This is a genomic window from Streptomyces sp. NPDC054794 (assembly GCF_053611585.1).
The window spans coordinates 57,672-105,070 of sequence record NZ_JBSHAQ010000033.1 but is presented as its reverse complement, the minus strand read 5'-3'; the positions used below and the strand labels follow the sequence as shown (position 1 = coordinate 105,070).

General features: G+C 70.9%; 39 protein-coding genes and 2 tRNA genes (1 of these 41 only partly in view). 33 read left to right on the top strand and 8 right to left on the bottom strand.

Features of this window, described 5'->3' with window-relative positions; translation table 11 throughout:
* Positions 1-293: 293 nt before the first annotated feature.
* The 8 genes from rplU (at position 294) to ACWGKT_RS30460 (ending at position 11,012) form a co-directional block, all read left to right on the top strand.
* On the top strand, positions 294-614 hold the full coding sequence (gene rplU, locus ACWGKT_RS30495) for a 50S ribosomal protein L21 (protein WP_235453765.1): 321 nt from the start codon (positions 294-296) through the stop codon (positions 612-614).
* 13 nt (positions 615-627) lie between these two features.
* Positions 628-882: a 50S ribosomal protein L27 gene (gene rpmA, locus ACWGKT_RS30490; protein ID WP_055703572.1), complete on the top strand. Its 255-nt coding sequence runs from the start codon at positions 628-630 to the stop codon at positions 880-882.
* A 135-nt stretch (positions 883-1,017) separates the two neighbouring features.
* Positions 1,018-2,463 carry a GTPase ObgE gene (gene obgE, locus ACWGKT_RS30485; RefSeq protein WP_453276207.1) on the top strand — a complete coding sequence of 482 codons (1,446 nt, stop codon included), beginning with the start codon at positions 1,018-1,020 and terminating at the stop codon, positions 2,461-2,463.
* 242 nt (positions 2,464-2,705) lie between these two features.
* A complete protein-coding gene (locus ACWGKT_RS30480) occupies positions 2,706-3,182 on the top strand; it encodes an FG-GAP repeat protein (RefSeq protein ID WP_453276206.1) in 477 nt (158 codons plus the stop codon).
* A 241-nt stretch (positions 3,183-3,423) separates the two neighbouring features.
* A complete protein-coding gene (locus ACWGKT_RS30475) occupies positions 3,424-4,986 on the top strand; it encodes an alkaline phosphatase D family protein (RefSeq protein ID WP_453276205.1) in 1,563 nt (520 codons plus the stop codon).
* A gap of 781 nt (positions 4,987-5,767) precedes the next feature.
* Complete coding sequence (locus ACWGKT_RS30470) at positions 5,768-7,267, top strand: bifunctional cytidylyltransferase/SDR family oxidoreductase (RefSeq protein WP_356145461.1); 1,500 nt, start codon at positions 5,768-5,770, stop codon at positions 7,265-7,267.
* A 178-nt stretch (positions 7,268-7,445) separates the two neighbouring features.
* The gene (locus tag ACWGKT_RS30465; RefSeq protein ID WP_453276215.1) at positions 7,446-9,536 is read left to right on the top strand and encodes a hypothetical protein; all 2,091 of its coding nucleotides are present in this window, start codon (positions 7,446-7,448) and stop codon (positions 9,534-9,536) included.
* A 315-nt stretch (positions 9,537-9,851) separates the two neighbouring features.
* Complete coding sequence (locus ACWGKT_RS30460; RefSeq protein WP_453276214.1) at positions 9,852-11,012, top strand: glycosyltransferase family 2 protein; 1,161 nt, start codon at positions 9,852-9,854, stop codon at positions 11,010-11,012.
* 88 nt (positions 11,013-11,100) lie between these two features.
* Here the strand turns inward: ACWGKT_RS30460 and ACWGKT_RS30455 are convergent, their stop codons facing one another.
* On the bottom strand, positions 11,101-12,534 hold the full coding sequence (locus ACWGKT_RS30455; protein ID WP_453276204.1) for a polysaccharide pyruvyl transferase family protein: 1,434 nt from the start codon (positions 12,532-12,534) through the stop codon (positions 11,101-11,103).
* A gap of 255 nt (positions 12,535-12,789) precedes the next feature.
* Between ACWGKT_RS30455 and proB the strand changes: the two genes are divergently transcribed.
* The 5 genes from proB to ACWGKT_RS30430 all read left to right on the top strand — a co-directional run bounded on the left by proB (position 12,790) and on the right by ACWGKT_RS30430 (position 17,697).
* A complete protein-coding gene (gene proB / locus ACWGKT_RS30450) occupies positions 12,790-13,896 on the top strand; it encodes a glutamate 5-kinase (protein ID WP_453276213.1) in 1,107 nt (368 codons plus the stop codon).
* A 120-nt stretch (positions 13,897-14,016) separates the two neighbouring features.
* Complete coding sequence (locus ACWGKT_RS30445) at positions 14,017-14,445, top strand: hypothetical protein (protein WP_356145455.1); 429 nt, start codon at positions 14,017-14,019, stop codon at positions 14,443-14,445.
* Positions 14,446-14,567: 122 nt separating this feature from the next.
* Complete coding sequence (locus tag ACWGKT_RS30440; protein WP_235453756.1) at positions 14,568-15,854, top strand: glutamate-5-semialdehyde dehydrogenase; 1,287 nt, start codon at positions 14,568-14,570, stop codon at positions 15,852-15,854.
* Positions 15,855-15,961: 107 nt separating this feature from the next.
* Complete coding sequence (locus tag ACWGKT_RS30435) at positions 15,962-16,537, top strand: SCO2584 family spore wall biosynthesis protein (protein WP_453276203.1); 576 nt, start codon at positions 15,962-15,964, stop codon at positions 16,535-16,537.
* An 89-nt stretch (positions 16,538-16,626) separates the two neighbouring features.
* Positions 16,627-17,697 (top strand): SCO2583 family membrane protein, encoded by a 1,071-nt coding sequence (locus tag ACWGKT_RS30430; protein ID WP_453276202.1) that lies wholly within the window; start codon positions 16,627-16,629, stop codon positions 17,695-17,697.
* A 56-nt stretch (positions 17,698-17,753) separates the two neighbouring features.
* On the opposite strand, the gene ACWGKT_RS30425 is transcribed toward ACWGKT_RS30430, so the two are convergent.
* On the bottom strand, positions 17,754-18,851 hold the full coding sequence (locus ACWGKT_RS30425) for a M48 family metallopeptidase (RefSeq protein WP_453276201.1): 1,098 nt from the start codon (positions 18,849-18,851) through the stop codon (positions 17,754-17,756).
* Positions 18,852-18,955: 104 nt separating this feature from the next.
* Between ACWGKT_RS30425 and ACWGKT_RS30420 the strand changes: the two genes are divergently transcribed.
* The 9 genes from ACWGKT_RS30420 (at position 18,956) to ACWGKT_RS30380 (ending at position 24,063) form a co-directional block, all read left to right on the top strand.
* On the top strand, positions 18,956-19,117 hold the full coding sequence (locus ACWGKT_RS30420; RefSeq protein ID WP_235453752.1) for a hypothetical protein: 162 nt from the start codon (positions 18,956-18,958) through the stop codon (positions 19,115-19,117).
* A 121-nt stretch (positions 19,118-19,238) separates the two neighbouring features.
* Positions 19,239-19,403: a hypothetical protein gene (locus ACWGKT_RS30415; protein WP_037716950.1), complete on the top strand. Its 165-nt coding sequence runs from the start codon at positions 19,239-19,241 to the stop codon at positions 19,401-19,403.
* A gap of 140 nt (positions 19,404-19,543) precedes the next feature.
* On the top strand, positions 19,544-20,179 hold the full coding sequence (gene nadD / locus ACWGKT_RS30410; protein WP_235453751.1) for a nicotinate-nucleotide adenylyltransferase: 636 nt from the start codon (positions 19,544-19,546) through the stop codon (positions 20,177-20,179).
* Positions 20,180-20,195: 16 nt separating this feature from the next.
* Positions 20,196-21,881: an LCP family protein gene (locus ACWGKT_RS30405; RefSeq protein WP_453276200.1), complete on the top strand. Its 1,686-nt coding sequence runs from the start codon at positions 20,196-20,198 to the stop codon at positions 21,879-21,881.
* 122 nt (positions 21,882-22,003) lie between these two features.
* Positions 22,004-22,450 carry a ribosome silencing factor gene (gene rsfS / locus ACWGKT_RS30400; protein WP_235453749.1) on the top strand — a complete coding sequence of 149 codons (447 nt, stop codon included), beginning with the start codon at positions 22,004-22,006 and terminating at the stop codon, positions 22,448-22,450.
* Positions 22,441-23,115, top strand: coding sequence for a histidine phosphatase family protein (locus tag ACWGKT_RS30395; protein WP_453276199.1), 675 nt, complete (start codon positions 22,441-22,443; stop codon positions 23,113-23,115). Before rsfS ends, ACWGKT_RS30395 begins: the two co-directional genes overlap by 10 nt.
* Before the next feature lie 117 nt (positions 23,116-23,232).
* Positions 23,233-23,305, top strand: a tRNA-Ala gene (locus ACWGKT_RS30390).
* A gap of 347 nt (positions 23,306-23,652) precedes the next feature.
* Positions 23,653-23,826: a hypothetical protein gene (locus ACWGKT_RS30385; RefSeq protein ID WP_235453747.1), complete on the top strand. Its 174-nt coding sequence runs from the start codon at positions 23,653-23,655 to the stop codon at positions 23,824-23,826.
* A gap of 3 nt (positions 23,827-23,829) precedes the next feature.
* Positions 23,830-24,063, top strand: a complete 234-nt coding sequence (locus ACWGKT_RS30380) for a hypothetical protein (protein ID WP_006136074.1) — start codon at positions 23,830-23,832, stop codon at positions 24,061-24,063.
* On the opposite strand, the gene ACWGKT_RS30375 is transcribed toward ACWGKT_RS30380, so the two are convergent.
* Positions 24,042-25,313, bottom strand: coding sequence for a glycosyltransferase 87 family protein (locus ACWGKT_RS30375; RefSeq protein WP_453276198.1), 1,272 nt, complete (start codon positions 25,311-25,313; stop codon positions 24,042-24,044). The genes ACWGKT_RS30380 and ACWGKT_RS30375 overlap by 22 nt on opposite strands.
* Before the next feature lie 113 nt (positions 25,314-25,426).
* On the opposite strand from ACWGKT_RS30375, the gene ACWGKT_RS30370 reads away from it, so the two are divergent.
* Positions 25,427-25,499, top strand: a tRNA-Ala gene (locus ACWGKT_RS30370).
* A gap of 133 nt (positions 25,500-25,632) precedes the next feature.
* Here ACWGKT_RS30370 and ACWGKT_RS30365 read toward each other — a convergent pair.
* On the bottom strand, positions 25,633-27,243 hold the full coding sequence (locus ACWGKT_RS30365; protein WP_356145441.1) for an NADH-ubiquinone oxidoreductase-F iron-sulfur binding region domain-containing protein: 1,611 nt from the start codon (positions 27,241-27,243) through the stop codon (positions 25,633-25,635).
* Positions 27,240-28,556 carry a cytochrome b/b6 domain-containing protein gene (locus tag ACWGKT_RS30360; RefSeq protein WP_453276197.1) on the bottom strand — a complete coding sequence of 439 codons (1,317 nt, stop codon included), beginning with the start codon at positions 28,554-28,556 and terminating at the stop codon, positions 27,240-27,242. The genes ACWGKT_RS30365 and ACWGKT_RS30360 overlap by 4 nt, the downstream gene beginning before the upstream one ends.
* Positions 28,557-28,960: 404 nt before the next feature.
* Between ACWGKT_RS30360 and leuS the strand changes: the two genes are divergently transcribed.
* The 8 genes from leuS to holA all read left to right on the top strand — a co-directional run bounded on the left by leuS (position 28,961) and on the right by holA (position 40,045).
* Complete coding sequence (gene leuS / locus ACWGKT_RS30355; RefSeq protein WP_453276196.1) at positions 28,961-31,888, top strand: leucine--tRNA ligase; 2,928 nt, start codon at positions 28,961-28,963, stop codon at positions 31,886-31,888.
* Positions 31,889-32,063: 175 nt separating this feature from the next.
* Positions 32,064-32,798, top strand: a complete 735-nt coding sequence (locus ACWGKT_RS30350) for a hypothetical protein (RefSeq protein WP_453276195.1) — start codon at positions 32,064-32,066, stop codon at positions 32,796-32,798.
* Between the two features lie 72 nt (positions 32,799-32,870).
* Positions 32,871-33,716 carry a DegV family protein gene (locus ACWGKT_RS30345; protein WP_356145434.1) on the top strand — a complete coding sequence of 282 codons (846 nt, stop codon included), beginning with the start codon at positions 32,871-32,873 and terminating at the stop codon, positions 33,714-33,716.
* 113 nt (positions 33,717-33,829) lie between these two features.
* A complete protein-coding gene (locus ACWGKT_RS30340) occupies positions 33,830-35,140 on the top strand; it encodes a helix-hairpin-helix domain-containing protein (RefSeq protein ID WP_453276194.1) in 1,311 nt (436 codons plus the stop codon).
* A gap of 122 nt (positions 35,141-35,262) precedes the next feature.
* Complete coding sequence (locus tag ACWGKT_RS30335; RefSeq protein WP_453276212.1) at positions 35,263-37,818, top strand: ComEC/Rec2 family competence protein; 2,556 nt, start codon at positions 35,263-35,265, stop codon at positions 37,816-37,818.
* 4 nt (positions 37,819-37,822) lie between these two features.
* Entirely contained in the window at positions 37,823-38,662 is an 840-nt protein-coding gene (locus tag ACWGKT_RS30330; RefSeq protein WP_453276193.1) for an arylamine N-acetyltransferase family protein, read from the top strand.
* Positions 38,663-38,737: 75 nt separating this feature from the next.
* Entirely contained in the window at positions 38,738-38,983 is a 246-nt protein-coding gene (locus ACWGKT_RS30325; RefSeq protein WP_453276192.1) for a hypothetical protein, read from the top strand.
* Between the two features lie 72 nt (positions 38,984-39,055).
* Positions 39,056-40,045 carry a DNA polymerase III subunit delta gene (holA, locus tag ACWGKT_RS30320; protein WP_453276191.1) on the top strand — a complete coding sequence of 330 codons (990 nt, stop codon included), beginning with the start codon at positions 39,056-39,058 and terminating at the stop codon, positions 40,043-40,045.
* A gap of 219 nt (positions 40,046-40,264) precedes the next feature.
* On the opposite strand, the gene rpsT is transcribed toward holA, so the two are convergent.
* Complete coding sequence (gene rpsT / locus ACWGKT_RS30315; RefSeq protein WP_030172934.1) at positions 40,265-40,531, bottom strand: 30S ribosomal protein S20; 267 nt, start codon at positions 40,529-40,531, stop codon at positions 40,265-40,267.
* Between the two features lie 222 nt (positions 40,532-40,753).
* Between rpsT and lepA the strand changes: the two genes are divergently transcribed.
* Positions 40,754-42,628, top strand: a complete 1,875-nt coding sequence (gene lepA, locus ACWGKT_RS30310) for a translation elongation factor 4 (protein ID WP_235452319.1) — start codon at positions 40,754-40,756, stop codon at positions 42,626-42,628.
* Between the two features lie 272 nt (positions 42,629-42,900).
* Positions 42,901-44,775, top strand: coding sequence for an AMP-dependent synthetase/ligase (locus ACWGKT_RS30305; RefSeq protein ID WP_453276190.1), 1,875 nt, complete (start codon positions 42,901-42,903; stop codon positions 44,773-44,775).
* 79 nt (positions 44,776-44,854) lie between these two features.
* Here ACWGKT_RS30305 and ACWGKT_RS30300 read toward each other — a convergent pair whose 3' ends face one another.
* Both ACWGKT_RS30300 and ACWGKT_RS30295 read right to left on the bottom strand, forming a co-directional pair.
* Positions 44,855-45,436 carry a response regulator gene (locus ACWGKT_RS30300; RefSeq protein WP_356145424.1) on the bottom strand — a complete coding sequence of 194 codons (582 nt, stop codon included), beginning with the start codon at positions 45,434-45,436 and terminating at the stop codon, positions 44,855-44,857.
* A gap of 12 nt (positions 45,437-45,448) precedes the next feature.
* A protein-coding gene (locus ACWGKT_RS30295; protein ID WP_453276189.1) for a HAMP domain-containing protein crosses the window boundary here: on the bottom strand, positions 45,449-47,399 show its final stretch. It continues 2,165 nt past the right edge of the window; only the last 1,951 of its 4,116 coding nucleotides appear in the window; the start codon falls outside the window, past its right edge; it ends in the stop codon at positions 45,449-45,451.

Here is a 47,399-nt window from a genome sequence, read left to right as displayed (position 1 = left end):
CCTTCTTTTTGTCTCTTCTCAACCCGGTACGGGCCGCCGGCCCCGGGGCGTTGCTTCTCGCCGGTGGGGGGGGGCGCCGGGCCCCCCGCCCCCCCCCCCACCCCTCGGGGCCCGGTTTGACCCCCTCGGCCACCGCCCCGTAACCTAGACCGTCGGCGTGTCCACAGATGACACGCCACATCCCCGTAAACCTCTTCCTCCCGGGCACTGGGTTGGCCGGGAGAGGTCGTCCGTGTTGTTCGCGGTCGGCTGGCCTGCGGGGGTGCCGTTTCCCGAGCGAAAGAGAGATCCGCGTGTACGCCATCGTGCGCAGCGGTGGTCGCCAGCACAAGGTTGCTGTCGGCGACATCGTTGAGGTTGACAAGATTTCCACTGCCAATGTTGGCGACACGGTCGAGCTCTCGACCCTGCTCGTTGTCGACGGCGACGCTGTCACCAGCGACCCGTGGGTGCTGGCCGGCATCAAGGTCCAGGCCGAGGTCGTGGACCACCACAAGGGCCAGAAGATCGACATTCTGCGCTACAAGAACAAGACCGGCTACCGCCGTCGCCAGGGCCACCGCCAGCAGTACACGGCGATCAAGGTCACCGCGATCCCCGCGGCTGCGAAGTAAGGACTGAGGAGACATGGCACACAAGAAGGGCGCATCGTCCACCCGGAACGGTCGCGACTCCAATGCCCAGCGGCTCGGCGTGAAGCGCTTCGGCGGTCAGGTCGTGAACGCCGGTGAGATCCTGGTTCGTCAGCGCGGCACCCACTTCCACCCGGGCGCCGGCGTCGGCCGTGGCGGCGACGACACCCTGTTCGCGCTGCAGGCCGGTGCGGTGGAGTTCGGTACCCACCGTGGCCGCAAGGTCGTGAACGTCGTTCCGGTCGCCTGAATCGTCTGATTCACGGCGTCGACCGAACGACTCGTTCGTTTCGCGAGGCGGACCTCACTTCCCGGTCGGGAAGGCGGGTCCGCCTTTCGCGTGTTGACATTGGTAATACCCGTTAGTTTCTGGAGGCACTGAACCATGACCACCTTCGTGGACCGCGTCGAGCTGCATGTCGCCGCGGGTAACGGGGGCCACGGCTGTGCCTCCGTCCACCGCGAGAAGTTCAAGCCGCTCGGCGGACCCGACGGCGGCAACGGCGGCCGCGGCGGCGACGTGATCCTGACCGTCGACCAGTCGATCACCACGCTTCTCGACTACCACCACTCCCCGCACCGCAAGGCCACCAACGGCAAGCCCGGTGAGGGCGGCAACCGCTCCGGCAAGGACGGCGAGGACCTGGTCCTGCCGGTGCCCGACGGCACGGTCGTCCTGGACAAGGCGGGCAACGTGCTCGCCGACCTGGTCGGCCACGGCACCTCGTACATCGCTGCGCAGGGCGGCCGGGGCGGCCTCGGCAACGCGGCGCTGGCGAGCGCCCGCCGCAAGGCGCCCGGCTTCGCGCTGCTGGGCGTGCCCGGCGACCTCCAGGACATCGTCCTGGAGCTGAAGACCGTCGCCGACGTGGCCCTGGTGGGTTACCCGAGCGCCGGCAAGTCCTCGCTGATCTCCGTGCTCAGTGCCGCCAAGCCGAAGATCGCCGACTACCCGTTCACGACGCTCGTGCCCAACCTGGGCGTGGTGACGGCCGGTTCGACCGTCTACACCATCGCCGACGTGCCCGGTCTGATCCCGGGCGCCAGCCAGGGCAAGGGCCTCGGCCTGGAGTTCCTGCGCCACGTCGAGCGGTGCAGCGTGCTGGTGCACGTCCTGGACACGGCGACCCTGGAGTCCGACCGCGACCCAGTCTCCGACCTCGACATCATCGAGGAGGAGCTCAAGCAGTACGGCGGTCTCGACAACCGTCCCCGGATCGTCGTCCTGAACAAGGTCGACGTACCGGACGGCAAGGACCTCGCCGAGATGGTCCGCCCCGACCTGGAGGCGCGCGGTTACCGCGTGTTCGAGGTGTCGGCGGTGGCGCACATCGGTCTGAAGGAACTGTCGTTCGGGCTCGGTGAGCTGGTCGGCCAGGCGCGGGCCGCCAAGCCGAAGGAGGAGGCGACGCGGATCGTCATCCGGCCCAAGGCCGTGGACGACGCGGGCTTCACGGTCACCCGCGAGGAGGTCGACGGCGAGCCGCTGTTCCGGGTGCGCGGCGAGAAGCCCGAACGCTGGGTGCGCCAGACCGACTTCAACAACGACGAGGCCGTCGGCTACCTCGCCGACCGCCTCAACCGCCTCGGTGTCGAGGAGCGGCTGATGAAGGCGGGCGCCCGCTCCGGCGACGGCGTCGCCATCGGCCCCGAGGACAACGCGGTCGTCTTCGACTGGGAGCCCTCGGTCATGGCCGGCGCGGAGATGCTCGGCCGACGCGGCGAGGACCACCGACTGGAGGAGCAGCGCCCCGCGGCGCAGCGCCGCCGGGACCGGCAGGCCGAGCGCGACGACGTGCAGCGCGAGTACGACGACTTCGAGCCGTTCTAGTAACGGCCGGAGACGGTCGATATGAGGGGCGCCCCCGACCGGGGGGCGCCCCTCGTCGGTCGCTGAGTCGTACAGGGCATCGCGGATGAGGATCTTGCGCTCATCGCGGATCAACTTCCGACGCCGATTCTCTGACGCTCGGCGGCCTCGACCGCGACGGCCGCGCGGACCTCGTCGTGGGCGGGGACTCGCTCCGGATCCGCTACGCCACCACAGCCGGTCTTTCCGCAGGAGCCCCCCAGGTGATCACACAGGACACACCCGGTGTGCCGGGCGTCCAGGAGGCGGGGGACGAGTTCGGACGGTCGGTGTCGGTCGGCGACGTCGACGGCGACGGGTACGCCGACATCCTGGGCGGCATCCCGTACGAGGACTTCGGCGCCGTCAAGAACGCCGGCACCTTCGCCGTGCTGCCCGGCGGGCGGCACGGGGTGACCGGCGCCGGTACCAGGGTGTTCAGCCAGGACAACGCGGGTGTGCCCGGCACCGCCGAGAGCGGCGACCTGTTCGGTGCCACCACCCATCTCGTGGACGGCGACGGCGACGGCAGGGCGGAGCCGGTGGTGGCCGCGCTCGGGGAGGACGCGCAGGCGGGCGCGGTCTGGCTCTTCGGCGCCGGCTCCGCCGGTGCCACGGCCACCCGCTCCTTCTCCTTCGGCGCCCGAACCCTCGGCACGGTCGCGGGCAAGGCCCAGTTGGGTGCCGCGTTCCCCGGCTGATCCACGCTCCGCACTTCGTGCGGCGAACGGCCGGATCGGCTCTGGATTCACCTACTGAGCAGGCGTCACGATCCGACGTGCCGTCAGACCCGTTGCGGAGCCCGGGTGTTCCGGTCCGCAACGGGTCTTCCGTTGTCTTTCTGTTTGTCATGCACGTGAAGGCTCCCGTTCGGCGGGCGGACCGTCCCGGCGTGGGAGCTTCCGACTGTCCCAGAGGCCTGCGAGGCAAGGGAGTTCACCGATGACACGAGTGACCGGACACATTTCGCCCGACCGACGCCGCTTCCTGACCGCCGGTGCCGCCGTCCTGGGCGCCGCCGCGTCCGCCCAGCTCTGGCTGCCGTCCACCGCCGCACAAGCGGCTGAAACCCCGTTACCCGACGGGGTGTTCAGCCTCGGGGTCGCCTCCGGTGACCCGCTGCCGGACGGCATCGTGCTGTGGACGCGGCTCGCCCCCGACCCCCTCAACGGCGGCGGCATGCCCGACGCCGTGGTCCCGGTCGAATGGGAGCTCGCCGAGGACGGGCGCTGCCACAAGCCCGTGCGCCGGGGCGTCGCCGAGGCCAGACCCGAGTACGGGCACAGCGTCCACGTGGACGTACGGGGCCTGCGCCCGGGCCGCACCTACTGGTACCGCTTCCGCGCCGCCGGGCAGCTCTCGCCCACCGGCCGCACCCGCACCGCGCCCCACCCGCACAGCAGGGGCGGCTCGCTGCGCGTGGCGCTCGCCTCCTGCCAGAACTGGCAGCACGGCTACTTCACCCCGTACGCCGACATGCTCGCCCAGGACCCCGACGTCGTCCTCTTCGTCGGCGACTACATCTACGAGTCGTCGCCCTCGGCGACGGCGGTGCGCCGGCACGAGGGCAAGGGGGAGCCGTACACCCTGGTCCAGTACCGCAACCGTTACGCGCAGTACCGCACCGACCCGGACCTCGCCGCGATGCACGCGAACGCGCCGTGGGTGGTCACCTTCGACGATCACGAGGTCGACAACGACTGGGCCGGTGAGATCCCGCAGGATCCCGACAAGCAGTCGCACGACGCGTTCGTGGCCCGGCTGACGGCGGCCTTCCAGGCGTACTACGAGCACATGCCGGTGCGCGCCACCGCGGTCCCGAACGGCCCGCACATCCAGATGTACCGCCGCCTGGACTTCGGCCGCCTGGCCCGGTTCAACGTCCTGGACACCCGGCAGTTCCGCAGCGACCAGGCCACCACCCAGGCCGGGGCCCAGGACCCGGCGATGACCATGCTCGGCGCCGGTCAGAAGGAGTGGCTGCTGGACGGGCTGCACGACTCCCCGGCCCGCTGGAACCTGATCGCCTCGCAGATCATGATGGCCGAGACCGATCTGCTGCTCGGCGAGGGCAAGCTCTGGTTCTACGACGCCTGGGACGGCTACCAGACCGAGCGCAACGCCCTCCTGGAGTCCTTCCAGGACGTCCGCAACCCGGTCGTGCTCAGCGGCGACCGGCACCTGACGATGATCAGCGACCTGAAGCTGGACTTCGCCGACCCGGACTCCGACGTCGTCGGCGCGGAGTTCGTCGGCACCTCGATCTCCAGCAACGGCGACCAGGACCAGGCCGCCTTCCACGCCCAGTGGGACCCGCTGATGGCGGACAACCCGCACTGGAAGGTGATCGACGCCCACCGCGGCTACCACCTCTTCGACATCCGCCGCGACGGCATCGACGCCCAGGTCCGGGCCGTGGACACGGTGCTGAAACCGCAGGCCACGGCGAGCACGCTGGCCACACTGCGGGTGGAGTCGGACGAACCGGGCGTGAACCTCGCCTGACGCTCTCAGGGGGCCTTGGGACTCTCAGCAGTCCCAGGGCCCTCGTAGGTAGGACTCGGCCAGGTCTCTTACCGTCCGCCGACCGTGGGCTCGCGACGACGGGCGACACCGAGCCCACCGACCGGCACCGGTCGCGGCTGTCGGCCCGGGTACACGCCACCGGCCCGGACACCTCCGTGGCGAGCAGCGAGTCCTTCGCCGACGCCCCGGACGACGCGACGATCGCGCGGGTGTGCGGCCCGTTCCGGACACCGTGAATCGCTCGCTTACTCTTGCCGAGACCGAAATGCTGCGGAATCTTGATGTGGAATTCTGCGGCAATGGGTTGCCGGACGAGCCGTATTCCCGGCTCGTCCGCAACGGTGCGGTGACGCATATGAAGAACGCGTGCAGCCCACTTCACAGGGCGTGAAGATCGCCACGCCCGGGTGGGACGTCGAGGAGGCCGCCGCTCGGGCGCTGTACGGGCCCTCGCCGTGGTTGCTTCCGCACTCGTCGCCGCGGTTCCGACGCGCTTCGTGCACCGGACGTCGTCACGGGAACCGCTCCGGTTACTCGGCCACCGCTGCCCGGCGCGGCCGGGCCGCCGTCGGGAGTGGACTTACTCACAGCAAATTCACGCGGCGTTCCGGAACTCCCCTGTGGACGAAGCGCATCACCAGGAGTGCAAGGTGAATGGCAGGTTGCGGGCACATATGCGGCGGTGGACGCTCACCTTGCACTGCGGTAACCCGAAGTGGGACCATTTCGAGGTTCCCTGACGCCCCAAGGTAGGTCACCTGTGTCCCAGCACATAGCCAAGCCCCGTACCACCGCAGTGATCCTGGCCGGTGGTACCGGTCAGCGCGTGGGTCTGTCGATCCCCAAGCAGTTGCTGAAGATCGCCGGCAAGGCCGTCATCGAGCACACACTGACCACCTTCGAGCAGACCGATTCGATCGACGACATCATCGTGCTGATGGCGCCGGGCTACGTTCCGGACGTCGAGAAGATCGTCGCCAAGGCCGGGTTCCGCAAGGTCAAGAAGATCATCGAGGGCGGCTCGACGCGGAACGAGACCACCGAGCGCGCCATCGAGGCCCTCGGTGAGGGCCTGGCCGAGGGCGAGGACCTCAACGTCCTCTTCCACGACGCCGTTCGCCCCCTGCTCTCGCGGCGCGTCATCGACGACTGCGTGACCGCCCTGGAGCGCTACCAGGCCGTCGACGTCGCCATCCCCTCCGCCGACACGATCATCGTGACGCGCACGCACGGCGAGGACGGCGAGTTCATCACCGAGATCCCGGACCGCTCCCGGCTGCGCCGCGGCCAGACCCCGCAGGCCTTCAAGCTGTCCACGATCAAGCGGGCCTACGAGGTCGCCGAGGGCGACCCCAACTTCCAGGCCACGGACGACTGCTCCGTCGTGCTCAAGTACCTGCCGGACGTGCCGATCCACGTCGTCGCGGGTGACGAGTACAACATGAAGGTGACGCAGCCGGTCGACGTCTTCATCGCCGACAAGCTCTTCCAGCTCGCCTCCACGGCCGCGCCGGAGCAGAACGGCGAGGAGGCCTACCGCGAGCTCCTCACCGGCAAGACCGTCGTGATCTTCGGCGGTTCGTACGGCATCGGCAAGGACATCGCCGAACTCGCCGAGTCCTACGGCGCCTCCGTGTACGCGCTGGGCCGCTCCACCACCGGCACCCACGTGGAGAACCCGGAGGAGGTCGACGACGCGCTGTCCAAGGCGTACGCCGAGACCGGCCGGATCGACTACGTGGTCAACACCGCGGGCGTGCTGCGCATCGGCAAGCTCGCCGAGACCGACAACGCCACCATCGAGGAGGCGCTGAAGGTCAACTACCTGGCCCCGGTGCAGATCGCGCGCTCCTCCTACAAGTACCTGGCCGAGACCAACGGACAGCTGCTGCTCTACACCTCCAGCAGCTACACCCGCGGCCGCGCCGAGTACAGCCTCTACTCCTCCACCAAGGCCGCCATGGTGAACCTCACCCAGGCGCTGTCCGACGAGTGGGCCGGCGACGGCATCCGCGTCAACTGCATCAACCCGGAGCGCACCGCCACCCCGATGCGCACCAAGGCTTTCGGTCAGGAGCCCGCGGGCAGCCTGCTCTCCTCCGCGGCCGTGGCCCGCACCTCGCTCGACGTGCTGCTGAGCGAGCTGACCGGTCATGTCATCGACGTCCGCCAGCAGGACCCGACGGCGGCGGCCGGCCAGGCCTCCGGCTTCGAGCAGGCGCTCGCCAGCGTCCTGGACCGTCAGGACGGCGTGGCATAATTAACAGTAAATAGGCAACTGTAATTCAGGCCTCTGTGGCTGCGCGTATGCGGAGCGTTCACAGAGGCCTGAATCTGTAAAGCCCCAGTTCCTCTACAAATCGTCCGCAAGGTCTCATTCCGGCCTTTTTGTCAGCAAAAGGTTCTCCGTGATATCCACCGCTATTCGCGTCGCCCGGGTGGGCAGCGCGGCCGAGCTGGCCGCGGCGGCCCTCGTGATGCTGGGCTTCCCCTGCCTCATGCTGGCCGCGCTCATACCGAGCGTCTACGCCTTCGCGGCCACGGCCGCCGTGACGTACCTGGCGGACCACTATCTGCACCGCAAGGGCAGCTACCTGATCAACCGCCTCAGCAAGGTGCGGGCCGGTCTGTCGATCCGCTTCCTGATCCGGCAGCTGCTGCTGATCCTGCTGCTGGCCCGGATGTCCCTCTCGGGCAACCTGATCTTCTACGGCGCCATCGCCTGCTTCATCGCGTTCTACGGCCTCCAGGCCCCGCACGGCGCGCTGGTCACCCTGATCCGCAACCGCCGCCGGATGCCGGTCGCCACCCGCAACGTCGACCTGAAGTCCCGCATCCGCATCCCGGACGCGCCGCGGCAGGGCCTGCTGCAGCGCTCGGCCGAGAAGATGCTCCACCTCGACCTCGCCGCCATCACCGGCCTCCTGGTCGCCGCCGCCGTCGACTCGGCCGTCCCCGGCTTCGTCGGCATCGGCATCACCATCGGCCTCGGCTGCCTCTACGTCCTCGCGCTCATGCCGTACGTGCGCGGCCGGAAGATCCCGCCGAACGCGGACACGGTGCTGGCCGCGGTCGACGACTGGCTGGCCGCCTACAAGCCGGAGACGGTGCTGTACTTCTCCGGCTCCAAGGACTCCGCGTACCAGGTCAACATGTGGCTGGAGACGATGGAGCAGCTGGACACCCGGCCGCTGATCGTCCTGCGCGAGCGGGTCATCCTCACCAACCTGGCCCCGACCACGGTCCCGGTCATCTGCGTGCCCGGCGGTGTGCACCTGATGAACATGGACCTGTCGACGGTGCGCGTGGCGCTGTACGCGGCGAACGTCGGCAAGAACATCCACCTGCTGCGCGTCCCGACCATGAAGCACGTCTTCATCGGCCACGGCGACAGCGACAAGCTGGCCAGCGTCAACCCGTTCAGCAAGGTGTACGACGAGGTGTGGACCGCCGGCCGCGCGGGCCGCGACCGCTACGCCATCGCCGACGTCGGTGTCCGCGACGACGACATCGCCGAGGTCGGCCGCCCGCAGCTGGCACCGATCCAGACCTGGCAGGGCGTGCCGGAGGGCCGTATCCCGACCGTGCTGTACGCCCCCACCTGGGAGGGCTGGGACGACAACCCGGGCAACACCTCGATCCTGCTCGCGGGCGAGAACATCGTGCGCAAGCTGGTCAAGGCCGACCCGCCGGTCCGCGTCCTGTACAAGCCGCACCCCTTCACCGGCACCCGCAGCGCCGACGCCAAGGCCGCCCACCAGCGGATCACCGCGCTCGTCGAGAAGGCCGGCGCCGAGCGCGCGTCTGATGCCCGCTTCACCGTCGACGCCGCCGCCCAGGCGCGGGCCCAGGCCGAGCTGACCCGCATCGAGGCCCGCCTCGCCGAGCTGTCCGGCTCCGCCGGCGACAAGGGCGACGAGGCCGAGGCCACCCGCGACGGTGTGGTCGACGTGGCCCGGCACGAGGAGATCGCCCGGCTGCGCGCCGAGTGGGACGACGCCTACTGGCGCTCCTTCCCGAGCCACGAGCACCGGGTCATCACGGGCGCCGAGCCGCGCCTGTACGACTGCTTCAACGTCTCGGACGCGATGGTCTCCGACATCTCCAGCGTCGTCTCCGACTTCATCGCGAGCGGCAAGCCGTACGCGGTCACCGACTCCGCGGAGCTCGGCGTGGAGGAGTTCAAGCGGCAGAACACGGCGGTGCGCGCGGCCGTGATCCTCTCCAACGGCGCCGCCGAGCTGGGCGGCCTGCTGGACGCCGTGCGCGACCCGTCGGCCGACCCGCTGGCCGGGGAGCGGGGCGAGCTCAAGCGCTATCTGCTGGGCCCGGACGAGCCGAAGTCCATCGACCAGTTCAATGCCGCGGTGGCGGACCTCGCCCGCAAGGCCGAGATCCGCAACGCCGGCCAGGAGTCCCGCGCCGCGGGCGTCGCCGCCGACCCCGCGGAGGCGGCCGAGCTGACGACGGCGTTGCCCGGCCAGCGGACGTCGACGACCGGCGACACGGACGGCGTGACGGCGGTCTGACCCACCCCTGCCCACCAGGAACGGCCCCCGAGGAGCACTCCTCGGGGGCCGTTCGCTTGTCCGTCTCTTACCGGTTCCTGAGCAATTCTTACTGCGACTGCGTACTGTCCGGTGCGGCCCGCCGGGAACCCGCGCCGGGCACGTCTTTTGTGATGTACGCCACTCATTGCCCGCGGCAAGGCAACCGCTTCCTGCCGAGGCCCGTCTAACTGTTTGCGATTGAGCAGATACGGGGGGAATGTTCCGTGACAAGGGGGAAACGTGACCGTCGTGACGCAGCCTGATGTGACTGTGATCATCGGGGCGTACGAAGCGATGCCTTACCTGGTCGAGTGCCTGGCGTCCGTCGAGGCGCAGACCCTGGACCCGGCCCGGGTGGAGGTCATCGCGGTCGACGACGGCTCGACCGACGGCACGGGGGAGTGCCTGGAGGAGTTCGCGCGGCGCGCTCCCATGACGGTCACCGTGATCCGGCAGAAGAACTCCGGTGGCCCCAGCGGCCCGCGCAACGTCGGCCTCGCCAAGGCAGGCGGACGGTACGTGTTCTTCCTCGACGCCGACGACCGGCTCGGCCCCGAGGCGCTGGAGCGCATGGTGGCCATGGCCGACAAGAACGGCACCGACGTGGTCCTGGGCAAGGTCGAGGGGATCAACCGCACCCCGCCGAAGTCCATGTGGGGCAAGACCCTCGACCGTACCGACGTGTTCTCGTCCAACATCAAGTTCACGCTGAGCGCCCAGAAGCTCTTCCGCCGCGAGCTGCTGGAGCGGCACGGCATGCGCTTCGACGAGTCGCTGTGGACCGGCGAGGACGCGCTGTTCACGATGGAGGCCTATCTGCGGGCCGACGGCGTCTCCGTGATCGCCGACCACGTCTGCTACTACCTGGTGGGCCGCGACGACGGCAAGCACGTGACGAAGAGCGGCGGCTATGCCCTGCGCTTCGACTCCGCGCGCGCCCTGATGAAGCTGATCGCGGAACTGGTGCCGGCCGGGGACAAGCGCGACGACCTCATGATCCGCCCCTTCCTCATCACCCTGCTGCCGCAGTTCGGACCCCAGTTCCTCAAGGACTCCGAAGAAGTCAGACGGCACAAGTTCGAGCTGGCCAAGCCGCTGATGGACGCCTACTGGAACCCCGAGGTGGCCCGCCGCCTCAAGGTCCACGAGCGCCTGCGCCTGTTCCTGGTGGCCCAGCAGCGCCCCGACCTGCTGCGGGACGTCGTGGAGTTCGTCCGGGCCAAGAAGCAGGCGGCGGCCGTCATGGAGAAGCGCGCCACCCGCGTCTACCTCATCTACCCGCACTTCCGCTCGCGCAAGGCCGGCATCCCGGACTGGATCTACCTGGCCGAACCCCGCGAGGCCCGCGCCTTCGAGGGCTACCGCGAGGCCGCCGCCAACTCCTTCGTCCGCCGCGCGATGCGCAGGGTGCGGCGCTCGCTGCCGACGAGGGGCGTCGGAGCGGCAGCGGCCTGACACCGCGAGAGCCCGGCCCCTTCGGGGACCGGGCTCCGCTGTCACGGCCGGGTACTTCCGTCGTACGGGTGCCCCTCGGGGCCGTGTCCTACTGCTGTGCCGACCGCAGCGCCCGTCGGATCGGCCGGCCGACCGCCCGCCGGGCCCGGCGGTACACCGAGGTCGCGGGCACGACGGTGGCCGCCTTCGCGGTGGCCTTGGCCCCGGCCCGGGTGCGCGCCAGCTCCCGCTTCAACTGGGCGTTGTCCACGGACAGTTCGGTGATACGGCTGTGCAGCCAGCCGAACCGCGAGGTGAGCGAGGCGAGGTCGGTCTCGTTCCAGGGGCGGATCCCCGCCGGGAAGGTCAGCGACCGCATCCGCTCCTCGTAGGCCGCGCCGCCGTCGCCGTGGCTGAAGGTGTTCTCCAGCCCGTTCTTGTCCAGGAACGCGGTGAACCGCTCGAACCGCTCCCGGTGACCGCCGACCAGCCCGCCGAAGTCGGCCTGCTCGTACAGCCGCGCCGGGTCCGCGGCCGCGGGGTCCTTGGCCACCTTGTCGAGCCGCTGGTGAGGGATCTCGAAGTACCGGCACAGCTCCAGCGTCCGCGAGTCCCCGCACAGCACCGTCGCCGGCGTACCGGCCAGCAGTGCCGCGATGTTGCCGTGGATGCGGGAGCCGAAGGAGAAGTCGAAGGAGCGCAGGTCGTCGATCCAGGTGACCGGGTCGATGTAGACGCGGACCTTGTCCTCCCGGTACATCGGGTGGTCCGGGTGCGTCGGCATCGCCGTCACCTCGGCGTTCGCGTCCGACAGGTCCCGCCAGTGCAACTGCCGCGCGTCGCTGAGGTTCTGGCCGACGAACCGCAGGTGCGGATAGCGCGCGTGGGCGTCCGCGATGACCCGGTCCAGGCCCTGGGAGCGCACCGCGCTGTGCGAGCCGTTGATCGCGATCCGGGACTCGGGCGTCAGCGCCACCGCCCGCTTGTGCACGTCCAGTTGGCCGCCGTGCATGAACAGCGACGGGCAGCCGATGACCTCGACGTCCCGGAAGCCCATGTCCAACAGGTACTGCTCGGTGAACTCGCCCCGCACACCGATGGACGCGCTGCGGTCCAGCACCGCCGAGACGAACTCCCGCACGGTCGGCTCGATCCGCTGCAGCCGGGCCGGGTTGTAGCTCACTCCGGTCTGCGCGCCGACCCCCAGCACCACCACCGGGATCCTGAGCCGGGTGATCAGCCGGGTCAGCCGCTTCAGTCCGCTCTCGAAGGAGGGCCGGAACGCGTTGGCCAGCGGTACGACGAAGGCGTCGTACTCCTCGTTGATGCGGGCCGCGGCGGCCGCGTCGGTGGCGATGCCGTTCGAGACCACCTCGGTACCCGGGGTCTCCAGGATCTTGTGTGCGGCGTCGCTGAAGATCAGGTTGCCGGAGTTGGTGGCGAAGACGTCTCGGTGGAGGGCCTCTTCCACGGAGACGACGTCGTAGGGGCTCTTCCCCGATCTGAGGAGAAGGCGCTTCGCACGATGAACAGTAGGTGACACAAAGTTCAAATTAAGTTTGAACAGTCTTTAATTTCTATAGGCAACCAGTGCAACCTTTTTGCCGTACGCGAAGCGTAATCGCGCGATCACATGACGTCCGATCGGTGGTCGTCGGTGTTCGCCGGTAATGCGTCGACGGTGGTCCGGAGCGTGGACCGATGCGCGGCACACGCTCCCGTTCGCGTAGATTGCCGGGCGGGCAGCCGTATCGTGACGCGAGGGGACGGACCGCACGTGGCAAGGGCAAGGCAGGCCGTGGAAGAGGCCCGCAGGATCGTCGTCAAGGTGGGCTCCTCGTCGCTGACCACCGCCTCCGGCGGTCTGGACGCCGACCGGGTCGACGCGCTCGTCGACGTCCTCGCCAAGAGCCGCAGCGGCGGGGAGCGGGAGATCGTCCTGGTCTCCTCCGGCGCCATCGCCGCGGGCCTGGCCCCGCTGGGCCTGCGCCGCCGCCCCAAGGACCTCGCCCGCCAGCAGGCCGCCGCCAGCGTCGGCCAGGGCCTGCTCGTGGCCCGCTACACCGCCTCCTTCGCGCGCTACGGCGTCCGGGTCGGCCAAGTCCTGCTCACCTCCGACGACATGAGCCGGCGCGCCCACCACCGCAACGCCTCCCGCACCCTCGACAAGCTCCTCGCCATGGGCGCCTTCCCCGTCGTCAACGAGAACGACACCGTCGCCACCGACGAGATCCGCTTCGGCGACAACGACCGCCTCGCCGCCCTCGTCGCCCACCTCGTCCACGCCGACCTGCTGGTCCTGCTGTCCGACGTGGACGGCGTCTACGACGGCGACCCCGGCAGGCCCGGCACCTCGCGGATAGCGGAGGTGCGCGGACCCGAGGACCTCGCGCACGTCGAGATCGGCAGCGCGGGCAAGGCCGGGGTGGGCACCGGAGGCATGGTCACCAAGGTCGAGGCCGCCCGGATCGCCGCCGCCGCGGGCATCCCCGTGGTGCTCACCAGCGCGGTCCACGCGGCCGAGGCCCTCTCCGGCGGCGACACCGGCACCTACTTCCACTCCACCGGCAAGCGCTCCGGCGGCCGGCTGCTGTGGCTCCAGCACGCCTCCACCCCGCTGGGGTCGCTGACCCTGGACGACGGCGCGGTGCGCGCGGTCGTCAAGGGCCGCAAGTCGCTGCTGCCGGCCGGGATCGCGGCCGTCGAGGGCGAGTTCAGCGCCGGGGACCCGGTCGAACTGCGCGACGGGGAGGGCCGGGCCGTGGCCCGCGGACTCGTCAACTTCGACGCCAAGGAGATCCCCCAGCTGCTCGGGCGCTCCACGCGGGAGCTCGCGCGGGAGCTGGGCGCGGCGTACGAGCGCGAGGTCGTACACAGGGACGACCTCGTGGTCTTGCATCCGTAAACGGCAGGTGGCCACGGCCCCCGGTGGGGGACGTTCCGTAAAACCGCCCCACGGAGCGGTGCGGCCTGCTCAACTTTCCTTCAGGAACATGTTCCCGAGCGCTGCGTGAAGGAGGCCGTTGTGAGACGAGTGCGCCCTGGGGCGGCGGCGTCCCGCGGTGCTCTGACGAGCGTCGCGGCCGGGGACACCTTCGAGGAGCCGAGAGACCTGCCCCGCCTGTGGCACGTCACCCTCAGCGTCTCCGGGCAGGCGGTCCCGCTCAAGGACCTGCGGCGCGCCCTGGAGCAGCTCGCGCACGACCACCCCTTCCTGCTGACCAGCCGCTACGCCAACGACCACGCGGAGATCCGCTACTGGGAAGAGGCCCGCGACCTGCACGACGCCGCCGCCGTGGCCCTGCGCCTGTGGGGCGAGCACCGCCAGACCTCGGGGCTCCCCGCCTGGGAGATCGTCGGCCTGGAGGTCATCGACCGCGAGACCTACCACCAGCGCGTCGCCGAGGGCTACGGCCCGCCGCCCGCGACCCCGGTGGGCGTGCACCCCTTCTGACTCCGCACGTCCGACTCCGCACGGCCCCGCCCGCCCCGGAGGGCCCTTTCGTCCCCGTTGGTCCCGTCTCGGGGTGTGGGATGACCGGCGAACGGCCCCGGTCGGCGCACTACCCTTCCCTCATGACCACGCTCTCGCCGTACGACGCCATGTCCCCGGTCACCCAGGCCGCCTACCGTGCCAAGGCCGCCGCCGCCGACCTCGCGCCGCTGCCGCGTGCCGTCAAGGACGACGCGCTGCTGGCCATCGCGGACGCCCTGGAGGTCCGTACGAGCGAGATCGTCGAGGCCAACGCCAAGGACATCGCCAAGGCCCGGGAGGCCGGCACCAGCGAGGCGATCGTCGACCGGCTCACCCTCACCCCCGAGCGGGTCCGCGCCATCGCCTCCGACGTCCGCGACGTCGCGGGACTGCCCGACCCGGTCGGCGAGGTCGTCCGCGGCTCCACCCTCCCCAACGGCATCGACCTGCGCCAGGTCCGCGTCCCGCTGGGCGTCGTCGGCATCATCTACGAGGCCCGCCCGAACGTCACCGTCGACGCCGCCGCCCTGTGCCTGAAGTCCGGCAACGCGGTCCTGCTGCGCGGCTCGGCCTCCGCGTACGAGTCGAACACCGCCCTCGTCCGGGTGATCCGGGACGCCGTGGGAGGGGCGGGGCTGCCCGCCGACGCCGTGCAGCTGGTGCCGGGGGAGAGCCGCGAGAGCGTCCGCGAGCTGATGCGCGCCCGCGGGCTGGTCGACGTGCTCATCCCGCGCGGCGGCGCCTCGCTGATCCAGACGGTCGTCTCCGAGTCCATCGTCCCGGTGATCGAGACCGGCACCGGCAACTGCCACGTCTACGTCGACGCCCGGGCCGACCTCGACATGGCCGTCGAGATCCTGATCAACTCCAAGGCCCAGCGGGTCAGCGTCTGCAACGCCGCCGAGACCCTGCTGGTCCACCAGGACATCGCCGCCGAGTTCCTGCCGCGCGCCCTGGACGCCCTCGCCGAGGCCGGGGTGACCGTGCACGCCGACGAACGGGTCATGGCGTACGCCAAGGACTCCCGGGCGACCGTGGTCGAGGCGACGCCGGAGGACTGGGAGACCGAGTACCTGTCCTACGACATCGCCGCCGCGGTGGTGGACTCGCTGGACAAGGCCGTCGAGCACATCCGGCTGTGGACCTCCGGCCACACCGAGGCGATCGTCACCACCTCCCAGCAGGCCGCCCGCCGCTTCACCCAACTGGTCGACTCCACCACCGTCGCCGTGAACACCTCCACCCGCTTCACCGACGGCGGCCAGTTCGGCTTCGGCGCGGAGATCGGCATCTCCACGCAGAAGCTGCACGCCCGCGGCCCGATGGGCCTGCCGGAGCTGACCAGCACGAAGTACATCGTCACCGGCGACGGGCACGTACGGCGCTAGACCCCGACCTGGAACGACCGCACAGGACGGACCGAGACCCGTCTCAGCAGGCGGATGAATTTCCATACCGTCTGCCCAAATTGACCCCCCAGGTCTACTCTGGATCCGTGCCGGAGGACGTGGGGGGCACGCCGTTCCCGGACGGCTGGGAGCCCGACGACGACCACGACCACGGGGTGTCGGACGACGAGTTCGCCTCCGTGGTCTTCGACGAGGCCTTCGTACGGGCGGCCGTGGTGCACGAGCCCACCGCCGTCGAGCGCCTCCTGGCCGCCGCCCAGGCGAGAGCCGAGGCTTCCGAGGCCGAGGCGCGCCGCCGGGCACGCGGCAGCGGCGAGCGCTACGACGACGGGTACGGCCCCGACGGCCCCGACTTCGGCCATGACCGGGACTTCGACGAGCTGGACGACCCGGACCTCTTCGACGACCACCACGGCACCTCGGGGGCGTACGGCAAACAGGTCCGCTGGCACCGCCCGGTCGCCTGGGTGCTCGCCCTCGTGATGGGCGTCGGCATGGTCGCGCTGGCCTTCGCCGCCGTCTACCGCGGGGCCTCCTCGGGCAGCCGCGAGCAGGTGCCCACGCCCGCCTCGACCGGCCTGGAGCAGGGCCGCGAGTCGGCTCCCTCGGCGTCCGCCGAATCCACCCCGCCGGCGGTCTCGGCGTTCCCGCGCTCCCCCTGAGCGCCCTGTGCATTTCCTGGTGAGAACCTGTCAGAACTTGTCGTGTAGCAGGGCGTTTACCTGAGCCCCCTGAGACCTACTCTGAAAGTATGGGCGGGCCAGGAGAACCACCTGAGGGGACACCCGAAGGCGCTCCCGCTGGTGGTGAGGACGAATACCGATCCGTCGTCTTCGACGAATCGTTCGTCCGTGCTGCCCGTCTCCAGGAGTTCTCCGCGCAGGAGCGCATGGCCGACCACGCGCCCGCCGTACGCCGCCGTCCGACCCTGCACCGCGGGCTGACCCGGCAGGCGCTGATCCTCCTCCTGCTGATCGCCCTCGCCTTCAGCACGGCGGTCTACATGGGCGTACGCCACCCGTACGACTCACCGGAGGCACGGCAGCCCGTCGAGCCCCTGCGGATGACCGTCATCCCGCTCTCCCCGCAGGGCAAGGTGCCCGGGGCGCCCGACGCCGAGTACCTGTACGCGCACAGCCCCGCCGCCCAGTTCAGCGTCGGGGCCGAGGGCATCCCGCTGCCCGCCTCCCGGCGCACCGCGCACTTCTCGGACAGTGACGTCGTGTCCGCCCTGTCCACCGCGAAGGACTACATCGTCCGCTCCGCGCTCTACCCCGAGGTGATCGGCGGCAGTGACGTCCACCCCGCGCGCGTCCTCGTCGACCCCGACCAACTCGACCAGTTCGACCAGAGCTTCGCGCACCCCACCGCGGACGGGCGGCACGCGCCGACCGGATGGCTGGTGCGCTTCGACCCCGCGCAGGCGCGGCTGGCGGACCGCAAGATCCGGGTCCAGGGCTCGCTGCAGGCCGCCGAGACCGACTCCGCCACCCTTGAGGTGACCGCGGACCACACGCTCGTCTACGCGCTCAGCCCGGCCCGTGCCGTCGCCGGCGCCCCGGTCTCCCTTTTCACCGTCCGCCGCGAGCTGACGTTCCGCTTCGACCGCGAGGACCTGCGCACCCACCAGGTGCAGCTGATCGTCTCCTACGTCCAGGCGGGTCCCCTGTCCTGCGCCGAGGACTCCACCAACCACCTGCACCCGCTGCTGGCCGGCCAGACCGCCAGGACGGGCGGCCCGGCCGGCACGAACCCCTACGCGACGGGGAGCGCGACGGCCCTGTGCGGGACGCTGGCCACCGGGGCCGAGCCCAAGGCGTGACCCTCCGGGCCCGGCCGGCGGCGTGACGCTCCCGGTCGGTCCTCGCCGGGCGGAGGTCAGTCCTCGTCGCGCGGCGGGGTGTCCGTCGGCTCCTGGTCCTTCGGCGGGGGCGCGCTGGCGAAGCCGTCGAAGCCCCGGCGGACCCGGCCGCCCAGGTTCCCGGCCCCGCCCGCTATGTCGGTGACCAGCTTCATCAGCGGGTCCTTGGACGTCTTGACGTGGTCGGCGTAGTGCTGAGCCGACTCACGGAACGAGTCGCTGACCGAGGTGTCCTTGTCCTCGCTGCGCCGCGGGTAGTGCCCGTCCATGATCCGCTGGTAGTCCCGCGACTCGGCCCACTTCTTCAGCTCGGCCGCGCGGACCGTGGTGAAGGGGTGGGAGCGCGGCAGCACGTTCAGGATCTTCAGCACGGAGTCGCGCAGGTCGCCCCCGGCCTCGTACTCCTCGGCCTGCTGCAGGAACGCGTCCACGTTCATCTCGTGCAGGTGGTTGCCGCCCGCGATCTTCATCAGACCGCGCATCGAGGCCCGCAGGTCCTGACCCACGAGCAGCCCGGCCCGGTCGGCGGACAGCTCCGACTTGCGGAACCACTCCCGCAGCGCCGTGACGATCGCCAGGATCGCGAGGTTGCCCAGCGGGATCCAGGCCACCTTCAGCGCCAGGTTCGTCAGGAACAGCAGGATCGTGCGGTACACCGCGTGCCCGGACAGCGCGTGGCCCACCTCGTGGCCCACGACCGCCCGCATCTCCTCCTCGTCGAGCAGCTCGACGAGCCCCGTGGTGACCACGATGATCGGCTCGTCCAGGCCGATGCACATCGCGTTCGGCTGCGGGTCCTGCGTGACGTACATCGGCGGGACCTTCTCCAGGTCCAGGATGTAACAGGCGTCCCGCAGCATGTCGTTCAGGTGCGAGAACTGCTGGTCCGAGACCCGGACCGAGTCGGACAGGAACAGCAGCCGCAGGCTGCGCTCCGGCAGCAGGCCGCTGAGCGCCTTGAACACCGTGTCGAAGCCGCTCAGCTTGCGCAGTGCCACCAGCGCCGAGCGGTCCGCCGGGTGCTCGTACGCACGCGAGGAGATCCCCGGGAAGCGCCTGCGCTGCCTGCTCGGGACGTGCTCGTGCCCCTCGTGCTCGTGGCCGTCGTCGGACATGTCTTCCCCCACGTGTGCGTCAGTGTGTCCAAGTGCCCCCGAAGCAGCCCCCAGCCTAGGCGGAGATACCGTGGACGGGCAGTACAGCCGAAGGAGTCCACGCCATGGAGCACCACCCCGCAGCCGCCTGGCTGCCCGAGGCCGCGAGCGCCGTCCAGCAGCACGGGACGGGGAATCTGCTCCGTGTCGTACTGATCGTGATGTTCCTGGGCTGCGTGCTGACCGCGTGGTTCCTGCTGCGCGGGTACAAGCGTAAGGACGATTGAGCCACCAGGAAGGTTCCCCCGCTCGTCCCCAACGGCGGAGTCGGCGTGATCGGCGCCGGGGCACCCGCTTACGATGAGCCGACGTCTTTATCCCGCCCACACCGGATAGGTCCTGCCGAAGATGAGCTTCCACAGCACCGCTGCCCAGTTGGTCACCCTCGCTGCCGAGGGCGAGGAGCACGGCGGCAACCACGAGAGCCTGAACCCGCTCGTCACCGGCGGCGGCGCATTCATCATCCTGCTGCTCCTGCTGTGGATCACGACCCGCTTCAACCGCGACCGCTGAGCCGGGCGGCCCGTTCCCGAGAGGTCTCACGGCCGGGGACCACAGGCCGGGCCGGTAGGGTCTGCACGCATGGGAGAGCAGGACATGCCTACCGGTCCGGCGAATGACACGGCGAACGACATGGTGAAGGCCCCGGCAACATGGTGAAGGCCCCGGAGAACAGGCCCGGCAGCGGCCCCGCGCACACGGGCAAGCGCCGCCTCGGCGTGATGGGCGGAACGTTCGACCCGATCCACCACGGCCACCTCGTGGCGGCCAGCGAGGTCGCCGCGCAGTTCCAGCTGGACGAGGTGGTCTTCGTCCCCACCGGCCAGCCGTGGCAGAAGTCCCACCGCAGCGTCTCCCCGGCCGAGGACCGCTACCTGATGACGGTCATCGCGACCGCGGAGAACCCGCAGTTCTCCGTGAGCCGCATCGACATCGACCGCGGCGGGCCCACCTACACCGTGGACACCCTGCGTGACCTGCGCGCGCTCAATCCCGACACCGATCTCTTCTTCATCACCGGCGCCGACGCCCTCGCCCAGCTGCTGACCTGGCGCGACACGGAGGAACTGTTCTCCCTGGCGCACTTCATCGGCGTCACCCGGCCCGGTCACCATCTGACCGACGCCGGACTCCCGGAGGGTGGCGTCTCGCTCGTGGAGGTTCCCGCGCTCGCCATCTCCTCCACAGACTGCCGTGCGAGAGTCGCCAAGGGCGATCCCATCTGGTACATGGTGCCGGACGGAGTCGTGCGCTACATCGACAAGCGCGAGCTGTACCGCGGCGAGTGAGCCGAGAGGGGCACCGGTGAACGACCGATACGACCCGGGGTCGGAGTACACAGGCGACCAGTACGAGCTCGTCGGCTACGACGAGTACGGACAGCCCGTGTACCGCCAGGTCCCGGCGCAACAGGGTCCACGGCAGACGTACGACCCGTACGCGGGCGGGCAGGGCTACGGCTACGACCCGTACGCGACGGGCCGGCAGCAGCCCGTGCAGCCGTACGACGGCTACGACACCGGACAGCAGCCGACGGTGCCCACCCACGACCCCTACGACCCGTACGGCGGCCGCGGTCCCGCACCGGCCTACGACCCCTACGGGCAGACGGCGGTCAGTGGGCAGCAGCCCCGGGTGACCGAACAGACCGCCCACATCCCGCAGCAGGTCGCTCCGGCCGACGATCCGGAGGACCTGGGCGCCCGCGAACGGGACTACCACACCGGGCAGTTCGCCTTCGTCGAGGAGCCGGAGGGCAGCTCCGAAGACGTCATCGACTGGCTGAAGTTCACCGAGAACCGCACCGAGCGCCGCGAGGAGGCCCGCCGCCGCGCCCGCAGCCGGCTCGTCGCGCTGGTCGTGGTCCTCGCCCTGGTCGCGGCCGGCGGCGTCGGCTACCTCTGGTACGCCGGAAAGATCCCCGGCCTGTCCTCGCCCGGATCCAAGCAGGGCGCGGCGACGGCCGTGGGTGCCCAGAACCGCGACGTGATCGTCGTCCACCTGCACAACACCGGCAAGGGCGGCACCTCCACGGCGCTGCTCGTCGACAACACCACCACCAAGCAGGGCAGCACCGTCCTGCTGCCGAACTCCCTCGCCCTGTCGGGCGACGACGGCTCCGCCACGACCCTGGCCAAGTCGGTCGACGACGACGGCTCCTCCGGGACCCGCGACCAGCTCGACACCGTCCTCGGCACCAACATCGAGGGCACCTGGCGGCTGGACACCCCCTACCTGCAGAACCTCGTCGAGCTCGTCGGCAACATCGACATCGACACCGACGCCGACGTCCCCGACCCGAGCGCGAAGAAGAAGGGCACCGGGCCCCTCGTCCACAAGGGCAAGGACCAGACCCTGAGCGGCAAGATGGCCGTCGCCTACGCCACCTACCGGGCCTCCGGCGAGGCCGACAACGCCCAGCTGGAGCGGTTCGGCCAGGTCATGCAGGGGGTGCTGCGCAAGCTGTCGTCCGACGCGCAGGGCGCCACCGTCACCGTGCAGACGCTGGGGCAGATCATCGAGCCGCCCCTGTCCGACAAGAACCTCGGTGTCTTCCTCGCCAAGCTCGCCGACCTCGCCAAGGGCGGCGACTACAAGACGGCCCTGCTGCCCGTCCAGAACGACGGCACCCTGAGCGCCCAGACCAGCGCCAGCGTCGTCAAGGACATCCTCGGCGGCACCGCCAAGAGCCCCGACGCGGGCTCGGCCGTCCGGGTCTCCGTCCAGAACGCCACCGGCATCAAGGACCGCACCGACAAGGCCCGCGTGGTGCTCCTCAACGGCGGCTTCACCTTCCTGGAGGCCGGCACGGCGTCCAGCGCCCAGGCGCAGTCCAAGGTGATCTACCGGGACGCCGCCGACAAGGAGAACGCCACCGAGGTCGCCAAGACCCTGGGGCTGCCCGCCGGCGCCGTGACGAAGGGCTCGGTCGGCTCCAACGCCGACGTCTCGGTGATCCTCGGCCAGAACTACGACCCGTCCTCGTCCTGACGACGGCAGGCGCACCCCGCGTGACCCTCGTGGCACGCGGGGTGCCCCGTTAATCACATGGGGTGCCCTCGGCGGTCCGTGAGACCCTTGAGGTCAAGTGACCGCCGACGGAAAGCCATGTAGTGACCGCCACCGACCGTTCCATCGAGCTCATCAACACCGCCGCCCAGGCGGCCGCCGACAAGCTCGCCCACGACGTCATCGCCTACGACGTCAGCGACGTCCTGTCGATCACGGATGCCTTCCTGCTGGCCTCCGCACCCAACGACCGCCAGGTCAAGTCGATCGTCGACGAGATCGAGGAGCGGCTCCTCAAGGAGCTCGGCGTCAAGCCGGTGCGCCGCGAGGGCGACCGCGAGTCCCGCTGGATCCTGCTCGACTACGTCGACATCGTCGTCCACGTCCAGCACAGCGAGGAGCGCGTCTTCTACGCCCTGGAGCGGCTGTGGAAGGACTGCCCCGAGATCGAGCTGCCCGCCGACGCCAAGGCCACCCGCGGCAAGGCCGAGGAGCACTCCCGGCTGCAGGCCGCGGAGGACGCCGCCGAGCTGGACGGTGAATGGCGATGAGCCCCACCGGTGAGGTGACCGACCGGAAGGGACGGGGCCGCCGCATCATCCTGTGGCGGCACGGCCAGACCTCCTGGAACGTGGAGCGCCGCTTCCAGGGCTCCACCGACGTCGAGCTCACCGAGACCGGCGTCGGCCAGGCCCGCCGGGCCGCCCGGCTGCTCGCCTCCCTGAAGCCCGACACGATCGTCTCCTCGGACCTGCGGCGGGCCGCGCACACGGCCGCCGAGCTCGCCACCCTCACCGGCCTGCACGTCACCCGCGACGAGGGCCTGCGCGAGACCTACGCGGGCGTCTGGCAGGGCCTGACGCACGAGGAGATCATCGACCGGTACGGGACCGAGTACGCCGCGTGGAAGCGCGGCGAGCCGGTCCGCCGCGGCGGTGGCGAACTGGAGACCGAGGTGGCCGACCGGGCCGCTCCCGTCGTGCTGCGGCACGCCGAGAAGCTGCCCGAGGACGGCACCCTCGTGGTGGTCAGCCACGGCGGCACCATCCGCACCACCATCGGGCGCCTGCTCGGTCTGGAGGCCGGCCACTGGGAGAGCCTCGGCGGGCTCTCCAACTGCTGCTGGTCCGTCCTGGGCGAAGGCGCGCGCGGCTGGCGGCTGCTGGAGCACAACGCGGGCACCCTCCCGGAGCCCGTCCTCGGCGACGACGACTGAGCGTCGGCGGGCCCCCGCATCCCGGATTTCACTTTCCGGCAGGTCGCAGGCTAAAGTTCTTCTTGTTCGCCCCGCCGAGCGGGGCGAAACACCATGCGGCTCCGTCGCGTGGCACAAGGGGCTATAGCTCAGTTGGTAGAGCGCCTGCATGGCATGCAGGAGGTCAGGAGTTCAATTCTCCTTAGCTCCACGGATCGACACTCTCAGGAGTTGTCAAAGATCGTGACGAAGATCCCGTCCCCGGCAAGGGGGCGGGATCTTCTGTATTCCGTCGCTCTTGTGACGGAACGTCCGAGGATCTCCCCACGCGGCGGGCGTGCTCTTCGGCACACTGGTGCCGATCGGGCTTGAGTCAGTCGGGCCTCCCTGGCGTATACCTCTTCGGAGGCGCTCTCGGCGCGCAGGTCGGCGCCGGTCGGGACGGCCGCGGTGGCTGCCGTGTCCGGACTGGTACTGAGGCGTCGCTGACCGTATTGGTCCGGCCGTGGCAGAATCAAACGGCCGGAAGGGGGCGCGGCCCGACAGGAGGGATTAGCGATGCCTGCGAGCATCCTGGAGGAGGGCGTTCACCTCCTCGATGCGGCGTTGATACGGGACACGGCCACCCGCCTCAGCTGCCCTTCCTGCGGTTCGGCCCATGTCGCCCAGGTTCTCGGCGACAACGGCGGAATCTCCTACGTGTGCACGGCCTGCGGCCACAGCTGGAGCTGATCGATGGGTGCACACAGGCGAAAGTGCGACTGGTGCGGCAGTGGAACGCCGATCGTCCGTGACATGGAACCGATCAATCCCGACTACCAGTACTGGTGCGAGGAATGCGCACGGGCGCTGATCATAAAAGGCGACCCGATCGAGACGTACCGCGAACTGGAGGGTGAGCCGATCTACGGCAGGCTCCTTGAGGAGCACTGCACCCTCAAGCGGTTCTATTCCTTCGTCACGGCCTGAGGCGTCGCTGCGTGAGGCGCCGCGGCCTGGCGCGTCACGGTCCGACGTCTCACGGTCCGAAGCCGGTCGGGCCCCGGCAACGACGCCCCGGCGCACACCAGGAAGAGGCAGCCGGTCAGCGCGTAGAGGGCCGACAGCGTGAACTCGACGCCGTTCTGGTGCAGTTCGGTCCGCCCCGGCCGATGCGGCACCCACCACAGGGCGTACGAGCAGAACACCAGCAGCGTGCCCAGGGCCGCCGCCCGGCGCCCGCGCGTCCACAGGAGCAGGGCCAGGGGCACGCACCACACCCAGTGGTGCGACCAGGACACCGGACTGATCAGCAGCGCGGTCACCGCGCAGCCGAGCACCGCCAGAGCCCGCCGGCCCCGCAGTTCCGCCGCGACCGCCACCGACAGCCCCGAGACGGCCACCACGGCCGCCACGGCGGTCCAGAGGGCTCCCGGCTCGGGCGTGTGCAGTAAGCGCGCCAGAACGCCGCGCAGGGCCTGATTCGCGGTCTCCTCGGTGTGCCCGACCCGGTCCGCGCGGAACACCATCGCGGTCCAGAACCGCCACGAGTCGTACGGCAGGACGACGGCCGCGAACAGCGTCGCCCCGGCGAAGGCGACGGCCGCCCCGCGCGCGTGGCGCAGCCACGGCCCTCCGTCGCGCCCCCTGAGCCACGCCACCGTGCCCGTGGCGAACAGGAACACCGCGAACAGCGCGGGCGTCAACTTGACCGCCGCGGCGAGCCCGACGCCGAGTCCGGCCCAGCCGGCCCGGCCCTGCGGCGGACGGCGTGACAGATCCCACAGCACCAGGACGGCGAGCAGCAGATTGACCTGTCCGTAGCGCAGCGTCGTCCACACCGGTTCGCACCACACGACGGCCGCCGCGACCCACCAGACGCTCTCCACGCGCGCGTGCCCCACGAGTTTCAGCGACAGCCGGACGAAGGCCACCAGCAGGGCGAGGTTCCCGGCCGTCGCCAGCGTGCGCAGGTGCGCGTTGTCCAGCAGCGTCAGCGGCGTGAACAACAAGGCCGCGAACGGCGGGTAGGTGGTGGACAGGTGGGCCGTGGTCGTCCGCAGCGCGTACAGGTCGCCTCCCGCGCGGACGGTCGCTCCCTCGGCCCGGTACACCATCAGGTCGATCATCGACACGTGCGCGGCCCGCTGCGCGATCCAGAACGCCGTGAACGAGAGGAGGCACGCCCCCAGGGCGACCGGGGCACGACGATGGGCTCCGGAGAACGGGATCGCGGTCACGAAGGCCGACACTAGCGCCCGAATCCGTACAGAACGGAAACGGTTTGGTGCAGCACCCCTGCGACCGTGTAATGTTGGCGTCGCCGCCGGGGAAACCGGGCGGAACAAAACAAGGGGCTATAGCTCAGTTGGTAGAGCGCCTGCATGGCATGCAGGAGGTCAGGAGTTCAATTCTCCTTAGCTCCACAGAAATCGAAGGCGGATCATCCGAAAGGATGGTCCGCCTTCGGCGTGTGATGGCCGCTTCGGTGTACGGGGCGGCCGCCCGGTACGACGACGGCGGGCCACCCGAACCGGGTGACCCGCCGTCCGTATGTGCTCAGCGGCCGAGCGCGCGGCGGCCGCGTCCCTGGGAGAGGACCGGCAGGTTGCGCGACGGCGCCTGCGCGCGGGTGTCCTCCTCGATGCGCAGCGCCAGCGCCGGGCAGCGGCGCACCGCGCGCAGCGCCTTCGCCTCCGCGTACTGCGGCACCTTCGCCTGGGCGACGGTCGGGAAGCCGTCGGCGCCGAGCTGGAAGACCTCCGGGAGGATGTCCGCGCACAGGCCGTGGCCCCGGCACAGGGTCCAGTCGACGTAGATCTTCTGGCGGCTGCCGCCGCTCTCCTCCTGCCCCGCGCCGCCCGGGATGCCCGCCGGGCCCTTGCCCCCCTCGAAGAGCGGCAGCACGCCCTCCACCGGTCGTCCGCAGCCGTTTCCGAGGACATGCGCGGCGAGGTCGTCGGTGAACGCCTTGATGGTCGACTCCAGGAACATCGCCGAGCCGTCCGGGTGCGAGCACGCGCCGCGCCGCTTCACGTTCTTCGCGACCTGCTTGAGCGCCTCCAGGGCGGCCGGTCCGCCGCCGTTGAGGATGTCCTCCATGCCGCGCGCGGCGGCGGGCAGCCCGAGGTAGCACGGGCCGCACTGGCCCGCGCTCTCCTCGGCCAGCCACTGGGCCACCCGCAGCGACTCGCCCAGCGGACAGGTCTCCTGAGTGATCGGCAGAATGGCGCCGGCGCCGAGCGCGCCGCCCACCGCGTCCAGCGAGTTGCGGGAGACGATCGCCTCGTTGACGGTCGCGGCGTCGATCCACTTGCCGTGGTAGCCGCCGGTCAGGACGCCCTGGGGGACCGGCGGGGCGCCGGCCAGCTGCAGGACGTAGCGCAGCGGCACGCCCGTGGGGACCTCGATCACCATCGGGCGGGCGACCGCGCCGGAGACCGTCAGCATGACGGTGCCCGGCTCGTCGTACAGACCGGTGTTGCCGTAGCGCTCGGGGCCGATGCGGGCGGCGATCGCCAGCTGCGCGAAGGTCTCGGCGTTCGACAGCAGCGTGGGGGCCCCGCCCACACCGCTCTGCGAGGCGCTGATCTTGCGGCCGGGCGGGATCGCCGGGCCGCCGTCGATGGAACGGATCAGCGACGCGGCGGCGCCGGTGACCATCCGCACCGGGTTGCGCTGCACGCTCGCGCGCAGCGCCGACCGGCGGCTGTTGCTCAGGCCGCGCTCGGAGAGCGCGGCCTCCATGGAGCGCTGGGTCGACTCACGGGTGACGCCCACCACGAGCGTGCGCGCACCCAGGGCCTCCGCGCACAGCAGCGCGCCGTCCAGGATGAGATGCGGGGCACGGTTGATGAGCACCGTGTCCTTGCGGCAGGCCGGCTCGTCCTCGCTTCCGTTGACGACGACGACCGGCCGGACACCGCGCTTGATCGCCGCTTCGGCGACCGAGCGCAGCTTCTTGTGGAAGGGGAAGCCCGCGCCGCCGCGGCCCTTCAGGTTGATGCGTTCGGCGAGCTGCGCGAGCTGCTCGCCACCCATCGGTTCGAGCGGCCCGTGCACCTTCAGGTGCATGGGCAGATCGAGCCGTTCGACAAGGTCGAAGCCCGACGTGAGCTGCGGAAGGCCGACCACGCGGACTTCTGGTACGTCGGGCAGGGCCTCGTTCACCTATAGCCTCCGGAAGGCGTGTTCCAAGGTTCGCCCGAACCCGGCGCGTCGTAGGGCGCACCGGGGGATGGTTCATTGGCGGGACCGCTGTTGTACGTGTCGTTCGTGTTGTACGTGCCGTAGAGGTTGTTCGTCTCACCGGTGTCGTACATGTCACTTCCGCCGTACCCGCCACTGCCCGGATTGCCGTACGCGGGGATGTTGTATCCGGTGTCCTGGAGGGGGTCGTAGGCCGACGGGGGCGCCTCGCCGACCGGCGGCGGGGACGGGATCGGCCAGCTGCCGGAGGTGCTGGAGGGGCCGTCCATGCGCGGCATCGCCTCGGTGGGCTGCATGTCCAGCGGCAGGTCCATGCGCGCCGTCTGGTCGGCCGCGAAGGGCCGGCGGGGCCGCGACGGCGACTGGACCGCCCGGTAGGCGGCCGCGAAGCCGGACGCCGGCTCGGCGGCCGCGGCGGCTCCGTAGCCGGCCGCCGCGGGGGAGGCCGCCGTGTCCGTGTACGAGGACGTCGCGGAGCGTTGGTTCTCGTAGCCCGGCAACGCAGATGAAGCAGCCGAGGCTGCCGACGCGGACCCGGCCTCCGCGACCCGGGCGCGGCTGGCGTCCAGGTCCTCGCGGCCCGCCCGCTCCTCGGAGCCGATGAGCGCGACGATCCGGTCGGCGACCTTGCGCTTGAACGGGCGCGGCGCGGCCCGCAGCGCGAGCGCCGCCATGACTCCGACCAGGCACAGCTCGTACGACACCATGAAGAACGTCTTCGCGGGGCGGCCCGCGAACAGGCCGTGGATCAGGGCCGCGCACAGGGCCGGGTAGGCCAGCATGTGCATCGCGCGCCAGCGCGCCGCCACCGGCGCCGGGGAGGCGAACTGGTTGCGCAGCGCACCCGTGACGCCCACGAAGATCATGAGCAGGCCGGCCAGGGAGCCGAGGCCGATCAGCCCCGCGCTGCCCTTGACGCCGAGGCTGAAGGGGATCAGCGCGGCGATCAGGACCGTGTGGTCGAGTGCCAGCTTGATCGTGATGTGCACCACGAGGAAGGCGATCGAGGCGACGGCGGTCACCCGGTGGATGCCCTGGGCGACGATCCGCTGGCGGGTGTTGAGGATGAGCCGGTCCTGGGCGACGAGGCCCCAGATCACCGAGCAGGTGAGGCTGACCAGGGACAGGACTCCCGCACCGAAGTTCAGGAAGTCCTGGAGCCAGCCGCCACCGTTCAGCACCACCACGGGTATGAGCAGCAGGACGACAGCCGTGGCCACCCCAGAGGCCGAGCGGCCGGGCTTGGGGAGCGAGCTGTTACTACGAGGGTTCATGGGGGCAACTCCGAGCAGTTCGGGAAGGCGGTCCCGGTGCCGAACTCTAAGTGGCGCCATACCGATCAGTACGAGCTTTGAGTTATTGCGTTGTTATCAAAGGACAATGTGGCCGCCGTGGCGTCCCTTACTGGGTGTTACGCGAAGTAACCTTTGACTTTCGTTCAGTACAGGTTGTGTCAACCAGACATACGGAAGCGCGTCGCGGCTTGCTCAAGGGCTGCGGTACCCTGACGCCATGCGTGCCGTACGCCTTCTGCTTAGCGAGCCGCGCTGATCAATCCCGACCACCGGGCGAATCGGATGGTCGGCATCGGCGCGGCGTCCCCTCCTGTGCGAGGGGATTTTTCGTTTCCAGGGAATCGCAGCCGCCGGCAGAGACGATCGATGGAGCTTTGAGGATCATGAGCGAGACGAACCCCGCCGCCACCGCCGAGGTGGCGGCGCCGCACCGCTACACGGCCGCCATGGCGGCCGAGATCGAGGCACGCTGGCAGGACTTCTGGGACGCCGAGGGCACGTACGCGGCGCCGAACCCCAGCGGTGACCTGGCCGGCGACCCCGAGGTGGTCGCCAGGCCCAAGAAGTTCATCATGGACATGTTCCCGTACCCCTCCGGTGCGGGTCTGCACGTCGGCCACCCCCTGGGCTACATCGCCACCGACGTCTTCGCCCGCTTCCAGCGGATGACCGGCCACAACGTCCTGCACACCCTGGGCTTCGACGCCTTCGGCCTGCCGGCCGAGCAGCACGCCGTGCAGACCGGCGAGCACCCCCGCGTCACCACCGAGGCGGCCATCAACAACATGAAGTCCCAGCTGCGCCGGCTGGGCCTGGGCCACGACAAGCGCCGGTCGTTCGCCACGATCGACCCGGACTACTACAAGTGGACCCAGTGGATCTTCCTGCAGATCTTCAACTCCTGGTACGACGACGAGGCGAACAAGGCCCGGCCGATCGCCGAGCTGATCGCCCAGTTCGAGTCCGGTGAGCGCGGCGTTCCGGGCCACGCGCGCGCGTGGAACGAACTGAGCGCCGCCGAGCGCGCCGACGTGCTGAGCGAGTTCCGCCTGGCGTACGCCTCCGACGCGCCCGTCAACTGGTGCCCCGGCCTGGGCACCGTGCTGGCCAACGAGGAGGTCACCGCCGACGGCCGCTCCGAGCGCGGCAACTTCCCCGTCTTCAAGGCCAAGCTGCGCCAGTGGAACATGCGCATCACGGCCTACGCCGACCGGCTGCTGGAGGACCTGGCGGAGCTGGACTGGCCCGAGGCCATCAAGCTGCAGCAGCGCAACTGGATCGGCCGCTCCGAGGGTGCCCGCGTCGACTTCCCGATCGACGGCGAGCACATCACGGTCTTCACCACCCGCCCGGACACCCTGTTCGGCGCGACCTACATGGTGCTGGCCCCCGAGCACCCGCTGGTCGAGAAGTTCACCCCGCAGGCCTGGCCCGAGGGCACCCACGCGGTGTGGACCGGCGGCCACGCGACCCCGGCCGAGGCCGTCGCCGCGTACCGCGCGCAGGCCGGCGCCAAGTCCGACGTGGAGCGGCAGGCCGAGGCCAAGGACAAGACCGGCGTCTTCACCGGCGCGTACGCCACCAACCCGGTCAACGGCGAGCGGGTCCCCGTCTTCATCGCCGACTACGTGCTGATGGGCTACGGCACCGGTGCGATCATGGCCGTCCCGGCGGGCGACCAGCGCGACTTCGAGTTCGCGCGCGCCTTCGAGCTGCCGATCCACTGCATCGTCGAGCCGACCGACGGCCGCGGCACCGACACCTCCACGTGGGAGGACGCCTTCTCGTCGTACGACGCGAAGATCATCAACTCCTCCAACGACGACATCAAGCTGGACGGCCTGGGCGTCGCCGACGCCAAGGCGCGCATCACCGAGTGGCTGGAGCGCAAGGGCATCGGCCAGGGCACGGTCAACTTCCGCCTGCGCGACTGGCTGTTCAGCCGCCAGCGCTACTGGGGCGAGCCCTTCCCGATCGTCTACGACGAGGACGGCATCGCCCACTCGCTGCCCGAGTCGATGCTGCCCCTGGAGCTGCCCGAGGTCGAGGACTACTCGCCGCGCACCTTCGACGCGGACGACGCCGACACCCGGCCCGAGACCCCGCTGTCGCGCAACGAGGAGTGGGTCAACGTCACCCTGGACCTGGGCGACGGACCGAAGAAGTACCGCCGCGAGACCAACACCATGCCCAACTGGGCCGGTTCCTGCTGGTACGAGCTGCGCTACCTGGACCCGCACAACAGCGAGAGGCTGGTCGACCCCGAGATCGAGCGGTACTGGATGGGCCCGCGCGCGGGTCAGCCGCACGGCGGTGTCGACCTGTACGTCGGCGGCGCCGAGCACGCCGTGCTGCACCTGCTGTACGCCCGCTTCTGGTCCAAGGTCCTGTACGACCTGGGGCACGTCTCCTCCGCGGAGCCGTTCCACAAGCTGTTCAACCAGGGCATGATCCAGGCCTACGTCTACCGCGACAGCCGTGGCATCGCGGTGCCCGCCGCCGAGGTGGAGGAGCGCGACGGCGCCTACTACTACGAGGGCGAGAAGGTCTCCCGTCTGCTGGGCAAGATGGGCAAGTCCCTGAAGAACGCGGTGACTCCGGACGAGATCGCCGCCGAGTACGGCGCCGACACGCTGCGCCTGTACGAGATGGCGATGGGCCCGCTGGACGTCTCCCGCCCCTGGGACACCCGCGCGGTGGTCGGCCAGTTCCGGCTGCTGCAGCGGCTGTGGCGCAACATCGTCGACGAGGCGACCGGCGAGGTCACCGTCTTTGACGCCGAGCCCGACGAGGACGCGCTGCGCGCCCTGCACAAGGCGATCGACGGCGTGCGCCAGGACCTGGAGGGCCTGCGCTTCAACACGGCCATCGCCAAGGTCACCGAGCTGAACAACCACCTGACCAAGGCGTATGGCGGGCGCGGGGCCGCAGGCCCCTCCGTTGAGGGTGGTGGTGGGCGACGGGCGGGAGCCCTGCCGCGCTCGGTCGCCGAGCCGCTGGTCCTGATGGTCGCGCCGCTGGCCCCGCACATCGCCGAGGAGCTGTGGCGCAGGCTGGGCCACACCGACACGGTCGTCCACCAGGACTTCCCGGTCGCCGACCCGGCCTACGTCGTCGACGAGACCGTGACCTGCGTCGTGCAGATCAAGGGCAAGGTCAAGGCCCGCCTGGAGGTCCCGCCGGCCATCTCCGACGAGGAGCTGGAGAAGGTGGCGCTGGCCGACGAGGCCGTCGTACGGGCGCTGGGCGGCGCGGGCATCCGCAAGGTGATCGTGCGGGCGCCGAAGCTGGTGAACATCGTCCCGGCGTAAGCGTCAGCGGGCCCGGCGCGGGTGTCCGGGCCACCCGCGGGCGGCTGCCTCGGGGTAGTCCCCTACGGGCAGGTTCGGGGTTCTTCCGGAACTCCGGGCCTGCCCGTTGCGTTTACCGTGGAGGAGCACGAAACGCCGTGCGAGGCGTGACGTGGCAGTCCCGAGGAGGAGCGTCATGGAAGCAGTGATCACCGTGTTCGCCCTGCTCTTCCTGCTGTTCGTGGTCCTCGGCACCGTCGCCGCGGTCAAGGTGATCGGCGCCGCCAAACGCGGCGTGGACCGCACGATCACGCAGGCCCGCCGCACCGTGGAGGACCACACGCTGCGCGCCAAGTCCTTCGCCCAGACCGGCCCGGCGGCCGAGATCGTCCAGCTCCGGCTCGCCCTGCGCACCTCGATGCGCGCCACCCAGGAAGCGCTGCGGGTCGGCGTCACCGAGGACGAGTCGCTGCGCGAGTCCCTCGGCCTCTTCCAGCGCCTCAGCGCGCACGGACACGAACTGGACGGCGAACTCAAGCGCCTGGAGTCCGAACCGGACCGGGCCACCCTCGCCGCCCGCCTGCCGGACCTGCGCCGGCGCACCGAGCGCATCACCGAGTCCGCGGACTCCCTGCGCTGGGCCGCCCGCGACCGGGCCCACCGCTTCGCCGAGGACGACCTGGACGCCCTGAGCGCACAGATCGACGTGGAGACCGGCGCGCTGCGGCACTGGACCCGCGCGGACACCCCGGACGCGTTCGCGCAGTGGCCCGACGCCGCCGAGACCGAGGAGCCGGCCGGACAGCAGACCTGGTCTCAGACCCCGCGCTCGCGCACCGCCGACGAACCGACCCGGACCGCCATCACCCCGCCCGGCCCGCGTCCCGCCTACCCGTGGCAGAAGAAGACCCGCCCCGAGAGCACGACTTGATCCGGCCGCTCCCGGCCCTGGTGAGAGGGGCCGGGCTGCCGTCCGGGCGCTACGGCAGGTAACCTCCAGCTCATGTCCCGCCATGTCGCGATCGTCACCGATTCAACGGCCTACCTGCCGCCGCGGACGATGGAGCGCCACGGCATCACAGCGGTGCCCCTGACGGTGGTCCTCGGCGACCAGGCGCTCGAAGAGGGCACGGAGATCTCGACCCGTTCGCTCGCCCAGGCCCTGCAGAAGCGCCGCCCGGTCACGACGTCCCGGCCCAGCCCGCGGGAGTTCGCGGAGACCTACCGCAGGGTCGCCGAGTCCGGGGCCACCGGCATCGTCTCACTGCACCTCTCCGCCGAGTTGTCGGGCACCTACGACGCCGCCGTCGTCGCGGCACGCGAGGCGCCGGTGCCGGTGCGGGTGGTGGACACCGGGATGGTCGCCATGGCGCTCGGCTTCTGCGCACTCGCGGCGGCCGAGGCGGCGGAGTCGGGCGGCACGGTGGACGAGGCCGTGACCGCGGCGGAGAAGCGGGCCGCGGGCACCTCCGCCTACTTCTACGTCGACACGCTCGACTACCTCCGCCGGGGCGGCCGCATCGGTGCCGCGCAGGCCCTGCTGGGCTCCGCGCTCGCCGTGAAACCGCTGCTGCAGCTGGACGGCGGCCGCATCGAACTCCTGGAGAAGGTCCGTACGGCGTCCAAGGCGATCGCCCGCCTCGAGGAGATCGCGGCCGACCGGGCGGGCACCGCCGAGGTCGACATCGCCGTCCACCATCTCGCCGCCCCCGACCGGGCGTCCGCCCTCGCCGACCGGTTGCGGGCCCGGGTACCGGGGCTCGCCGAGCTGCATGTGAGCGAGGTCGGGGCGGTGATCGGGGCGCACACGGGGCCCGGGTTGTTGGGGGCGGTTGTTTCGCCCCGGTAGCGCGGGCAGCCGAGGAGGCCCGTGTGGGTGACGGAGTTGTCCACAACTGGGTGACTGTCCCCCGGAATTGAGCAAGATCATCGCGATGTGGCGAGTTGTCCGATCCTCGTCCCATGGCACTTCGATCACGCTCACGCATGTCGCCGGCGACCAGCGGCCCCGGCCGCGAGCCCGCCTCCGACGGCCGCACCCGCCACCGCCGCCCACCGACCCGCCACCGCGCCCGCGCCCGGCACCGCCCCGCGCCCGCGGAGGAACTGCGCCGCCGCGCTGAACTGCTCTTCGGCGAACAGACCGGACCGGGGAGGGAGTCGGGCAGCGGGCCACCGGTCGTGGGGGCGGGGCTGGGGTTGGGGCCGGGTCCAGGGCTGGGAGCGGGGCCGCGTGGGGGTACGGCGCTGGGGCCGGGCCCGGGGCCGCGTGGGGGTACGGCGCGGGGGACGGGGGCGGTGTGCGGCATGCGCGCGGCGCCCGTGGTGAGCCCGGCGCGGTCGGCACCGGGCGTCGCGACTGCGGCATCGGTGCGGGGTGCGCCGGTATGGGGTGCGCCGGTGCGGGGCGATGGCGTGGACGATCCGCCCATTGACGACGCCGGTGATGCGGACGATCCGCCCGTCATCGACGCCGGTGTCGCGGACGGGCCGTCGCTGTCGGGTTGGCGGGAGCGGGCCGGGCTCGCTCTGCGGGAGCGCATGCCTCTGTGGTTGCAGGAGAGGTGCGGGCTGGAGCGACGGGGCGTGGTCGCGCTCGCGGTACTGCTCGTCGTCGCCGCGGTGTTCGCCGTGCAGCACTTCTGGGCCGGCCGCACGCAGTCGGTGAGCGCGCCGCAGGTGGTGAAGGCTCAGGCTCCGCTGCGGACCGGCGAGGAGGCGGGGGCGGCCGAGGGCACGGGCGAGACCGCGGCGAACGGACAGGCCGGGCGGGCCGGTTCCGGAGGGTCCGGAGTGGGCGGGCCGGGTGCCGCCGGGACGGAGATCGTGGTGGACGTCGGCGGCAAGGTCCGCGACCCCGGGATCCACCGCCTGCCCGCCGGTTCACGGGTCGAGGACGCGCTACGGGCGGCGGGCGGGGTGCGGCCGGGCACCGGCACCGAGGGCCTCAACCGCGCCCGCTTCCTCATGGACGGCGAACAGATCGTCGTCGGCGGCCCGGCACCGGCCGCGGGAAGAGGCCCGGGCAGCGGGACCGGCACCGCCGCGGCCGGCTCCACGGTGGGCGTCGGAGGCCCCTCGGCCCCGATCTCCCTCAACACGGCGACCCCGGAACAGCTCGACACCCTGCCCGGCGTCGGCCCCGTGCTCGCCCAGCACATCGTCGACTACCGCACCCGGCACGGCGGCTTCCGCTCGGTCGACGAACTGCGCCAGGTCAACGGCATCGGCGCCCGCCGCTTCGCCGACCTGCGGAACCTGGTGCGGCCATGAGCCGCGAGTCCGACGACGACCCGGGTACGCGCACCGGTCGCCGATCGCCCGCGCCTACCGCTCACCCGCCACCCGCGCGTATCGCTCGCCGCCCGCCCTCGCGCACCGCCCCTCGCTCCGCCGTGCACGCCGCCTCCGGAAACCGGCTCGGGGCCGCACACCCCCGCCAGGAGGGACCCATGGACCTGCGCCTGGTCCCGCCCGCGCTGGCGGCCTGGGCGACGGCGGCGCTGACCCTGGACGCGTCGCCGACCTGGATCGCAGTCATCGTCGCCACCTGCCTGATCACCTCCGGCATCCTGCTGACCGCACGGCGACGTCAAGCACGCCGCGACGCCCCGGCCGTCCGCCCCCAAGCCCCGCCCACCCGCTTCCCCCTGCCACGCACCGCGACGGCCGCCCTGCTCCTCTGTGTCGCCGCGACCGCCGTCTCCGCCGGACTGCACGGGGCGGACCTGCGCCGGGGACCCGTGCCCGAGCTGGCCCGGCGGTATGCCGACGTGACCGCCGAGGTCGAGCTCGGCTCGGATCCGTGGCTCAGCCGGCCACGGGTCACGGGCGATCACGCCGCCCCGGTCGCCGTCCTGATCCATGCCGAGGTACGGCGGGTCGAGGAGGCGGACGGCACGGCCACGGCGACGCGGTCACCGGTGCTGATGGTCGTCGACGGGGACGCCCCGGCGCCGGAAGAGGAAGGACACACGAGGCTCCCCGGTGCCCGGCAGTCGGCACGCTCGGCGTGGCTCGGGCTGTTGCCCACCACCCGGCTGAGGGTCAGCGCGCGGCTCGCGCCCGTGATGGCGGGGGCGGACCGGACCGCGGCCGTGCTGCGGGTGACCGCCGACGAGGTGCCGCGGGTGGTGGGGCAGCCGAGTGCACCCCAGCGGCTGGCCGGGCGGCTGCGGGCCGGACTGCGCACCGCGACCGACGGGCTCCCGGCGGACGCGCGGGCGCTGCTGCCCGGGCTGGTCGTCGGGGACACCTCGCGGATCACGCCGGAACTGGACGAGGCCTTCAAGGGGACGGACCTGGCGCACACGCTCGCCGTCTCCGGCAGCAACCTCACCGTTCTGCTGGCCCTGCTGATCGGCCCGCCCGGCCTGGCCCAGCGCGTCGAACGCCGCGGACTCGCCCCCCGCCTGGGCATCTCCCTGCGGGCCACCGCCCTGCTCGCGGGGGCGCTCACGCTCGGATTCGTCATCGTCTGCCGACCGGACCCGAGCGTGCTGCGGGCCGCGGCCTGCGGAGCCGTGGCGCTGCTCGCCCTGGCGACCGGACGCCGCAGATCGCTCATCCCGGCACTGGCGACGGCCGTCCTGCTGCTGGTGCTGTACGACCCGTGGCTGGCCCGCAGTTACGGCTTCCTGCTCTCGGTGCTGGCCACCGGCGCGCTGCTCGTGCTGGCGCCGCGATGGAGCGCGGCGCTGCGGCGGCGCTCAGTGCCCGCGCGGGCGGCCGAGGCGCTGGCGGCCGCCGCCGCGGCGGAGGCCGTGTGCGCGCCGGTCGTGGCGGTGCTCTCGGCGCGGGTGAGCCTGGTGGCGGTGCCCTGCAACCTGCTCGCCGAGGTGGCGGTCGCCCCGGCCACGGTGCTGGGATTCGCGGCGCTGGCGACGGCGCCGGTGGCGATGCCCGTGGCCAAGGCCTGGGCCTGGTGCGCGGGTTGGCCGGCCGGCTGGATCGCCGGGGTGGCCCGGAGCGGGGCCGCGCTGCCCGGCGGGGGAGTGGACTGGCCCGGCAGCTGGACGGGGGCGCTGCTGCTGGCGGCGGTCACCGTGGTCCTGGTGTTCGTCGGGCGGCGGTTGGGGCGGCGCCCGTGGTGGTGTGCCGCCTGCGGGGCGCTGCTGGTGCTCGCGGTCCTGCGGCCGGCGCCGCTGACCCGGGTGCTCACGGGCTGGCCGCCGCCGGGCTGGCGGTTCGCGATGTGCGACGTGGGACAGGGCGACGCGACGGTGCTCGCGGCGGGCGAGGGCAGCGGGGTCGTCGTGGACGCCGGACCCGATCCGGCGCTGGTCGACCACTGTCTGCGGGAGCTCGGCATCACACGGATCCCGCTTGTCGTCCTCACCCACTTCCACGCCGACCACGTCGCCGGACTGCCCGGTGTGCTGCGCGGGCGCTCGGTGGCCGCCATCGAGACGACGGACTTCGAGGAGCCCGGCGAGCAGGCCGAGTTCGTGAGGAAGGAGGCGGCCGCACGGCACATCCCGCTCACCCACGCCGTCGCCGGTGAGGAGCGGCGCACCGGACCGCTGTCCTGGCGGGTGCTGTGGCCCCCGCCGAGCCCGGCGGCGCCCGCACCGGACGGCCCCAACGACGCGAGCGTCGCGCTGCTCGTGCGCTCCGCCGGGCTGCGGCTGCTGCTCCTCGGGGACCTGGAACCCCCCTCCCAGCAGGCGCTGTTGAGATCATCCGCGGCGGCCGGGCTGGGCCGGGTGGACGTGCTCAAAGTGGCCCACCACGGCTCGGCCTACCAGGACCCGGACCTGATACGCCTGGTCGCTCCGCGGGTGGCGCTCATCTCCTGCGGCGCGGACAATCCGTACGGCCACCCGGCACCCGCGACCGTGGCCGCGCTGCGGGCCGAGGGGGCGGTGGTGCTGCGTACCGACCGGGACGGGGCGCTCGCGGTCGCCGGGTCGGGAGGGGTGCGCGCAGAGATGCGGGTGGCGCGAGACTGAAGGCATGGATTCCGCACAGGTCGACGCCTATCTCCACCGTCTCGGGGTCGCGCATCCGGCGTGGCCCACCGTAGAGGTCCTGCGCGAGCTGCATCTGCGGCATCTGCGGACCGTGCCCTTCGAGAATCTCTCGATCCACCTGGGAGAGGAGATCGTGCTGGAGGAGAAGCGCCTGCTGGACAAGGTGGTGGCCGGCCGACGGGGCGGGTTCTGCTACGAACTGAACGGCGCCTTCGGGGCGTTGCTCGCCGCGCTGGGCTTCGACGTCGACCTGCTCGCGGGACGGGTGTACGGGGACGAGGGGCGGCTCGGGATCCCGTACGACCATCTCGCGCTGCGGGTACGGACGGTGGACGGGGGCGAGTGGCTCGCCGACGTCGGGTTCGGCGCGCACAGTCACTATCCGCTGGCCTCCGAGGAGCGCGGGGAGCAGCGGGATCCCGGCGGGACGTTCCGCATCGTCGAGTCCGGGCCGGACGCGGCCGGGGCGCTCGGCGGGGGCGGCCAGGCCGGGGCCGGGGACCTGGACGTCCTGCGCGACGGCAAGCGCGAGTACCGCCTGGAGACGCGGCCGCGGGTGCTCGGCGACTTCACGGCCGGGGCCTGGTGGCACAGCACCTCGTCGGCCTCGCACTTCACGCGGTCGCTGGTGTGCTCCCGGGTGACGGAGGACGGAGGGCGGATCACGTTGAGCGGGCGGGCGTTGACCGTGACGGCGCCCGACGGGACGAAGGAGGTGCGTGAGCTGGAGACGGACGAGGAGGTGCTCGGGGTGTACCGGGAGCGGTTCGGGGTGGAGCTGAGCCGCATGCCGACGGTGCGCGGCCGGAACGGCGCCGACTGAGCAGACCGACCCGACTCAATCGCCCCCGCGCCCTCCGCTTCGGGACCCTCGGCAGGGGTGCCGGAGAATGGCCCCGTGAGCGATGTGAGACATGTGCTGGTGCTGCCCGACCGCGACGCCGCGGAAGAGGCGGCGGAGGCGCTCGGGGAGCGGTTCGGGGTCGCCGAGGAGCCGCGGCTCGTGCGCGACGCCCTGGCCGGTGAGGACGACGCCGAGGACGCGCAGTGGTTGGTCGTCCTGCGCGACGAGGAGGGCCGCCTGGATCCGGAGGAATTGAACGCGTTCGCGGGGGAGTGGGACGGGTGGCGCGAGGAGCCGTAGTGCTCCACCGCGAACCCGGGGCGCTCCACCGCGGACCCGTTGATGTCAGTGCCCCGTGCGATGCTTGTCGCGATGGCCAGGAAGACTGCGAATGACGACCCTCTCGCCCCGGTGACGCTCGCCGTGGGCCAGGAGGACCTCCTGCTCGACCGTGCCGTGCGGGAGGTGGTGGCCGCCGCCAGGGCCGCCGACGCCGACACGGACGTACGTGACCTGACTCCGGACCAGTTGCAGCCCGGCACGCTCGCCGAGCTCACCAGTCCGTCGCTCTTCGCGGAGCGCAAGGTCGTGGTCGTACGCAACGCACAGGATCTGTCGGCCGACACGATCAAGGACGTGAAGGGGTATCTCGGGGCGCCCGCCGAGGAGATCACCCTGGTGCTGCTGCACGCGGGCGGGGCCAAGGGCAAGGGGCTGCTCGACGCCGCGCGCAAGGCGGGCGCGCGGGAGGTGGCCTGCCCGAAGATGACCAAGCCGGCGGATCGGCTCGCCTTCGTGCGCGGCGAGTTCCGCACCGCCGGGCGGTCGGCCACCCCCGAGGCCTGCCAGGCCCTGGTGGACGCCATCGGGAGCGATCTGCGGGAGCTGGCGTCGGCCGTGACCCAGCTCGTCGCCGACGTGGAGGGGACGATCGACGAGGCCGTCGTCGGGCGGTACTACACCGGGCGCGCCGAGGCCTCCAGCTTCACGGTCGCCGACCGCGCGGTCGAGGGGCGTACGGCGGAGGCGCTGGAGGCGCTGCGGTGGTCGCTGTCCACCGGGGTCGCGCCGGTGATGATCACCAGCGCGCTGGCGCAGGGCGTCCGGGCGATCGGGAAGCTGTCGTCCGCGCGCGGCGGCCGCCCGGCCGATCTGGCCCGGGAGCTCGGCATGCCGCCGTGGAAGATCGACCGGGTGCGGCAGCAGATGCGGGGGTGGACGCCGGACGGTGTCGCCGTGGCCCTGCGCGCCGTGGCCGAGGCCGACGCGGGCGTGAAGGGCGGCGGCGACGACCCCGAGTACGCCCTGGAGAAGGCCGTGGTGACGATCGCCCGGGCAGCCAGATCCCGGGGCCGGATGTAGCCCGCGCCGCCGGACCTCATGGATGCCCGCCCCCAGGGGCTCCGCACATGCCGAAGACCCCGGCGCCGGCCCTGGGGAAGGGCGTGGTGCCGGGGTCTTCGGTTCAGTTTTCGGATCCGCGCCCGCGTGGCGAACGCAGGCCGCGCGCGGACCCTGGGGTGCCGGACGGGAGCGGATGAGAGAGGGCCCGCTCGGTTCCCTCCGGCGTCAAATCAAGTGTCAGCCCTTGAGGGACGCGACCTTGGTGGCAAGCGCCGACTTCTTGTTGGCGGCCTGGTTCTTGTGGATGACGCCCTTCGAGACGGCCTTGTCGAGCTGACGCGCGGCAGCGCGCTGGTACTCGGTGGCCTTCTCGACGTCACCCGCGGCAGCGGCCTCGCGGGCCTTGCGGATCGCGGTCTTCAGAGAAGACTTGACCGCCTTGTTGCGCAGCCGGGCCTTCTCGTTGGTCTTGATCCGCTTGATCTGGGACTTGATGTTCGCCACGAATGAGCCTTTTCAGGTTCTGGTACGGGGCCGCGCGGGTCCCGTACCGGTGATTTCTTAAGAGAAGCGCCTCGCGCTGAGAGGGCATGAGGCACAGCCACCCAGGCTACCAGGGGCTCGTCCGGTGGCCCAAACCGGTCCCCGGTCCCCACCCGTGGGACCATGGAGGCAACGTATCGATCCGACCCGAGGCATAAGGCGCCTCAAGAGACAGGACCCTGCGTGCCCGCGACCCCTAACAATGTGCCCGAGCCGAGCCGTACCGCCCCGGCTCTGATCCGCAATTTCTGCATCATCGCGCACATCGACCACGGCAAGTCCACGCTCGCCGACCGGATGCTCCAACTGACCGGCGTGGTCGAGCAGCGGCAGATGCGTGCTCAGTACCTCGACCGTATGGACATCGAGCGCGAGCGCGGCATCACGATCAAGTCCCAGGCGGTGCGTCTGCCCTGGGCCCCGACCGAGGGCCCCGACCAGGGCACGACCCACATCCTCAACATGATCGACACCCCGGGGCACGTCGACTTCACGTACGAGGTCTCGCGGTCGCTCGCCGCCTGCGAGGGGACCATCCTCCTGGTCGACGCCGCCCAGGGCATCGAGGCGCAGACCCTCGCCAACCTCTACCTGGCGATGGAGAACGACCTCACGATCATCCCCGTACTGAACAAGATCGACCTGCCGGCCGCGCAGCCCGAGAAGTTCGCCGAGGAGCTGGCCAACCTGGTCGGCTGCGACCCGGCGGACGTCCTCAAGGTCTCCGCCAAGACCGGCCTCGGCGTCGACGCGCTGCTGAACAAGGCCGTCAAGGAGATCCCGCCGCCGGTGGGTGTCGCCGACGCGCCCGCCCGCGCGATGATCTTCGACTCCGTGTACGACTCGTACCGCGGTGTGGTGACGTACGTCCGTGTCATCGACGGCCAGCTCAACAAGCGTGAGCGCATCCGGATGATGTCCACCGGTGCCACCCACGAGCTCCTGGAGATCGGCACCAACTCGCCGGAGATGCTGCCCGCCGACGGCCTCGGCGTCGGCGAGGTCGGCTACCTGATCACCGGTGTGAAGGACGTCCGCCAGTCCAAGGTCGGTGACACCGTCACCAGCCAGGCCAAGGGCGCCACCGAGGCGCTCGGCGGCTACAAGGACCCGAAGCCCATGGTCTTCTCGGGTCTGTATCCGCTGGACGGCTCCGACTACCCGGAGCTGCGCGAGGCCCTCGACAAGCTGCAGCTCAACGACGCCGCGCTGGTCTACGAGCCGGAGACCTCCGCGGCCCTCGGCTTCGGCTTCCGCGTCGGCTTCCTCGGCCTGCTGCACCTCGACGTGATCCGGGAGCGCCTGGAGCGCGAGTTCGGGCTCGACCTGATCGCCACCGCCCCCAACGTGGTCTACCGCGTGAACATGGAGGACGGCAGCGAGCACATCGTCACCAACCCGAGTGAATTCCCCGAGGGCAAGATCGGCGAGGTGTACGAGCCGGTCGTGCGGGCCACGATCCTGGCGCCGACCGAGTTCATCGGCTCGATCATGGAGCTGTGCCAGACCAGGCGCGGCACCCTCCTCGGCATGGACTACCTCTCCGAGGACCGGGTCGAGATCCGCTACACCCTCCCGCTCGCCGAGATCGTCTTCGACTTCTTCGACCAGCTGAAGTCGAAGACGCGTGGTTACGCGTCACTGGACTACGAGCCCACCGGCGAGCAGACCTCCAGCCTGGTCAAGGTCGACATCCTGCTGCACGGCGACAAGGTGGACGCCTTCTCGGCGATCACCCACAAGGACGCCGCGTACGCGTACGGGGTGCGGCTCGTCGCCAAGCTGCGCGAGCTCATCCCGCGGCAGGCCTTCGAGGTGCCCATCCAGGCCGCCATCGGCTCCCGGGTCATCGCCCGCGAGACCATCCGCGCCATCCGCAAGGACGTCCTCGCCAAGTGCTACGGCGGTGACATCTCCCGTAAGCGGAAGCTGCTGGAGAAGCAGAAGGAAGGCAAGAAGCGGATGAAGATGGTGGGTTCGGTGGAGGTTCCGCAGGAGGCCTTCATCGCGGTCCTGTCCAGCGACGAGAGCGCGGGGTCCGGCAAGGGCAAGAAGTAACCAGGCGTTACCCCGAGTAAGCGCGGGGTGGACCGGCAAACCGGGTGCAACGGGGGCTCGCCGTGCGAAAGTGCGGCGGGCCCCTACGCGTGCGTAGCGTCGCTCTCTGTAGGAAGTGACAGGCCGCCGCCTCTTACGAACCGGCCGGTCGGGCTCTACCCTGATCTCTGCTCGATAGTTACTCGCGAGTTAAACAACAGATTCGCACCACCACCGTGAGTGAACCCAGTCGCACTGAGCCAGCCGCATCGTCGCGGGCGCCGGAGGATGTCGTGACCGACACACAGACCCTGATCGAGAATCGTCCGCCGTCCGTGGCGACCTTGTTCCTGGACCGCGTCGCGGCCACGCCGGACGCCGAGGCCTACCGCTACCCGGTGCCGCCGGCCTCCGGCCAGGGCCCGGACGAGTGGAAGTCGCTGAGCTGGGGCCAGGCGGCCGAGCGGGTCTACGCGATCGCGGCGGGACTCATCGAGCTGGGCGTCCAGCCCGAGCAGCGCGTCGCGCTCGCCTCCTCGACCCGGGTCGAGTGGATCCTCGCGGACCTCGGCATCCTGTGCGCGGGCGCGGCCACGACCACCGTCTACCCGCAGACCAACGCCGACGAGTCGGCGTTCATCCTCTCCGACTCCGAGAGTCGGGTGCTGATCGCCGAGGACGCGGCCCAGCTCGCCAAGGCGGTCGAGAAGCGCGCCGAGCTGCCCGAGCTGACCCATGTGGTCGTCATCGACCCGGCCGGCGTCGAGACCGGCGACTGGGTGCTCACCCTCGCCGAGCTGGAGCAGCGCGGCGCCGCGTACCTGGAGAAGAACCCCGAGCTGATCAAGGACCGGGTCGGGGCGATCACCAAGGACCAGCTCGCCACCCTCATCTACACCTCCGGCACCACCGGCCGGCCCAAGGGTGTCCGCCTCCCGCAGGACAACTGGTCGTACATGGCCAAGGCCATCGCCGCGACCGGCCTGGTCGGCGCGGACGACGTGCAGTACCTGTGGCTGCCGCTGGCCCACGTCTTCGGCAAGGTGCTCACCTCCGGCCAGATCGAGGTCGGGCACGTCACCGCGGTCGACGGCCGCGTCGACAAGATCATCGAGAATCTGCCGGTGGTGCAGCCGACGTACATGGCGGCCGTCCCGCGCATCTTCGAGAAGGTCTACAACGGCGTCGCCGCCAAGGCCCGGGCCGGCGGAGGGGCCAAGTTCAAGATCTTCCAGTGGGCTTCCGAGGTCGCCCGCGAGTACGCCAAGGTCAGCCAGGACAGCTTCCGCCGCACCGGCACGGCCACCGTGCCCTTCGGCCTCGGCGCCAAGCACAAGGTCGCCGACGCCCTCGTCTACTCCAAGCTGCGCGAGGCCTTCGGCGGCCGGCTGCGCGCCTGTGTCTCCGGCTCCGCGGCCCTCGCGCCGGAGATCGGCTACTTCTTCGCCGGCGCCGGCGTGCACATCCTGGAGGGCTACGGCCTCACCGAGTCCTCCGCGGCCTCCTTCGTCAACCCCGGCGAGGCCTACCGCACCGGCACGGTCGGCAAGCCGCTGCCCGGCTGCGAGGTGCGCATCGCGGAGGACGGCGAGATCCTGCTGCGCGGCCCCGGCATCATGCAGGGCTACCACGGGCTGCCCGAGAAGACCGCCGAGGTCCTGGAGGCCGACGGCTGGTTCCACACCGGCGACATCGGCGAGCTGTCCCCCGACGGCTACCTGCGCATCACCGACCGCAAGAAGGACCTGATCAAGACCTCCGGCGGCAAGTACATCGCGCCGGCCGAGGTCGAGGGCCAGTTCAAGGCCGTGTGCCCGTACGTCTCCAACATCCTGGTGCACGGCGCCGACCGGAACTTCTGCACCGCCCTCATCGCCCTCGACGAGATCGCCATCCTCGACTGGGCCAAGGAGAACGGCCTGGCGGACAAGTCGTACGCCGAGGTCGTCGCCGCCCCCGCCACGGTCGAGCTGATCGGCGGGTACGTCCAGCAGCTCAACGAGGGCCTCCAGCGCTGGCAGACCATCAAGAAGTTCCGCCTCCTCCCGCGCGACCTCGACGTCGAACACGGCGAGATCACTCCCAGCCTGAAGCTGAAGCGCCCGGTGGTGGAACGGGAGTACAAGCACCTGATCGACGAGATGTACGCGGGCACCCGCGAGGCGTAGCCCCCACGGGACACCCCGCACGGGCCCCCGCCCACCGACGGCCCCGGAAGGCCATGAGCGCCTTCCGGGGCCGTCGCGGCTAGCGCCCCACCCCCCGCCGCCGCACCGACTCCACCAGTTGTTGGAGTTCCTGTAGTTGGCGGCGGGCCTCCGGGAGGTCCGGGGTGTCGGGGGTCAGGGTTTTTTCCAGGGTGGCCAGGCGGGTGGCCACCTGGTCGGTGTGGGACTGTTCCTGGGCCAGGACGCGTTCCAGTTGGTGGTTCTTGCGGTGCAGGTCCAGGAAGACGGTGACCTTGGCGCGCAGGACCCAGGGGTCGAACGGCTTGGTCAGGTAGTCGGCGGCGCCCGTGGCGTAGCCGCGGAACGCGTAGCCCGAGTCCTCCGCGCCGGTCAGGAAGATGATCGGGACGTCCTTGGTCTGGTCGAGGCGCTTGATGTTGGCGGCCGTCTCGAAGCCGTCCATGCCCGGCATGCGGATGTCGAGGAGGACCACGGCGAAGCGCCGCCGGAGCAGGGCCTTCATCGCCTCCTCGCCCGAACGGGCCCGCACGAGCGGCTCGTTGAGCGACGCCAGGACGGCCTCCAGCGCGATCAGGTTGTCCTCCATGTCGTCGACCAGGAGGATGCCGGCGCACTCGTCGGTCGGTGCCTCAGGGCTCATGGTGACGGTGCCTCACTCCGTCTCCGTCTCTTCGGCCGGTTCCGCGACCGCGGCGCTCTCGGGATCCAGCAGCCCGCACACCACGGTCAGCAGCCGGTCGACGTCCACCGGTTTGGGTACGTAGTCGTTCGCGCCGCGCGCGATGGACTTGTCCCGGTCGCCGGGCATCGCCTTCGCGGTGAGCGCGACGATCGGCAGCCCGGTCCAGCGCGGGGTGCGGCGGATGGCGGAGATGGTCTCGTAGCCGTCCATCTCCGGCATCATGATGTCCATCAGGACCAGTTCGACGTCCGGGTTGCGTTCGAGGGTCTCGATGCCCTCCCGGCCGTTCTCCGCGTAGAGCACGGGCATGCCGACGCGGCCCAGGACATGGGTGAGCGCGAAGACGTTGCGGATGTCGTCGTCGACGATCAGCACCCGCCGCCCGGGCAGCACCTGGCCCGCGCGGCCCGACTGCCACGCCTCCAGCTTCGGGGGCACGGGCCAGGCCTCTTCCGTTTCGTGGGCCGACGGGAAGGGCTCGGAGGCCGGCTGTTCGGGGATCGCGAAGGTCGTACGGTCCGCCGGCACGGGTCCGGTCGCCGCGTGGCCGGGGCTGGCCACCGGGACGTACAGCGTGAAGGTGGAGCCCTTGCCGGGCTCGCTCTCCGCGACGATCCGGCCGCCCAGCAGGCCCGCGATCTCCCGGCTGATGGACAGGCCGAGGCCGGTGCCGCCGTACTTGCGGTTGGTCGTGCCGTCGGCCTGCTGGAACGCCTCGAAGATGACCGGGAGTTTGTCGGCGGCGATCCCGATGCCCGTGTCGGACACCGCGAACGCGACCACCTCGTCGCTGTCGCGGACGTAGTGGTGCTCGGGGTCCTTCAGGCGGCTCACCCGCAGCTCCACCCGGCCGGTCGCGGTGAACTTGGTCGCGTTGGAGAGGAGGTTGCGCAGGATCTGCTGGAGGCGCTGCTCGTCCGAGTACATCTCGCGCGGGACGTCCTCGCCGACCGACACCTCGAAGGAGAGCCCCCGGTCCAGGGTGAGCGGGCGGAAGGTCGCGTGGACGTAGTCCAGCAGTTTGATCAGCGGCAGCCGCTTCGGGCGTACGTCCATCCGGCCCGCCTCGATCTTCGACAGGTCCAGGATGTCGTTGATCAGCTGGAGCAGATCGGATCCCGATCGGTGGATCGTCGTCGCGAACTGCACCTCCTGCTCGGACAGCCGGCCGTCCGGGTTGTCGGAGAGCAGCCTGGCCAGGATCAGCAGCGAGTTCAGCGGCGTCCGCAGCTCGTGCGACATGTTCGCCAGGAACTCCGACTTGTACTGCGACGAGGTCGCCAGCAGCGCCGCCTTCTCCTCCAGTTCGGCGTTGGAGTGCTGCAACTCCGCCTGCTGCTTCTGGAGTTCGTCCGAGCGCTCCTGGAGCTGCATCGCCAGCCGCTGGGACTCGCCGAGCAGCGACTCGGTACGGGAGTTGGCGATGATCGTGTTGATGGCGACGCCGATGGTGTTCACGAACTGGTCGAAGAACGCCAGGTGCACATCGGAGAAGCGGGAGAAGGAGGCCAGCTCGATCACGCCGAGGAGCGTGTCCTCGAAGAGGATCGGGATGATGACGATGGTCGTGGGGGCGGCCTCCCCGAGCCCACTGTTGATCTTGATGTAGTCCGGCGGCGCCTCCTCCACCAGGATGCGCTTCTTCTCCCGGGCCGCCTGGCGGACCAGCCCGTGCACCGGCAGCCCGCCCGTCTCCACGGTCGCGCCCTGCGCCGCGCCGTAGCCCGCGATGAAGGCCAGCCCCTTCGCCGGGACCGTGGTGGGCAGCGAGGAGCCGTCCTCGTCCTGCTCGGCCAGGAAGAACGCGCCGTACTGGGCGTTCACCAGCGGGGTCAGCTCGCGCAGGATCAGGTCGGCGACCTCCATGAGGTCCCGGTGGCCCTGCATCAGCGCCGCCAGGCGGGCCAGGTTGGACTCCAGC

What these genes read in the sequence shown, in the direction of transcription:
- ACWGKT_RS30360 (WP_453276197.1), bottom strand. Translation starts at nt 28,556, where the DNA reads ATGAACCCTCGTAGTAACAGCTCGCTCCCCAAGCCCGGCCGCTCGGCC.
- ACWGKT_RS30380 (WP_006136074.1), top strand. Translation starts at nt 23,830, where the DNA reads ATGGGTGCACACAGGCGAAAGTGCGACTGGTGCGGCAGTGGAACGCCG.
- ACWGKT_RS30440 (WP_235453756.1), top strand. Translation starts at nt 14,568, where the DNA reads ATGACCACGCTCTCGCCGTACGACGCCATGTCCCCGGTCACCCAGGCC.
- ACWGKT_RS30385 (WP_235453747.1), top strand. Translation starts at nt 23,653, where the DNA reads ATGCCTGCGAGCATCCTGGAGGAGGGCGTTCACCTCCTCGATGCGGCG.
- ACWGKT_RS30395 (WP_453276199.1), top strand. Translation starts at nt 22,441, where the DNA reads ATGGCGATGAGCCCCACCGGTGAGGTGACCGACCGGAAGGGACGGGGC.
- ACWGKT_RS30475 (WP_453276205.1), top strand. Translation starts at nt 3,424, where the DNA reads ATGACACGAGTGACCGGACACATTTCGCCCGACCGACGCCGCTTCCTG.
- ACWGKT_RS30460 (WP_453276214.1), top strand. Translation starts at nt 9,852, where the DNA reads ATGCCTTACCTGGTCGAGTGCCTGGCGTCCGTCGAGGCGCAGACCCTG.
- ACWGKT_RS30425 (WP_453276201.1), bottom strand. Translation starts at nt 18,851, where the DNA reads ATGTCCGACGACGGCCACGAGCACGAGGGGCACGAGCACGTCCCGAGC.
- ACWGKT_RS30415 (WP_037716950.1), top strand. Translation starts at nt 19,239, where the DNA reads ATGAGCTTCCACAGCACCGCTGCCCAGTTGGTCACCCTCGCTGCCGAG.
- ACWGKT_RS30420 (WP_235453752.1), top strand. Translation starts at nt 18,956, where the DNA reads ATGGAGCACCACCCCGCAGCCGCCTGGCTGCCCGAGGCCGCGAGCGCC.
- nadD (WP_235453751.1), top strand. Translation starts at nt 19,544, where the DNA reads ATGGTGAAGGCCCCGGAGAACAGGCCCGGCAGCGGCCCCGCGCACACG.
- ACWGKT_RS30330 (WP_453276193.1), top strand. Translation starts at nt 37,823, where the DNA reads ATGGATTCCGCACAGGTCGACGCCTATCTCCACCGTCTCGGGGTCGCG.
- holA (WP_453276191.1), top strand. Translation starts at nt 39,056, where the DNA reads ATGGCCAGGAAGACTGCGAATGACGACCCTCTCGCCCCGGTGACGCTC.
- ACWGKT_RS30430 (WP_453276202.1), top strand. Translation starts at nt 16,627, where the DNA reads ATGGGCGGGCCAGGAGAACCACCTGAGGGGACACCCGAAGGCGCTCCC.
- leuS (WP_453276196.1), top strand. Translation starts at nt 28,961, where the DNA reads ATGAGCGAGACGAACCCCGCCGCCACCGCCGAGGTGGCGGCGCCGCAC.
- ACWGKT_RS30340 (WP_453276194.1), top strand. Translation starts at nt 33,830, where the DNA reads ATGGCACTTCGATCACGCTCACGCATGTCGCCGGCGACCAGCGGCCCC.
- obgE (WP_453276207.1), top strand. Translation starts at nt 1,018, where the DNA reads ATGACCACCTTCGTGGACCGCGTCGAGCTGCATGTCGCCGCGGGTAAC.
- ACWGKT_RS30300 (WP_356145424.1), bottom strand. Translation starts at nt 45,436, where the DNA reads ATGAGCCCTGAGGCACCGACCGACGAGTGCGCCGGCATCCTCCTGGTC.
- rpmA (WP_055703572.1), top strand. Translation starts at nt 628, where the DNA reads ATGGCACACAAGAAGGGCGCATCGTCCACCCGGAACGGTCGCGACTCC.
- ACWGKT_RS30350 (WP_453276195.1), top strand. Translation starts at nt 32,064, where the DNA reads ATGGAAGCAGTGATCACCGTGTTCGCCCTGCTCTTCCTGCTGTTCGTG.
- ACWGKT_RS30345 (WP_356145434.1), top strand. Translation starts at nt 32,871, where the DNA reads ATGTCCCGCCATGTCGCGATCGTCACCGATTCAACGGCCTACCTGCCG.